Origin of the sequence: Nannocystis pusilla (assembly GCF_020073745.1) — a bacterium.
In the GTDB taxonomy this organism is placed as follows: Bacteria; Myxococcota_A; Polyangia; order Nannocystales; family Nannocystaceae; genus Nannocystis; species Nannocystis radixulma.
Map to the genome: position 1 here is coordinate 172017 of NZ_JAIRAU010000059.1, position 57437 is coordinate 229453.

The 57437-nt window shown below is 72.0% G+C and carries 47 protein-coding genes (2 of these 47 cut by a window edge); 31 read left to right on the plus strand and 16 right to left on the minus strand.

Annotation, left to right across the window (positions count from 1 at the left end):
- Positions 1–234 carry the final stretch of a glycoside hydrolase family protein gene (locus K7C98_RS42220; RefSeq protein WP_224197628.1) on the plus strand. Its footprint begins 738 nt before the window's first position, so the window shows 234 of its 972 coding nt (coding positions 739–972); its start codon lies beyond the left edge, outside the window; its stop codon occupies positions 232–234.
- Positions 235–467: 233 nt separating this feature from the next.
- Positions 468–983 (plus strand): hypothetical protein, encoded by a 516-nt coding sequence (locus K7C98_RS42225; RefSeq protein ID WP_224197629.1) that lies wholly within the window; start codon positions 468–470, stop codon positions 981–983.
- 228 nt (positions 984–1211) lie between these two features.
- Here K7C98_RS42225 and K7C98_RS42230 read toward each other — a convergent pair whose 3' ends face one another.
- A complete protein-coding gene (locus tag K7C98_RS42230; RefSeq protein WP_224197630.1) occupies positions 1212–1718 on the minus strand; it encodes a hypothetical protein in 507 nt (168 codons plus the stop codon).
- Positions 1719–2196: 478 nt separating this feature from the next.
- Between K7C98_RS42230 and K7C98_RS42235 the strand changes: the two genes are divergently transcribed.
- The 4 genes from K7C98_RS42235 to K7C98_RS42250 all read left to right on the plus strand — a co-directional run bounded on the left by K7C98_RS42235 (position 2197) and on the right by K7C98_RS42250 (position 7588).
- Positions 2197–3234, plus strand: a complete 1038-nt coding sequence (locus K7C98_RS42235; RefSeq protein WP_224197631.1) for a hypothetical protein — start codon at positions 2197–2199, stop codon at positions 3232–3234.
- Positions 3235–3281: 47 nt separating this feature from the next.
- Positions 3282–4463 (plus strand): RNA polymerase sigma factor, encoded by a 1182-nt coding sequence (locus K7C98_RS42240; RefSeq protein WP_224197632.1) that lies wholly within the window; start codon positions 3282–3284, stop codon positions 4461–4463.
- A gap of 42 nt (positions 4464–4505) precedes the next feature.
- Entirely contained in the window at positions 4506–5303 is a 798-nt protein-coding gene (locus K7C98_RS42245; protein ID WP_224197633.1) for a hypothetical protein, read from the plus strand.
- Between the two features lie 611 nt (positions 5304–5914).
- Entirely contained in the window at positions 5915–7588 is a 1674-nt protein-coding gene (locus K7C98_RS42250) for a serine/threonine-protein kinase (RefSeq protein WP_224197634.1), read from the plus strand.
- Between the two features lie 37 nt (positions 7589–7625).
- Here the strand turns inward: K7C98_RS42250 and K7C98_RS42255 are convergent, their stop codons facing one another.
- Positions 7626–8018: a DoxX family protein gene (locus tag K7C98_RS42255; RefSeq protein WP_224197635.1), complete on the minus strand. Its 393-nt coding sequence runs from the start codon at positions 8016–8018 to the stop codon at positions 7626–7628.
- Positions 8019–8080: 62 nt separating this feature from the next.
- Positions 8081–8440 carry a YciI family protein gene (locus tag K7C98_RS42260; RefSeq protein ID WP_224197636.1) on the minus strand — a complete coding sequence of 120 codons (360 nt, stop codon included), beginning with the start codon at positions 8438–8440 and terminating at the stop codon, positions 8081–8083.
- Between the two features lie 327 nt (positions 8441–8767).
- Here K7C98_RS42260 and K7C98_RS42265 point away from each other — a divergent pair, with 327 nt between their 5' ends.
- On the plus strand, positions 8768–9976 hold the full coding sequence (locus K7C98_RS42265; protein ID WP_224197637.1) for an ankyrin repeat domain-containing protein: 1209 nt from the start codon (positions 8768–8770) through the stop codon (positions 9974–9976).
- 45 nt (positions 9977–10021) lie between these two features.
- On the opposite strand, the gene K7C98_RS42270 is transcribed toward K7C98_RS42265, so the two are convergent.
- On the minus strand, positions 10022–10768 hold the full coding sequence (locus K7C98_RS42270; RefSeq protein WP_224197638.1) for a hypothetical protein: 747 nt from the start codon (positions 10766–10768) through the stop codon (positions 10022–10024).
- Between the two features lie 550 nt (positions 10769–11318).
- On the opposite strand from K7C98_RS42270, the gene K7C98_RS42275 reads away from it, so the two are divergent.
- Both K7C98_RS42275 and K7C98_RS42280 read left to right on the plus strand, forming a co-directional pair.
- Positions 11319–12998, plus strand: a complete 1680-nt coding sequence (locus K7C98_RS42275; RefSeq protein ID WP_224197639.1) for a DUF1592 domain-containing protein — start codon at positions 11319–11321, stop codon at positions 12996–12998.
- A gap of 9 nt (positions 12999–13007) precedes the next feature.
- Positions 13008–14351: a DUF1552 domain-containing protein gene (locus tag K7C98_RS42280; protein ID WP_224197640.1), complete on the plus strand. Its 1344-nt coding sequence runs from the start codon at positions 13008–13010 to the stop codon at positions 14349–14351.
- 304 nt (positions 14352–14655) lie between these two features.
- Here K7C98_RS42280 and K7C98_RS42285 read toward each other — a convergent pair whose 3' ends face one another.
- A complete protein-coding gene (locus tag K7C98_RS42285) occupies positions 14656–15771 on the minus strand; it encodes an IS5 family transposase (RefSeq protein WP_224197641.1) in 1116 nt (371 codons plus the stop codon).
- A gap of 161 nt (positions 15772–15932) precedes the next feature.
- Here K7C98_RS42285 and K7C98_RS42290 point away from each other — a divergent pair, with 161 nt between their 5' ends.
- From K7C98_RS42290 to K7C98_RS42300, 3 genes are all read left to right on the plus strand, one after another.
- Positions 15933–16334, plus strand: a complete 402-nt coding sequence (locus K7C98_RS42290) for a hypothetical protein (protein WP_224197642.1) — start codon at positions 15933–15935, stop codon at positions 16332–16334.
- Between the two features lie 146 nt (positions 16335–16480).
- Positions 16481–17272, plus strand: a complete 792-nt coding sequence (locus K7C98_RS42295; protein ID WP_224197643.1) for a PDZ domain-containing protein — start codon at positions 16481–16483, stop codon at positions 17270–17272.
- 82 nt (positions 17273–17354) lie between these two features.
- Positions 17355–17534, plus strand: a complete 180-nt coding sequence (locus tag K7C98_RS42300; protein ID WP_224197644.1) for a hypothetical protein — start codon at positions 17355–17357, stop codon at positions 17532–17534.
- Between the two features lie 36 nt (positions 17535–17570).
- Here the strand turns inward: K7C98_RS42300 and K7C98_RS42305 are convergent, their stop codons facing one another.
- Positions 17571–17999, minus strand: coding sequence for a hypothetical protein (locus tag K7C98_RS42305; RefSeq protein ID WP_224197645.1), 429 nt, complete (start codon positions 17997–17999; stop codon positions 17571–17573).
- Positions 18000–18084: 85 nt separating this feature from the next.
- Here K7C98_RS42305 and K7C98_RS42310 point away from each other — a divergent pair, with 85 nt between their 5' ends.
- Entirely contained in the window at positions 18085–18561 is a 477-nt protein-coding gene (locus K7C98_RS42310; protein WP_224197646.1) for a hypothetical protein, read from the plus strand.
- Between the two features lie 36 nt (positions 18562–18597).
- On the opposite strand, the gene K7C98_RS42315 is transcribed toward K7C98_RS42310, so the two are convergent.
- Positions 18598–19824, minus strand: coding sequence for an MFS transporter (locus K7C98_RS42315; RefSeq protein WP_224197647.1), 1227 nt, complete (start codon positions 19822–19824; stop codon positions 18598–18600).
- Positions 19825–20690: 866 nt separating this feature from the next.
- Here K7C98_RS42315 and K7C98_RS42320 point away from each other — a divergent pair.
- The gene (locus K7C98_RS42320; protein ID WP_224197648.1) at positions 20691–21464 is read left to right on the plus strand and encodes a hypothetical protein; all 774 of its coding nucleotides are present in this window, start codon (positions 20691–20693) and stop codon (positions 21462–21464) included.
- 262 nt (positions 21465–21726) lie between these two features.
- Here K7C98_RS42320 and K7C98_RS42325 read toward each other — a convergent pair whose 3' ends face one another.
- Both K7C98_RS42325 and K7C98_RS42330 read right to left on the minus strand, forming a co-directional pair.
- The gene (locus tag K7C98_RS42325; protein WP_224197649.1) at positions 21727–22056 is read right to left on the minus strand and encodes a hypothetical protein; all 330 of its coding nucleotides are present in this window, start codon (positions 22054–22056) and stop codon (positions 21727–21729) included.
- Between the two features lie 301 nt (positions 22057–22357).
- The gene (locus tag K7C98_RS42330; RefSeq protein ID WP_224197650.1) at positions 22358–23806 is read right to left on the minus strand and encodes a flavin monoamine oxidase family protein; all 1449 of its coding nucleotides are present in this window, start codon (positions 23804–23806) and stop codon (positions 22358–22360) included.
- 108 nt (positions 23807–23914) lie between these two features.
- On the opposite strand from K7C98_RS42330, the gene K7C98_RS42335 reads away from it, so the two are divergent.
- The 7 genes from K7C98_RS42335 to K7C98_RS42365 all read left to right on the plus strand — a co-directional run bounded on the left by K7C98_RS42335 (position 23915) and on the right by K7C98_RS42365 (position 33121).
- Entirely contained in the window at positions 23915–24211 is a 297-nt protein-coding gene (locus K7C98_RS42335; RefSeq protein WP_224197651.1) for a DUF4404 family protein, read from the plus strand.
- 124 nt (positions 24212–24335) lie between these two features.
- Entirely contained in the window at positions 24336–24971 is a 636-nt protein-coding gene (locus K7C98_RS42340) for a hypothetical protein (RefSeq protein WP_224197652.1), read from the plus strand.
- A 15-nt stretch (positions 24972–24986) separates the two neighbouring features.
- Entirely contained in the window at positions 24987–27098 is a 2112-nt protein-coding gene (locus K7C98_RS42345) for a peptidylprolyl isomerase (protein WP_224197653.1), read from the plus strand.
- 114 nt (positions 27099–27212) lie between these two features.
- Positions 27213–27710 (plus strand): hypothetical protein, encoded by a 498-nt coding sequence (locus K7C98_RS42350; protein ID WP_224197654.1) that lies wholly within the window; start codon positions 27213–27215, stop codon positions 27708–27710.
- A 78-nt stretch (positions 27711–27788) separates the two neighbouring features.
- Positions 27789–29327: a transglutaminase domain-containing protein gene (locus tag K7C98_RS42355; protein WP_224197655.1), complete on the plus strand. Its 1539-nt coding sequence runs from the start codon at positions 27789–27791 to the stop codon at positions 29325–29327.
- A gap of 389 nt (positions 29328–29716) precedes the next feature.
- Positions 29717–31783, plus strand: coding sequence for an EB domain-containing protein (locus tag K7C98_RS42360; protein WP_224197656.1), 2067 nt, complete (start codon positions 29717–29719; stop codon positions 31781–31783).
- 528 nt (positions 31784–32311) lie between these two features.
- Positions 32312–33121 (plus strand): hypothetical protein, encoded by an 810-nt coding sequence (locus K7C98_RS42365; RefSeq protein WP_224197657.1) that lies wholly within the window; start codon positions 32312–32314, stop codon positions 33119–33121.
- 56 nt (positions 33122–33177) lie between these two features.
- Here K7C98_RS42365 and K7C98_RS42370 read toward each other — a convergent pair whose 3' ends face one another.
- A complete protein-coding gene (locus K7C98_RS42370) occupies positions 33178–33825 on the minus strand; it encodes a gluconokinase (RefSeq protein WP_224197658.1) in 648 nt (215 codons plus the stop codon).
- A gap of 226 nt (positions 33826–34051) precedes the next feature.
- Here K7C98_RS42370 and K7C98_RS42375 point away from each other — a divergent pair, with 226 nt between their 5' ends.
- The 3 genes from K7C98_RS42375 (at position 34052) to K7C98_RS42385 (ending at position 38684) form a co-directional block, all read left to right on the plus strand.
- Positions 34052–34816, plus strand: coding sequence for a glucose 1-dehydrogenase (locus K7C98_RS42375; protein WP_224197659.1), 765 nt, complete (start codon positions 34052–34054; stop codon positions 34814–34816).
- Positions 34817–34820: 4 nt separating this feature from the next.
- Positions 34821–36659 carry a glycoside hydrolase family 15 protein gene (locus K7C98_RS42380; RefSeq protein WP_224197660.1) on the plus strand — a complete coding sequence of 613 codons (1839 nt, stop codon included), beginning with the start codon at positions 34821–34823 and terminating at the stop codon, positions 36657–36659.
- A gap of 153 nt (positions 36660–36812) precedes the next feature.
- The gene (locus K7C98_RS42385) at positions 36813–38684 is read left to right on the plus strand and encodes an IgGFc-binding protein (RefSeq protein WP_224197661.1); all 1872 of its coding nucleotides are present in this window, start codon (positions 36813–36815) and stop codon (positions 38682–38684) included.
- 85 nt (positions 38685–38769) lie between these two features.
- Here K7C98_RS42385 and K7C98_RS42390 read toward each other — a convergent pair whose 3' ends face one another.
- Positions 38770–39540 (minus strand): oxidoreductase, encoded by a 771-nt coding sequence (locus K7C98_RS42390; protein WP_224197662.1) that lies wholly within the window; start codon positions 39538–39540, stop codon positions 38770–38772.
- A 138-nt stretch (positions 39541–39678) separates the two neighbouring features.
- On the opposite strand from K7C98_RS42390, the gene K7C98_RS42395 reads away from it, so the two are divergent.
- Together K7C98_RS42395 and K7C98_RS42400 are read left to right on the plus strand one after the other, a co-directional pair.
- Positions 39679–40635 (plus strand): AraC family transcriptional regulator, encoded by a 957-nt coding sequence (locus K7C98_RS42395; RefSeq protein WP_224197663.1) that lies wholly within the window; start codon positions 39679–39681, stop codon positions 40633–40635.
- 135 nt (positions 40636–40770) lie between these two features.
- Positions 40771–42210 (plus strand): DUF4215 domain-containing cysteine-rich repeat protein, encoded by a 1440-nt coding sequence (locus K7C98_RS42400; protein ID WP_224197664.1) that lies wholly within the window; start codon positions 40771–40773, stop codon positions 42208–42210.
- Positions 42211–42304: 94 nt separating this feature from the next.
- Here the strand turns inward: K7C98_RS42400 and K7C98_RS42405 are convergent, their stop codons facing one another.
- Entirely contained in the window at positions 42305–43951 is a 1647-nt protein-coding gene (locus tag K7C98_RS42405; protein WP_224197665.1) for an ATP-binding protein, read from the minus strand.
- Between the two features lie 122 nt (positions 43952–44073).
- Here K7C98_RS42405 and K7C98_RS42410 point away from each other — a divergent pair, with 122 nt between their 5' ends.
- Both K7C98_RS42410 and K7C98_RS42415 read left to right on the plus strand, forming a co-directional pair.
- Complete coding sequence (locus K7C98_RS42410) at positions 44074–44994, plus strand: DMT family transporter (protein WP_224197666.1); 921 nt, start codon at positions 44074–44076, stop codon at positions 44992–44994.
- A gap of 218 nt (positions 44995–45212) precedes the next feature.
- Positions 45213–46550, plus strand: coding sequence for a hypothetical protein (locus tag K7C98_RS42415; RefSeq protein WP_224197667.1), 1338 nt, complete (start codon positions 45213–45215; stop codon positions 46548–46550).
- Positions 46551–46735: 185 nt separating this feature from the next.
- Here the strand turns inward: K7C98_RS42415 and K7C98_RS45375 are convergent, their stop codons facing one another.
- The 4 genes from K7C98_RS45375 to K7C98_RS42435 all read right to left on the minus strand — a co-directional run bounded on the left by K7C98_RS45375 (position 46736) and on the right by K7C98_RS42435 (position 54508).
- Entirely contained in the window at positions 46736–47344 is a 609-nt protein-coding gene (locus K7C98_RS45375; protein WP_224197668.1) for a zinc-ribbon domain containing protein, read from the minus strand.
- A gap of 119 nt (positions 47345–47463) precedes the next feature.
- Entirely contained in the window at positions 47464–47841 is a 378-nt protein-coding gene (locus K7C98_RS42425; RefSeq protein ID WP_224197669.1) for a response regulator transcription factor, read from the minus strand.
- Between the two features lie 20 nt (positions 47842–47861).
- Positions 47862–51848, minus strand: a complete 3987-nt coding sequence (locus tag K7C98_RS42430; protein ID WP_224197670.1) for a PAS domain S-box protein — start codon at positions 51846–51848, stop codon at positions 47862–47864.
- A complete protein-coding gene (locus K7C98_RS42435; RefSeq protein WP_224197671.1) occupies positions 51845–54508 on the minus strand; it encodes a PAS domain S-box protein in 2664 nt (887 codons plus the stop codon). Before K7C98_RS42435 ends, K7C98_RS42430 begins: the two co-directional genes overlap by 4 nt.
- Positions 54509–54676: 168 nt before the next feature.
- Between K7C98_RS42435 and K7C98_RS42440 the strand changes: the two genes are divergently transcribed.
- The 3 genes from K7C98_RS42440 to K7C98_RS42450 all read left to right on the plus strand — a co-directional run.
- On the plus strand, positions 54677–56239 hold the full coding sequence (locus tag K7C98_RS42440) for a M20/M25/M40 family metallo-hydrolase (RefSeq protein ID WP_224197672.1): 1563 nt from the start codon (positions 54677–54679) through the stop codon (positions 56237–56239).
- 144 nt (positions 56240–56383) lie between these two features.
- On the plus strand, positions 56384–57019 hold the full coding sequence (locus K7C98_RS42445) for an RNA polymerase sigma factor (protein WP_224197673.1): 636 nt from the start codon (positions 56384–56386) through the stop codon (positions 57017–57019).
- A 39-nt stretch (positions 57020–57058) separates the two neighbouring features.
- Positions 57059–57437: the beginning of a TlpA disulfide reductase family protein gene (locus K7C98_RS42450; protein WP_224197674.1), read on the plus strand. The gene runs 1715 nt beyond the window's last position; 379 of the gene's 2094 nt are visible here — the first part of the coding sequence; the start codon lies at positions 57059–57061; its stop codon lies off the right edge, out of view.

Here is a 57437-nt window from a genome sequence, read left to right on the forward strand (position 1 = left end):
CCGATCTGGCTGACCGAGTTCTCCTGCCTCGACGCGATGGACGTGTCGGTGCCGGTGCAGCTGGCGTACATGGAGGAGGCGCTCGATTACCTCGAGAACGAGCCGGCGGTGTTCCGCTACTCGTGGTTCGCCGGCCGCTTCGACCCGCAGCCGGCCATCGACCTGCTCGGCGCGTCGGGCGAACTGACGGAGCTGGGCCAGGCCTACGTGAGCGCGCCGGCGAATTGCCCCTGAGCGCGCATCAGGAGTTCGTGCGCGCGGCGAGCGGTCGTGCGCCCGCGCGCGACACGACCCCTCTTCGGCTGGTGGTCCGGACCTACTATCGTTACGACGGCGCGGGGCGCCCGTCCTCCATCTTGCGGACGACGAATCGCTGGAGCTCATCGTCCGCCACGGGTCGCCCCGACCAGCGCAGGCCTCGGGTCGACGAGCTCCTCGAGGTCACGAGGGATGCGGACCTGGTGCGCATGCATCACCGCGCAGACGGCGAGACCACGGAGTACACCTACGGCTTCTTCGACGGGGCGCTCGCCAGCGCCGTCGTGACCGCCGGCGCTGGCCCTGCGACGTGGCGCTACGGCCACGACGACGAGGGCCGACTGGCGAGCGTCGAGGTGCCGGTCGAAGTCTGCGTCCCCGGTTCGCCGTGCCACGCCAGCCGGTGCCGATTCACCTACGAACGGGGCGGACGCCTGAGGACGTACGTGTGCGACGCCGGCCACCCGGGAAGATTCGAGCACGACCAGGCGGGGCGCCTCGTCTCGGCGACGCGCGGCGTCGAGAATTCCTACCACTACGACGATCAGGGTCGTCTCGTCGCCATCGAACGCTCGTCGGAGCCGGGAGCCATGGAGCGGCTCACTTACCAGGGCCGCTGTCCGGCCTCACTCGTGCGGAGGTTCGCGTCCGGCGTCGATCCGATGGCACTCGTCGACGAGCCTCCGCGCCCCGAGCTGTGGCCCGACGAGATGCCGGTGCGGTGACGCCACGCGATGAAGCGCCGGATCGTCGAGCTCCGCATCCGTTGGCCGAGGCCGACCGGACGCACGCCGTCGCCGCGTCGTGACCCGCGGTTCGCTGCGCGGCGACGAATTGCATGATGCCATCGTCGATCGGTCCGAGGCGCTGGCGATCGATGATGAGGATTGCTGGTTCATCCATCCGCAGGTCGACCTGGCGCGATTGCCCGTCTGGGCGCTGGCGCCGAGGCGTCATCCTGGCCTGGCGTCGAGGGTCGTGGCGAGGTGCTCCCATTCGTGCGGCTGGAGGCCGTAGTGCGGCGCGGGGGAGGTCTTGCGGCCCTCCGCCCGGGCGCCGCCGGAGAGGCAGACGATGCGCACCTCGGCGCCGTCGGGGAAGCGCAGGCTCAGCAGGGGCAGCCAGAAGCGGCCGCTGGCGGAGCGGGACCGCGACTGGAACACGTATTGACCGACGCTGGCGCGGAGCTCGGCGACGGGGGCGCGCCGGGCCGCGAGGGCGAGCGCGCCGTCGGTCACGGCGATCCTCGGACCGCGCCGCCAGGCGAAGCCGAGGTAGAGCAGGCCGACGACGAACACGACGGCGGAGACCGACACGAGCGCCTCGGCGGCGGCCGGGGCGGCGCTCTCGAGCGCCAGGGCCAGCATCACGATCAGGATCGCGGCCAGGAACGGACCGCAGGTGAGACGAATGGTGTCCCAGGTCGAGCGGTGGGGGATGAGCCGGGCCTCGAAGCTCATGCAGCGAGGATATCAGTTCGCAGGGCGGCAGCGACGCCGGACGGAGGCGAGGACGCGTGGCGTGCGCGGACATGAGCCGGGCCTCGAGGTTCACGCCGCGATGTCTCCGTTCACGCGGCGACGGGCGATGACCGTGTCGCCGAGAGGCCGCAGCACCGCGCTCGGTGCCGGCATTGCGACGAGGGGGACACGACGGGGCGCGCGGGGGTCTTCGCATCGCGGCTATGTTCAATCCGATCTTCAGGGAGTCTGAATATCAGCACCGGCGGGCGACTGCTGCTGCTGTGCTCGGTGCGGCGGCGGGGAGCGCGAGGCTGTCGCATGTCCTTCGGGTCATCGCTCGAGGACTCGAAGAACATGTCGGATGGGTCATGTTCAGGCGTGGCCGATCGCGGTCGGCGGCGCCCCGCGGACGGCGGCGTCGGTCCACGGTCCGGCGCTCGCCGGGCGGCCGGCGCGTGGTATCCTCGGGCCCACGATGCTCGCGCGCTTCGCCTTCGCGCCGTTGCTCGGCGCGGTGCAGGTGCCCGCGCCGCCGGAGGTAGCGATCGAGTGGGCGGCGCCGAAGGAGTGCCCGGACCGCGAGGCGGTGCTCACGGCGATCGCGCGGCGGCTGGGGCGGCCGCTGACGGCCGAGGAGGCCGAGGTCGAGGCGCGGGTGGTCCGCGACGGGGGACGAGGGTTCACGCTGCGGCTGCGGCTGAGCGCCGGCGAGCGCGGCGAGACGCGCGAGGTGAGCGACCCGTCGTGCGCGGCCCTGGCCGATGTGGTCGCGGTGCTGGTCGCCGCGGCCGTCGAGCCGGCCGCGGGGGTGCCCGAGCCCGCGCCGGCCGAGGCGGTCGCGCCCGCGCCCGAGCCGGTCCCCACCGAGGCGGCCGCGCCTGCGGTCGCGCCCGAGCCGGAGCCGTCCGAGCCGCTGGCGGAGCCGATCGCGCCGATCGAGCCGATCGCTCCGCCGAGTGAGCCTGTCCCTCCGCGCAGGTCCAAAGGGCCAGGTGGCTTCGTGCGCGCGCACGGGGGCGGCGAGATCGGGGCGGTGCCGCGGGTCACGGGGGCGGTGGGGCTCGCAGGCGGGCTGCTGTGGCCGCGCTGGCGGCTCGAACTGCAGGGGCTGTACGTGGTGCCGCAGGAGCGGGAGGTGCCGCACGTGGCGACGACGGTGCGGGTCGCGCTGGCCGCGGGGGCGGTGCACGGGTGCGCGCGGCTGGGCCGGGGCGCGCTCGAGGTGCCGGTGTGCGTGGGGCTCGAGGCGGGGGCGATGCGCGGGGAGGCGCGCGGCCCGCCGTCGGGCCGGGCGGCCTTCCAGGGCTGGCTGGGCGGGGTGCTCGGGGCCGGGGTCGTGTGGCACGCGGGGCCGCGTCTGGGCGTGTGGGGGGCGGTGCAGATGGCGCTGACGCCGGTGCGCCCGCGCTTCGAGCTCAGCAACGCGACGAGCTCGGAGGAGCTGTGGCTGCCGGGTCCGGTGTCCGGCCGGCTGCTGCTCGGGGTCGAAATTCGTCTTCGCGATCCCTGGTGACGGATCGGCGAGAAGGCGGAGAATCGTGGGTACCTGATGGGCCCGCGATGACCCCGCTCGAAACCGCTCCTCCGGACGACCCGCACCTGCGGCGCTTTCACGACCTGTTCCGCGGCGAGTTCGCGTTCGTGTGGTCGGCGGCGCAGCACTTCGGGGTGCCGTCCGGCGCGGAGGACGATGTCGTGCAGGAGGTGTTCCTGACGGCCTACCGCCGGCTCGAGCAGCTGCACTTCGAGGTGTCGCCGCGGGCGTGGCTGTTCGGGGTGACCCGGCGGGTGGCCTTCCGCCACCGCCGCGGCGCGGCCCGGCTGGCCCGCCGGCACGCGGCGTTCGCCGAACTGGCGCGACCGTCGGCCGCGACGCCGCAGCAGCGCCACGACGACGCGCAGCTGCTGACGCGCATGCTCGGCCAGCTGAACGACGGCAACCGCGCGGTGTGGGAGATGACCGAGCTGCTGGGGATGAGCGCGCCGGAGATCGCGTCGGAGCTGGGGCTGCCGCTCAACACGGTCTACTCGCGGCTGCGACTGGCGCGGCAGCAGCTGCAGGCGCTGGTCGCCGACGACCGCCTCGAGCGGCTGTGCGAGGCGACACGACAGCGCCAGGCGCCGCCGCGCGAGGCCGAGACGCGCACCTGGGGCCTGTTGCTGCCGGTGTTCGGCAAGCCGAGCGCGGCCGCGGGGCTCACGGCGTGGGTGTCGACCCAGACCGCGGCGGCGACGACGATGATCGTGGCCGCGGTGGCGGCGGTCGGGCTGGTGGTCGCGCGCGAGCCGGCCCGCGCGGCCGAACGCCCGCAGCCGGTCGCCGGCGCGCCGGTGGTGCCGGCGATCGCAGGTCCGCCGGCGGCCGAGGCCGCGCCGCCGCCGGCGGAGCCGCCTGTCGCTCCGGTACAGGTCCCGAAGGACATGGTCAAAAAGCCAGCCGTGGAGGCGGCGGCGGCCGGCGACGCGAGCGCGCGGCTGGCCGAGGAGGTGGCGGCGATCGATCGCGTGCACGCGCGGCTGGCCGCCGGCGATCCCGCGGGGGCGCTGGAGGCCGCGGCCGGGCACGCGCAGCGGTTCCCGGGCGGGACGCTGGTCGACGTGCGCGAGGCGGCCCGGGTCGACGCGATGTGCCGGCTCGGCGACGAGGCGGCGGCGGTGAGCGCGGCGCAGTCGCTGGTGCGCACATTCCCGGCCTCGGCGGTGGCGCAGCGGTTCGGCAATTTTTCTGCGTGCCCGCGGTGACGGATCGCCGGGCGGTCGGAGACGAGGGGGTGAGGTTCTGACATGAACGCCTGCTTTCGCGCCCCCCTCTTCCTTACCTTGATCACCCTGACCGCCTGCCCGCTGCCGACCAAGCTCGGCAACCTGTCCGACTCCGACGCGACGACGCTCGAGGAGACGACCGCGACGCCCGCGACGGCGACCGACGGCGAGACGACCGATGGCACGACGCTCGAGCCGGAGCTGACGTCGACGACCAAGTTCGACCCCTCGGAGACGACCGCCATCGGGACGGCCAGCGCGACGTCGGCGTCGAGCGACACCGAGACGCCGGTGGCCTGCGAGGGGCTCGACCAGGCCACCTGCGAGGCCGTGGACTGCGTGAGCCACTTCGGCACGGCCTTCGACTTCCCCGGCTGCCCGTCGGGACAGGTGTACCTCGGCTGCTCCGAACCGCAGGACTGCGACGAGGCCGAGCACCCCTTCTGCAAGGACGGCACCGACGAGGTCTACCTGCTCCCGTCCGGCTGCCACCCGTCCGGCTTCAGCCTGTGCGAGGCGCCGGGGATCGCGCTGTGCGACACGTGCGAGGCGCTCACCGAGGCGGAGTGCCTCGAGGAGCCGGCCGGGTGCCAGCCGATCTACGGCGCCCCGCACGTCGAGGTCGAGGGCGAGGTGTGCGCCGATTACGAGAACAAGGAATTCCTGCGCTGCATCGCCAACGGCGGCGCGTGCCCGCCGTTCGTCCCGGTGGTCTGCGAGGTGGGCGACACCGACAAGCGCTGGGACTCGCCGTCCGGCTGCGTGCCCGCCGGCTTCGAGGAGTGCGCCACCCCCGAGTTCGTGCCCGGTTGCCAGTGAACGCGTCCGCTGTGCCATGAATCGCCGCGCCGCCGGAATCGCGGTCCGGTGGTGGCGTGATTGGCGGCGATGCCACGATTCGCGTCGCCGCGGATCACCGCGCCGGTGCGCTCCCGAGGCCCGGCGATGCATCGATTCGCATCGCTCGACGGCGGAGACACGACTCCCGCGCGCGCGGCGAATGTCGTGACTGCCGATGCGGCAGATCGCGGCCGCCTCGTTCGTCGGCGCCCGAGGTCCGCCGGCCTCCTGCAGCCGCGCCGAACCCGGTCGGCCGACCCCGGCGCCGCGACCGGGTGGCTCGCGCTCCGGCTCGCGGTCGCCGCCCGGACTCGCGGACGACGTTCGCCGGGCCAGCCGGCGCGGATCGCTCGCGGATGTCCCAAAAGACAGCTTCGCTCCGCGGGCGGACGCGAGCCGGCGCGGGCGATCTTTCACCGAGAGGTCGCGCTCGGCTCGCCGCGCGTCGTGCGCTCCACAGCCCGGGGCGCCAGGTGGACCCCCCAGGGGACGCCAGGGGACCCGGCGCGCCAGGGCCGCGAGCGGCGTGCGCCAGGTCGGCCGCGGGGCGACGACGCCCCGCTTGCGCGTGTGTTAGCCTGCGGGTCCCGATGAACGCCGAGTCGGCAGGGGAACACCTCGAAGCATGTCCGTTCTGCGGAGCGGACCACGACGAGGCGACGCTGCGCTGTCCGACCACGGACATGGTTCTGCCGTTCGAGGGCCGGCTGCTGTCCGGCAAGTTCCGCCTCGTCAGCGAGCTCGGGCGCGGCGGCATGGGGGCGGTGTGGCGGGCCAAGAACGTGCACGTCGACCGCGACGTGGCGCTCAAGCTGATCCTGCCGGAGGTCTCGAAGAACCCGGAGATCGTGGCCCGCTTCCAGAACGAGGCGCGGGTGGCGGCGCGGATCGGGCACCCGGGGATCTGCGACATCCTCGACCTCGAGACGTCCTCGCTCGGGCCGGTGATCGTGATGGAGCTGCTGCGCGGGGAGAACCTCGCCGAGCGGATCGCCCGCGAGGGCAAGCTGGCCCCGCCGGTCGCGGTCGCGCTGATCCGCGAGGCCCTGCACGCGCTCGACGCGGCCCACCGCGCCGGCATCATCCACCGCGATCTCAAGCCCGAGAACCTGTTCATCCACCAGCCGGACAGCGGCCCGGCGGTGCTCAAGCTGATGGACTTCGGGATCTCCAAGTTCATCGACCGCAGCGGGGCGCTGACCGCCAGCGGCGTGCTGATGGGCACGCCGGAGTACATGGCGCCGGAGCAGATCAACGGGGCGGTCTACGCCGACGCGCGCACCGACATCTGGGCGATCGGCGCGGTGCTCTACAAGGCGCTGACGGGCAGCGACCCGTTCACCGGAGAGGCGGTGCCGGCGACGCTGCTGGCGATCATCACCGCCGATCCGGAGCCGCTCGACGCGCGCGTCCCCGCGGTCCCGCCCGAGCTGTCGGCGATCGTCCTGCGCTGCCTGGCCAAAAAGCCAGACGAGCGGTTCCAGTCGGCGAAGGAGCTGGCCGACGCGCTGCAGCCGTTCGAGGCCACGGCCGCGGTCTCGCAGGCGGCCGCGGCCTCGCAGGCGGCCGTGTTCGCGCCGACGATCGCGCTGCAGCTGCCGACGCCGCCGCCGCGGCGCCGGTCGGGGGGCCTCATGACGCTCGTCGTGCTCGGCGTCGCGGGGTTCGGCGCCTGGTGGTACCTGAACCGCGGGCCGGTGGTGCCGGAGTTCGAGCTGCCGACCATCGTGACCGAGGCGCTGCGCACCGGCGAACCGCCGGCCCCGGCCGCGCCCGACGCCGTCACGCCCTCCGGCCCGCAGCAGCAGCCGCCGCAGCCGCAGCCGGTGGTGGTGCCGCCGCCTCAACCTGTCCCGGAGACCATGCCCCCGGAGCCAGCCGCGCCCGCGACCACCGGCGACGCGGCCGAGGTCCCGCCGCCCGCGAGCCCGCCCGCGGCCCCGAGCGAGCCGCCGCCGCTGATCACCTCCGGCGACCTGGTGACGCCCGCGGCCCTCGGCAAGGCCGGCAACCAGCACTGGGCCAAGGAGTACTGCGCGACGCTCGGCAAGAACAAGTACCTCGGGATCTCCCGCTGGAAGCTCGCCAACCCGAACGAGGCCAAGAGCTTCGCCAAGGTCGCCGGCATCAAGCCGGGCGGCTACTGGACCACCGCGGCCCACAAGGGCCGCGCGCTGGTGGTCTGGCTGCCGAAGGGGAGCCAGACGTCGGTGCGCCTGACGACCAAGGCGGCCCGCCCGCTGTGCGTGGCGGCCAAGCCGTGAATCGACGGATGTCCCGCGGGACAGGTGCCGACGTTCGTCACAGCGACCGCGGGTGGCGCAGCGGCAGCAGGGCGAGCAGGCGATCGTCGCGCAGCAGCATGCCGAGCCACACGATCGCGCCGAACACCAGGGTGAAGCCGAACGACGAGCCGTGGACCACGTGGGTGGCGACGGCCCCGCCGAGGTAGCCGGTGAGGAGGACCGCGCCGAGCACGGCGGTGCGGGGCGCGGCGAACAGCAGCGCGCAGGCGGCCTCGAGCGCGCCGAGCCGCACGACCATGTCGCCGGTGTAGCCGAGCTCGGCGGACGCCTCGACCACCGGGTCGAGCAGCAGGAACTTGCCGAGGGCGTCGACGAGGAGGAACAGCACCGGCAGGGCGCTGATGATCTGGCCGGCGCGGACGCGCTTCTTCGCGGATGTGGTCTGCATGACGTCTTCTCCTGTGATTGAATGTCGAGTGGTTCGTTGTCGCGGTGAATGGTGGGGGTAGATCAGAGCATCTGGCGGATCTCGCACTCGCCCGAGTACGACTCGCCGAGCACCCGCAGGTGGAGGCGCATGAAGCGGCTGCCGAGCTCGAGCGCCTCGTCGATGGACTTGGCCTGGATCACCGTGAAGCCGCCGACGACCTCCTTGACCCCGGCGAACGGGCCGTCGATGACGCGCAGCTCGCCGCGATCGACCACGATCTTGGCGCCCACCGCACTCGGCGCCAGGCCGCCGGTGTCGAGCAGCACGCCGTCGCGCGTCATCTCGGCGATGAACTTGTCCATCTCGGCGACGAGCTCGGGCCTCGGCGGGATGCCCTGCTCATAATTCGTGTCGCCCTTGACCATCATCATGAATCGCATGTCGATACCCTCTGGTCGTTTGAACTCCGCAGTCGAGGTGGTGCCGGATCCGCGGTCTGTCGACCTGCGCGCCCGGGCCTTCATGACCACGTCGAACGACACGCGGCAGGATCGACACGGCCGCCCAGAAAACTTGAAAATTTTCGTAAACTGCCGGAATGATTCGCTATTTTCGCGTCTTCCGGGCCGGGGGCCGGCGACCCGCGGGGGAGCTCGGCGAGGCCCCGGGGATCGACGGACCTCGCGCGATATGTCCCAAGGGACATGCATGCGGCGAGCGCCGCTCGGCTTGTCGGCGTGGGGGACTTCGGCGATCCTCCTCAAACCATGACCGTCAGCCACCAGGAGTCTCCCGGGTCCGAGCTGTTCACCGTCATCGAGCGCGGGGACGTCGAGGCCGCGGTCGCGCAGATCGACGCCGACCCCGGGCTCGTGCAGGCGCGGGACCCGGCGCTCGGCAGCACGCCGCTGATCTTCGCGGCCCACCGCGGGCAGACGCCGGTGGTCGCGGCGCTGCTGCGGGCGGGCGCCGACGTGCACGCGCGCGAGCGGGCCAGCGACTCCACGGCGCTGCACTGGGCGGCCGAGGCGGGCATCCCGGCGGTCGCCGAGCTGCTGCTGGCCCACGGCGCCGGGATCGAGCCGCGCGACGAGTGGTTCGCGCTCACGCCGCTGGGCTGGTCGATCGTGGTCCGCTGGGCGCCGCAGCGCCACCAGGACCGCGCGGCGGTGGCGGCCCTGCTGCGGGCCGCCGGCGCCCGCGAAGACATCTTCACCGCCCTGCCGAGCGGGCCCGAGGCGGTCCGCGCGGTCGTCGAGGCCGATCCCGCGGCGGTCCACCAGCGCATGGGCTTCGTGTCGGCGCGCATGACCCCGCTCCACCTCGCGGTCGCGCGCGGGCTCCGGACCGCGCTGTCACGCCTGGTCGGATACGGCGCCGACCTGCACGCGCACACCGACGACGGCCTCACGGCGCTGGCGCTGGCGCTGGCGCGCGGCGACGCGGCCCAGGTCGAGGTGCTGCACGGGCTCGGGGCCCGCGAAGACGTCGCCACCGCGCTGGTGACCGGCGACCTCGAGGCGATGGCGACGCGGCTCGCCGCGGAGCCGCAGCCGCCCGAGCTGCTGGCCTGCTGGCTGGCGCTGGCGGCCAAGAACGGCCGGCCCGAGGCGATCGAGGTCCTGCTGCGCGGCGGCGCCGAGGTCGACGCGCGCACGCGTCGGCTGCTCGGCGAGACGCCCGCCGAGGTGAGCGCGCTGCACATGGCCGCCCGCGAGGGCCACGTGGCCGCGGTCCTGGCCCTGCTCGCCGCCGGCGCCAGCGTCGACGGTTGCGCGGGGCCGGGGCTGCCGACGCCCCTGCACGTGGCCGCCGGCAACGGCCACCTCGAGGTCGTGCGCGCGCTGCTCGGCCACGGCGCCGCCGTCGCCGCGCGCGAGCGGATCTACGGGGCGACGCCGCTGCAGTGGGCCGAGTTCAACGAGCAGGCCGAGGTCGCGGCGCTGCTGCAGGCTGGTGTCCAGGACATGTCCTGAAGGACCAGCTCGTTCAGGCATGTCCGGGCGAGCATGTCCCTCGGGTCACGTCGCGCCGTAGCGGGCGAGGCAGGCCGCGTGGCTCGACCTGGGCGCGCGGATCGAGCCGTCGGCGAGGCGCTCGCCGTCCGGGTCGAGGTAGACGCGGCGGCCGGCGCCGTCGCGGCGGCCGACGTGGACGTTGAACACGAAGGCGCGGTCGGACAGGGCCTCGAACCAGTGGACGTTGTCGCGCTGGTCGGACACCGTGGAGTGGTCGCCGGGCGCGAACTCGCGGTCGATCGTCGGGCGGATGACGAAGTGGTCGGCGTGGGTCTCGAGGCGGTCGTAGTGGCGACCGCGCCAGCGGCCGGCGAGCACGATGAAGCCGGTGCACAGGTCGTCGTGGCCGTGCGGGACGATCGCGCGGCCCTTGCGGCAGCCGAACACCCGCCGGCCGACGAGGCGCGGCGACGGAGCGCCGGCCAGCGCGGCGAGGTCGAGGTCCACGGTCGCGGCGCCGCGGGCCGGTAGTCGCATGCGCGTCGCCAGCGCGTCGAGGTCGAGGCGGGCGCACAGGTCGTCGAGGTCGACGCGCGCGCACAGGTCGTCGAGCAACCCCTGAAACGCGCGCTCACCGAGGCTGCGGCCGCGCAGGGCGCGGGTCATCTCGCCCAGCTCCGCGAGCCATGCGCCGAGCTTCGGGCGCACGGCGGCGGCCACGACCTCGCGCGACCACAACAGCTCGCACAGGCCCGCGGTGGCGAGCGCGGTGAGGGCGTGGCTGGACAGCGCGCGGCGGGTCAGGGACATGTGGCGGCCGGGCCCGCGACTATACCCCGGGTCGAGCGGGGAGGGCGATGGGCGCGATCGACCGGGCTGCGCGTCGTCGGTGATCCGCCGCGAGGACGCCGCCTTGCCGCGGTCGCAATCGCGGGCGGAGGCCGCGATCCGGGCCGCCTGCCGCGCCGGAGCCGGCGCGGGGAGACGCCCTCGCCACGCCGCAGGCGGACGCGCCGCGGCGCCGCCCGGGGAGGCGCGAGCGCGTCGCGGCGCTTCACGCCACCCGACTGCGTCGATTCGTAGGGGTCCGCAATCATCACAGGGTCACGTCGCGCGGCCGGCGGCGTAGACGTCGGCGTCGGGAGACGCGAGTCGTCATTTTTAAGATGTCCTCGAGGACATAACGAAGGGTCAGCCTTTGGTGTGCGCGCGCCGTGGCCGGTCGCTACGGTGCCGGGCCCGCCAGGGGCGTGGCACCGACGCGTGACCACGTTGGGCCACCGGGATGCGCCGCGAGCGGAGTGATCCGGTCGACGGTTCGCGTCGCTGGCCGGACGAAGTTCGTGCATAGCAACCACGAATGACGCGACCGATCCGCATGGCGATCACTGTCGCCTCGTGTCTCACCCTGTTCGCGTGTCCGGCGAATGAGGCCACGGACACGAGCGACGCGGACGAGACGACGACGGGGCCGGCGATCGCCGGCGATGATTCCACCGGCGGCGATTCGTCGTTCGCGCCGGCGCCGGGCGGTCTGCGTCGGCTCCTGCGCCACCAATACGTCGGATCGATCCGCTACCTGCTCGGCGACCAGGCCGCGGCCGCGGCCGCGCCGCCCGAGGATTATCCGCTGCACGGCTTCGACGCCATCGGCGCGGCGGAGCTGGCGCTGCAGGCGAGCTCGGTCGAGCAATGCGAGTCGTCGGCGCGGGCGGTCGCCGCGGCCGCGGTGCAGCACCGCAAGCGCCTGGCGACATTCGTGCCGTGCGTGAATGCGGCGACCGCGGAGTCGGGCTGCTACGAGGAATTGGCCCGCGAGTTCGGGCGGCTGGCGTGGCGGCGCCCGCTGGCCGCCGACGAGGTGGACGCGCTGGTGCGGATCGCCGGGGCCGGGCGCGCCTGGGGCGGCTCGTTCGACACCGGCCTGCAGTACGAATTGATGGCGCTGCTGCAATCGCCGAACTTCGTCTACCTGATCGAGCTCGGCGAGCCCGACGCCGAGGCGCCGGGCCTGCGGCGATTGACCGCGCTCGAGCTGGCGGCTCGCATGTCGTTCTTCCTGCTCGGGCGCACGCCCGACGTCGCGCTGATGGCGGCCGCCGAGGCGGGCGAGCTCGCGACCGACGAACAGGTGCGGGCCGCGGCCGCGGCCATGCTGGCGCGGCCGGAGGCGCGCGCGACCCTGGCGAACTTCTACAGCGAGCTGTTCCTGCTGCGCGACCTGCCGACGCTGAGCAAGAGCGGCGAGCTGTTCCCGCAATTCTCGCCCGAGCTGGCCGAGTCGATGGCGCAGGAGACGCTGCACCTCGTCGACGACATCGTGTGGGCGCAGGACGGCGACATCCGCGGGCTCATCGACGCCGAGTACACGTTCGTCGACGCCGCCCTGGCCGAGCTGTACGGCGTGCCGGCGCCGGAGGGTCCCGGCTTCCACGCGGTGACCTTGCCGGCGGCGCAGGGCCGCGCCGGGCTGCTCGGTCAGGCCAGCTTCCTGGCCCGCTTCGCGCATCCGGCGACGACGTCGCCGACGCGCCGCGGTCAGTTCATTCGCACGCGCCTGTTGTGCGACATCATCCTCCCGCCGCCGCCGGGGGTCGACACCCACCTGCCGCCCGACGATCCCGACGAGCCGCAGACGATGCGGGACAAGCTGACGAAGCACGTCGAGGACAAGACCTGCGCCGGCTGCCATCAATCGATGGACCCGCTCGGGCTCGCGCTCGAGAACTACGATTCGCTCGGGGTGTTCCGCACCGAGGACAACGGCCTGCCGATCGACGCCTCGGCCGCCACCGCCGACCTCGGCCGGTTCTCCGGCGCGCGCGCGCTGGCGGCCGCGCTGATCGCCGACCGCCGGACCACGACGTGCGTGATCAAGAGCTTCGTGCGCGGCGGCCTCGGCCACCTCGAGGGCTTCGGCGAGCTGCCGGTCCTGCGTGACCTCGAGGACAGCTTCGTCGCCGGCGGCCACCGGGTCAAGGGCCTGCTGGTCGACCTCGTCGCCAGCCCGCTGTTCCGCGCGGTCGCCGAACCGAAATAGGAGCCCGTCATGCCTCGCCGTCCCCTCGCACGTCGCACCTTCCTCCGCGGCGCGGCCCAGGCCGTGATCGCCTTGCCCCTGCTCGAGGCCATGCTCGACAATCACGGCGCCGCGCTGGCCGGCGGGGGGCCGCTGCCGACCCGCTTCATGACGTGGTTCTTCGGCAACGGCGTGCTGCTGCCGCGCTTCGAGCCAGCCGCGGTCGGCCCCGACTATCCGCTGAGCGAGCAGCTGGCGCCGCTCGCCGAGGTGCGCGACTACGTGACGGTGTTGACGGGGCTGCAGAACCGCTGCGAGAAGATCATCACCCACCACGAGGGGATGACGGCCTTCAACGGGCACACGATGGTGGAGGTCGACGGCCTGTTCTCGAAGGCGGGCGGGCCGACGATCGACCAGCTCGTCGCGCAGGCCGTCGGCGACGCCACGCCGATCGCGTCGGTGCACCTCGGGATCTCCAAGCACGTCAGCATCATGGACTCCGGCACGACGATGTTCGCGCTGTCGCACAAGGGCCCGAACGAGCCGCAGTACCCGAAGTTCAACCCGCAGGAGGTGTGGACCGAGCTGTTCGGCGCGTTCGTGCCGCGGCCCGACGACCGCGCGCTGCGGACCAGCATCCTCGACGCGGTCCGCGATGACGTGTCGCGCCTGCGCGCCCGCCTCGGCAAGCACGACAACCAGCGCCTCGACGCCCACCTCGACGGGGTGGCGGCGCTCGAGAAGAAGATCACTGCGGCGACGCCGCTGTGCGGCCTGCCCGACATGCCGGGCGAGGCCAACGTCGACGTCGACGGCCGCGAGCCGATCACGGCGGTCAACGACGTGATGAGCGACCTGCTGGTGTACGCGTTCGCCTGCGACATCACCCGCGTGGCCAGCTGCCTGTTCATCGGCGGCGCCGCCGAGACGGTGTTCTCCGAGATCGGGCAGTCGGCCGGCCACCACTTCCACACCCACGACGCGAACGCCCAGGACCTCGTCCACGACGGGGTCGTGTACATCATGGAGCGCTTCGCCGACCTGCTGAAGAAGTTCAAGGCGTGGCAGGACGTCGACGGCACGAACCTGCTCGACTCGACGATCATCTACTGCAGCTCGGACTGCGCCGAGGGCCTCTCGCACACGATCGCCCGCCAGCCGATCATCCTCGCCGGCCACGGCCGCGATCAATTGATCTACCCCGGGATCCACCATCAGGTCACGCCGTTCCCGTTCAGCGACGGCAACATGTCGGACGTGCTGCTGACGTGCCTGCGGGCGTTCGACCCGACGGCGGCGTCGATCGGCAGCGGGGCGCCGATGTCGACCACGCCGCTGCGGGCGATCGCGGGGCCGGCGTTCGCGGGATAGAGCGGCACGGCGTCTCCGAGGTACTCCTGTCGACGCCCGTCCTTGGGCGAAAGCTGCCCCTCGCCAGAAAGGAAGCGTCAGGGCGCAAACGGCGCCCCCTCATGTCAACGCACCGTCAGTCCCTGGTGGTGAGGGTAAAAATGCCCCGGTTTAGCAGGATGCTGAAAAAAGACTTGGATGTTCGAATATGAGCCGTCGCCGCGGTCCCGAGCGCCTGTACAAGAGGGCTTGTTGGGCCGCAGCCTTCGTGCGGGAGGCATCCGGGCCTCTTCGGGGCAGGGGGGGACCCCCAGCCCGGCGGGCCTCATGCGATGGGCAGCAGCAGCTTGGCCATCCGAAGCAGGTTGTAGGCGGCGCCGATGAGAAGTGACGCCATCTCGTTGCGCTGCTTTCCTCGGAATCGGGTCTTGCGGTAGTTGGCGACTGTCTTCTCCCAGCCGAAGATCTCCTCGATCCGCTTCCGGAATCGCTGGCTGAGCAGATAGCCCTCGTGTCTCGAGGTGCGGCCGTCGATCGCCGAACCGCCGCTGCGGCCCGTGTTCATGGCCACATGCGGTGTGACGCCGATCCGGCGGCAGCCTTCGACGAAGTCGCGTGTATCGTAGCCCTTATCGGCGGCGACCGTGCGTCGGCTTCGTGTAGGATCGTTGCGCTCGAGCATCATGTACGCGGCCTCGACCTCGGCGCGTCCATGCGCGTGCGTGATGCACATGTCGACGATGAGTCCGTTGCGGTTCTCCATCAGCACGTGCTGCGCATACGACAGTTTGGCCTCCTTGCCGTTGCCCTTGCGCGCGAGCCTGGCCTCCGGATCGGTCGTCGACGCGTGCGTCTCGTTGCCGCGCTTCTCGCCATGGAAATCGACAGTCGGGTTCTTCGCGTCTTCGACCGGCGGCTTCTCCTCGACCGGCGGCTTCTCCTCGACCGACTCGTCCTTGCGCTTGAAACTTTTGAGCGACGCCCAAGCCTCGATCAGCGTGCCGTCGACCGAGAAATGCTCGCTGCTCATCAGTCCGGCGGCCTTCGCCTGGCCCACGACCAGCGCGAAGAACTCGCGGGCCACGTCGTGATCCATGAGCCGCTCGCGGTTCTTCGTAAAGGTTGTCGGATGGAACGCATCCTCGGTCATGTCCATGTCGAGGAACCACCGGAACAAGAGGTTGTAGCTCAGCTGGCTGCAGAACATCCGGTCGCTGCGAACCGAGAACAGGGCCATCAGCAGTGTCGCCTTGAGCAACGACTCCGGCGGGATCGATGGCCGCCCGACGTTCGAGTACATGCCCTCGAACACCGGCGCGAGGTCCTTCAGCGCCGCATCGACGAGCTGCTTCACCGCGCGCAGCGGGTGCCGCTCGGGAATCCTCGACTCGGGCGAGACGAGGCAGATCATGCTGGACTGGGGGGCCTTGGTGCCGCGCATACGGTCAATGTACGAAATCGCGCATGCCCGGCAAGGCCCTCAGTTCCGTCTCCGGCGTGTGGTTACGCCGGCCTTTTTCAGCACCCTGTTAGGGGGGCGGTGGCGTTTCTCTCCTGGCCGACTGAATTGCCGGCGACCCGAGGCCGGGATACTTTGAGCCCATGTCCTCGAGCTCTCGGTCTGGCCTCGTACTCGCGTTCACGGTCGGACTGGCCCTGCCGCTCCTTGCGGGCTGCACGGATCGCGCGCAGGGCGAGGACGAGGTCGTCGAGGCGTGCAAGAACACGTGCCCGCTCCAGTTCGAGTGCGGGTTCGCAGACGAGGACAACACCCTCGAGAAGTGCCTCGAGGGATGTCCTGATTTTCTGCGCGCCCAACGGAAAGAGTGTGAAGCTTACTTTGATCTGAAGGTCTGTCTCGGGCAGGTCTCATGCCAGGAGTACTCCCAGTATCAGGAAGCCCTTGATCGCCCGATCGGAACATTTAGCGACGCCCCAGAGTACCCCTGCCAGGCGGAGGTCGTGGCCCAGGCAAGGCAGTGCTATGGGGTCGAAGATCCGTGAGCGATGACTTGGACGGTGTGTGTACAGGAGGCGATCATGGGACGGTTTAAGTGGTGCGTGGTGATGTCTTCGATACTCGCGTGCGCGAGCTCGTGCATTCTCAGCGACAAGTGCATCAACTTCCTAAACCTGGAAAGCGATGGGAGGTGACGCTCACGGGGAAGCGCACGGACCCCCAGAACGAACAGGAGGAATTCGTCATCGCCAAGGGCGCTGATTGTTTCGATGTCGAGGACGACGAGCTCCTCGATGAAGCCGACGACAATGATCCCGAGTACCAGACCCTTCGCAACGCGCTGTTGGTCAAGGCCCAGGAGGACTGCGTGGAGAAGTCGGCGGGATTTAATAATGTGAAGTGCGATCCGTTCGACCAGGAGTTCGACCTCGAATGGATCCTTCAGGCGACGCCGAACGTCGCGTGCAATCTGCCGAACACGTACCAGTCGAGCTGTCCCAGTCCGGGTACCGCGACCGAGGGGGAGACGTCGACGACGACGGAGTCGACGCCGACGACGACGGAGTCGACGCCGACGACGACGGGGTCGACGCCGACGACGACGACTGGAGCGGATCCTTGCGCGGCGCTCGAACTATCGGCCTGGATCTCGTGCTCCGGCACCACATGCCAGGTGTCGCAGGACCTCATCGATACGCTCGGCGCCGAGCCGACTCTGTTGTTCTGCGACCATGCCAGGCTCTATCCGAAGGTGGTTTCGAGCGTGGTCGTCGGGATGTACCTCGACGAGGTCAGGCCGGGCGGTCTCGCCGGAATGCTGGGTTTCCAGGAGGACGACGTGATCATCGCGGTGGAGGGCTTGCCTTTCACCAGCGAGGCGGACTTCGCCGCCATCGCGCTGGAGATCTCGGACGCAGACGAGGTCACTGTCACGGTCGAGCGCGGAATGAGCACCATCGACCTCGACTTCGAGCGGATCTGATGGCGCGTGGTGGCGGCCGCGGATCGCTGGCGCGTGTCTCGGCATCTGCCTGATCATCCTCACCGGCCACGGCCGCGATCAATTGATCTACCCCGGGATCCACCATCAAATCACGCCGTTTCCGTTCAGCGACGGCAACACGTCGGACGTGCTGCTGACGTGCCTGCGGGCGTTCGACCCGACGGCGGCGTCGATCGGCAGCGGGGCGCCGATGTCGACCACGCCGCTGCGGGCGATCGCGGGGCCGGCGTTCGCGGGATGAGCGGCACGCCGATCGTCGGCGCTGGGCCCCGGCGGGCTACTCGCGCTCGACCCGCGTGCAGGCGTCGCGCCGCGACACCCGCGAGCCGTCGTGCGGATCGCTCTGGTACGCGACGCACGCCCCGGCTTCACAGCGCGGGGGCTCGGCCACCTGGTCGTCGCAGCCGTCCTCGCACTCGCTGAACCCGGGCAGCGCCTCGGCGCGGGCGTACCAGGCCGCGTTGACCGCCCCGTGCTCGCATGAATTGCGGCAGTCGGCATCACTCGCGCAGTCGAACCGGTGAGGGTCGCGGAGGGCCGTCTTGATGGCAGCATTCGCGCCCGAGCTCGCAGCGTCGACGCGCGGGTGACCCTCGCCGGCGCTGCCGGGCGGGGGCCTCGGCAGCGGCGCTGCCGGACCGCATCCACCGACCGCTGCGAACGCGGCGGCGACGGTCATGATGAGGCGCGCGCGGACGGCTCGCATGTTGCACGTATACCACGGCTCGACCGCCGGATGCGGGCCGACGACGCGATGGGGCGCGAGCGTGCGCCTGTGATACACCCGCGTCATGACCCGAGCCTACGCGCACCTGTGGGAATTGCTCGACGCGAGCATGCCCGACCCCGACCGATTCGCGGCCCTCGTCGCCGAACAGAGCGCGGAGCAGCTGGTCGCGCTCTACGCCGACGTCGTCGACGCGAGCAGCGAGGTGCGTGACAAGTGGGAGGGGCCGTACATCCCCGAGCTGGACGCCTGCCTGTCCGAGGACAGCTGCGAGGATCTCACCGACTGGATCGTCGGCCAGGGCCATGACTACTGGTCGCGGGCGCGCGGCGCCGACGACGAGGCGCTGGCGGCGATGTGGCAGGAGGCGGGTCGCGAGGACGAGGCCGGGCGCGGCCGCTGGAACGCCGAGACGCCGGCGATCGGGCCGTCGTTCTACGACAGCTACGCCCGCCGCTTCGACGACGAGGACGGTCAGTTCCTCGACGCCGTCGAGGCCGAGCTCGAGGCGCGCGCGCAGGCGCTTGGCGAGGACGAGTAGCGGGAGGTCTGCCCGCTCCGAGCGCGCGGCCGTGGATCACTTGCTCGTCAGGCGATCGCGGGCCGCGAGGGCGGGGAACCACCACATCCACAGGCCGACGACCACGAGCGTGCCGACGCCGCCGAGCACGATCGAGGGCACGAGGCCGAACCAGGCCGCGGTGACGCCGGAGCGGAACTCGCCGAGCTGGTTGGAGGCGCCGATGAACAGGTAGTTCACGGCGTTGACGCGGCCGCGCATCGGGTCGGGCGTCTCGAGCTGGACCAGCGAGGCGCGGATGACGACGCTCAGCATGTCGGCCGCGCCGAGCACCAGCAGGGCGATCAGCGACAGCGCGAGCGATTCGGAGAGGCCGAGCACGACGGTCGCCAGGCCGAACACGGCGACCCCGGCGAACATGACGTGGCCGGCGCGGCGCTCGATGGGGCGGCGCGCCAGCCAGAACGAGACCGCGAGCGCGCCCACGGCCGGGGCCGCGCGCAGGAAGCCGAGGCCGATCGGGCCGGTGTGCACGAGGTCGCGGGCGATGATGGGGAGGATCGCCGTGGCGCCGCCGAGCAGGACCGCGAACAGGTCGAGCGAGATGGCGCCGAGCACCACCGGCTGGTGGCGAATGTAGCGAATGCCGGCGAACACCGAGCCGGCCTCGGGATCGGGCGAGACGGGGATCTCAGGGGCCCGCGGGCGGCGAATGACCCCGAGCAAGGTGATCGAGGCGGCGAACAGCAGCGCGCTGACGCCGTACACCGCCCCGGGCCCGGCGAGGTACAGGAACCCGCCGAGGGCGGGGCCGAGGATGACGGCCGACTGCATCGCCGCGCTGGTGGCGCTGACGGCCTGCGGCAGCTCGTCGGGGCGCACCAGCGCGGGCAGCAGCGCCGACAGCGACGGGGCCGCGAACGCCTTGCCGACGCCGACCAGGAACACGCCGACGAAGATGCCCGTGACGTCGAGCCAGCCCTGCCAGCAGCCGAGGGCGAGCACCAGCGACACCGCGCCCTCGAGCACGTGCCCGGCCTGGACCACGCGCCGGCGGTCGAACTTGTCGGCGACCTGGCCGGCGACGAGGACCAGCAGCACCGCCGGCATGAAGCCCACGAGGCCGATGTAGCCCAGCGCCAGCGCGCTGTCGGTGAGGTCGTAGACCTGCCAGCCGACGGCCACCGCGATCATCTGGAAGGCCATCATCGAGCACAGGCGCACGAACCAGTAGAACGCGACGTCGCGGTTGGCGAGGATCGAGGTGGACTCGGAGGTCGTCATGACGCGTCGCGCGAGCGCGGAGAATAGTCGACGCGTCGCCCCTCGCAAACGCGCGCCCGCGGCGCCTGACGTGACGAGCGCGTGCGAGGCGGGTTCGACGCGTCCCGTCGCGCGCGCGAGCAGGCCCGCGTGCGTGCGCTCGCGTGCACGGGCCGATCGCGCGATCGACGATGAAGCGGGGATCATCAGGTGCACCGTCGGGCGCACGTCGGGTGCATCGATCAGTGCGCACTTCCCCTATTCCTCGGCTTTCCAATGCTGACACGACAATACAACCAACGCGTTGGCGGACTCTGCTGGCGAACGCCGCCGACGAGCCGCCGCAGGTCGCCCTGCAGTCGTCCACGTCGGCAGGTTTAGCGAAACACCGCCGCATCGAAGAAGCCCTCGAACCAGTCCCGCCACAGCGTCTCAAGTGCGCGCGGCCCACCCCAGGAGCTTGACGGGGCGGCATCTTCGTTGCGGCGCTGGCGCAAGTCCGCGTGATGTTCATCTCACCAGTAGGTCCGTTCATCATTTGGCCCTACCTTTGACTGCTTTGTGTGCGACGCCGACGTGGACGATGGCCCCGCCGACCACGTACGCGGTCGTATGCCGTGGTCCTTCCAAGCAAGCGAGATCATCGTCACACTCCCTCGAGACACATTCGCCGTTGAGCGGCGGCGGAACAGATCGCCCTCCGCGCCGAGCATGTATTGAGCCTCCGACTGTTCATTCCGGGTTCCTCGCCTATCGCCGCGAAGCTCGCCGCAAAATGCCCGCCTCCGATTGTTTTGGGCGTCGTGACCGCTATGGCAATCCGCTTGCCTGTCTCGGACGCGGTGACAAGTAGAGGAGGTCGAACGACTGCAACAGGAGGAAATGCAATGTCTCTCACCGTGTTAGCCCATATTCCATCGGCACTCTTCACCACCGCTGTAATCTTCGCCGCACCGCAGCAATGGGGCACTCCAACGGAGGCGCCGCTCGATTTGATTGATCGTGAACGGGCAGCCATGCAGGATTCGGAGCCGGACCTCGGCTTCGAGGCCGAGGTCTCCCCCGATCTAGCCCCGGGGGAAACGGTCGATTTGGCCGAGCGCACGTCGTGCAAGACCGACTGCACGAAGAAGTGTACTTGGCAGGACTGCTGGGATTACTGGTACTTTGGATGGCATACGACGTGCACGCCGGCCGTTGTTAACCCCGCCTGTAAGGCGACCTGTGAAGGCGAAAAGGCCTTCGCCTGCGCCAAGTTGCAAGGGCAGTTCTGCTCTGTCGGACATCCGCTCGATGATCTCTATGACAAATACGACGAGGTCATTTACGATGTGATCGGATATAAGGAGTACCAGAAAATCTTCGCTGCCGCGTCGGCTGCCGCCGCGACGGCAGGCGTCGCCAGCTCTGCAGTCTTCTGGGCTCTATATGACTCGGTGACGGAGGTGCTCTGGGAGTTGGCGGCGGAAGTCGGAGAGAAGGCCGCGGCGCAGTACGTCTATGGCGTTCTCTCCAGTGGCGGCGACGTGACGATTAAAGGCCTCACCATCGGAATCGTGCGGCTGCCGATGAAGCTCTGCTACCCCAACTGCGATAACTCGTGGGCGGGCTGCGTTCCTGCCCTGCCCCAGTACGCCGTCCATGTCTCGTGGAATTGGTAGCGCCTGAGCCAAGCGCGCGCACGCCAAGTGGCGCGCGGTAAGCGAGCGACGAGGGGATCGGCGCTGACGATCGCCGGGCTCGTCGCTGGAAGGGCTGGACTTCGAGAAATTCGTCGTCAGCCAGGGGCTGCGCTGCCGTGATGGCATGGCCGCGAGGGCATGTCCGATAAATCATGTGCCATCGGGCATGTCCTCGGGTTCCTGCGGCGCCGCACCTCGCGCGGCGAGAGCGCCCGCCAGGGCTCGCCGGAGCGCGCCGCGGTCACGCGCAGCCGATGGAGAAGAGGCAGTCGATCTGCACGTTCCCCGTGCCCATCGCCCCGTCCACCTGGCACTGCGCGAAACCTCCGGCGTACGGGTCGTTGGGCGTGACCTTCGCGCAGACCATCTCGCACACCTGCTGCTCGTCGAGCATCGCTCCGCCGGTGCCGCTCGTGCCGGCGTCCGTCGTCGAGCCGACCCCGGTGGTCGGCTCCGACGGATCGCCGGTCGTGCCAGGGTCGTCGATCGGCGTCGGAATTCCCATGGCCCACGACTCGTAATCCTCGCGCGACAGCGTCACCCGCTCCCGGTAGTGGCACTCCGAGCCCACGGGGCCAGCAGCACCAGCAGCACCACGGGGGCGCACCCCATCGTCCTGAGCATGCGCGACGGTAGCACGGGTCCTGCTCGCCGACGCTCGCGGTCCGCGGCGAGGAGGATGACGAAGCGCGCCGTCGCCAGCCCCCGGCCCGGGCGTCGTCACGCCGCTGCGCGGCGAGCTGGTGACGACGTCGATGGGGACCACGGGGTGGGCCCGGATCGGCGGCTACGTGCCGTGAGGACATGCCCTCCAGGGCCTGTCTGGAGGGTCATGTTCGGAAGGGCATGCCCAGGGGGACATGCCCTGGCGTTCAGTCCATGGCCGCGATCTCGTCGGCGGCACGCTGGCCCGACTCGATGGCGCCCTGCATCCAGCCGGCCCACACGGAGGTGTGCTCGCCGGCGAAGGTGACGCGGCCCTCGGGCTTGCGGGTGGCGGCGACGATCCACCACTGGTCGGGCAGGATGTCGGTCCAGGCGCCCTTGGCCCACGGGTCGTCGGCCCAGCAGTACTGGAAGAAGGCGACCTTCTCGGCCCGGATCTCGGGGAAGAACTTCTCGACGGCGGCGAGGCAGTACTCCTCGCGGTCCTCGGGGGCGACGTCGCAGTAGGCGTCGGCGTTGTGGTTCTGCGTGTACGACTGGATCATGCCCTTGGTGGAGCCGGCGGGCTGGACGTCGCTGAGGTTCCAGATCCGCTCGGCGGGGCCGTCGGTCTTGGCGATCTTGAGGCCGCCGATCTTCTCGGCCTCCCAGAAGCGGGTGCGCGTCTGGATGTAGCCGCGGCCGGCGTTCATCAGGAACAGCTCCTTGATCGCCCGCGTCTTGTCGGCGGAGAACGCCGGCTCGATCGCGACGTCGCGCAGGGTGGTGAAGGGGATCGCGCACACCAGGTAGTCGGCCGACAGCGTCTCCTCGCCGTCGGGCCCGCTGAACGTCACGGTCACGCCGGCGTCGTCGTGCTCGATCTTGGTGACCTTGCGCGACAGCAGGATGTTGTCGAGCCCGACCTCGTCGGCGATCCGCAGCGGCAGCTGGTCGTTGCCGCCGCGGATGTGATAGGTGGCGCCCCACGCCTTGTCGGCCACCTCGGCGCCCATCCACGCCAGGGTGCCGATCGTGCTGATCTCGCTGCCGTTGTCGGCGGCGTAGATCTTGAGGTAGGCCTCGCTGGCGCCGCGCATGCGCAGGAAGTCGGCGTAGACCATGCCGTCGTACTTCTCGACGATGCCCGGCTTGGGGAAGCCGTTCATGCGCGGGTCGCCGAACTCCTCGAAGGTGGCGTAGATCTGGCGCTCCCAGAAGTCACCGAGCGTCAGCTTCTCCTCCTCGGCGGTCAGGCCCATGACCGGCCAGGCCTCGCCGTCGGCGTGCAGGAACCGCTGGCCGTCGATGTAGTAGAGCGGCTCGCCGTCCTTGTACTCGTCGAGCTCGAGCCCGAGCTTGTCGCAGTAGTCGAGGGTGAGCTCGTGGACGTCGGGGATCCGCACCGCCCCGATCTCGGCGAATTGGCCGTCCTCGAAGCCGTCGCGCAGGGTCCATACGCGCCCGCCGACGCGATCGCGCCCCTCGAGCACGGTGACCGCGTAGCCGAGCTGTTGTAGCTCCCAGGCCGCAGAGAGGCCGGCGAGACCCGCTCCGAGGACGAGGACCCGCTTTTCGGCGGCGGCTTGACCGCAGGCGGGGAGGGCATGGGCCGCGCCGGCCCAGACGAAGAGGCCGGCCAGGCGCCGACGACTGATCCGTGGGTGCTGCTGCATCGAGCGCGACTCTACGCCGGTCGCGCGCGCCGATAAAGCCGCGCCGCCGAGGCCCCCGCCAGGATGGGTCCGCTTGTCAGTCGGCCAAGATCCTCCATGGATACCCGCGTGAATCACACGGACCGACTGCGCCAGACCCTCGCTCATTTGCACCAGGAGCTCGAGACGGTCTCGACCGCCGATCCCGAGGTGCGCGGGATGCTGTCGCAGACGTTGCGCGAGATCGCCGACCGCCTCGAGGCGCACGCCGGCGACGAGCTGGCGGCGCAGTCGCCAGCGGCGCTCGTCAGCGCGGAGACGGTCGAGATGCTGCGCGCCTCGGCGCGGCAATTCGAGGTCGAGCACCCGCAGGTCGCCACCGCGATCGTGAGCGTGGTCGATGCGCTGGCGCGAATGGGGATCTGAGGCCACACAAGGACATGGCTCGGGGGACATGTCCTCCTGGACAGGCCCTCCGCCGCAGGCCTTCTCGGCGGTCGCTTCGGAGGATAGGATCGGGCTCCCTTTGCTTTTTCCAAGGAGCCTGCACATGCGACGTAATTTCAGCCTTGTCTCTCTGACCGCTTGCATCACCCTCCTCGCGCTCCCCGCCTGCAACGGCGGGGGCGGCAACGGGACCGAGGCCGCGTCCGCGACGGAGACGACCACCGAGACCGGCACCGGCACCGAGACCACCGGCACCGCGACCGAGACGACGACGACGACGGAGACGGCGACGCTCACCGAGGGGACGATGGGCGGCACCGCGACCATGGGCACGACCGAGGCGCCGACCACGACCGAGCCCGCGACGACGACGGGCACGACCGAGCCCGCGACGACGACCGAGGGCACGACGACCGAGGGGACCACGACGACCGAGGGCACGACGACGACCGAGGGGACCACGACCGAGGGGACCACGACCGAGGGCACGACCGGGGCGCCCGACCTGTGCGCGCCCGAGCCGAACGACGACGAGTGCGACGAGTGCGTGAAGGCGAGCTGCTGCGACGAGACGCTGGCCTGCGCCGAGGACGAGGACTGCGCCTGCTTCCTCGAGTGCGCGGCGATGGGCAACCCGCAGATGTGTGGCATGATGTGCGGCATCAACCCCATGCAGAACCCGCTGATCGGCGCGATCTTCATGTGCACCACGCAGGAGTGCGGTCAGCAGTGCCTCTGACCTGACCGTTCGGCCATGGAGGTGCCGCGTCGGGTCCACATCATCGTCGGCGGCTGCGCGCTGCTCGTGGCGTGCGCGCGGCCGCCGGCGTCGCCTTCTGCCGGGGGCGAGGACGAAGCGCCGGCGATCGCCCGCGCCGAGGCGCGCCGCGAGGCCGGGTCGGCCGAGTTGGTGGCGTACACGCGAGGTGGCACGAGCGCGGCGAGCCTGACTGCCATCCGGGGGCTCGGGCGCACCGGCGACGCGCGTTCGCTGGCGCGGCTCGGCGAGCTGCTGGCCGCGCCCGAGGAGGCGGCGCGGGTGGCCGCGATGGAGGCGCTGGCGCTGGCCGGCGCGCTCGGGTCCGACGTGAGCGCGTACGAGGCGACGCTGTGGCAGCGCTGGCCGCAGGCGTCGTCGCGCGAGCGGCTGGCGATCGTGAAGGCGACCTGGCGTGTCGGCGCGGCGACGGCAGCGGCGCGGCTCGGAGCGGCGCTGGTGGAGACCGAGACGCCCGAGGTGCGCGCGGCGGCGGCGATCGGGCTCGGGCTCCTCGGCCGGCGCGAGCTGGCGCTCGACGACGCGGCGCGCGACGGGCTGGTGGCGATGGTGGCCGGCGGCGAGCAGCACCTCGTGTACGCGGGGGTCTACGGCCTCGCGCACGCGCACGGGGCGGGCCATGACGCCGGCGAGGCGGCGCTGCAGGGGGCGGTCGGAGTGTTGGATCCGGATGCGCGGGCGCTGGCCCTCAAGGGCCTCGCGCGGCGGCGAGGGACCGGCGCGCTCGCGGCCCTGCGCGCCGGGCTGGACGACCCCGAGCCGTGGGTGCGCGTGGCGGCGGCGCGCGGGCTCGGCGAGCTCGGCGACGCCGCGGCGACCGCGGCGCTGTGGGACTGGCTGCGGGTCGAGCTCGAGCGCGACATCGTCGACGGGACAGGTCCCGGACACCCTGTCCTCGAGGCCATGTCCATTCTGACATCCGGCAAGGCCAGCCCACCCCCCGGGGCCGCCGAGGCGCACGCGCGGGCGGAGGCGCGGGTGGCTGCCGCCGGGCCGGCGTCGCAGCGGGTGCAGGCGCGGCTGGCCTGCGGGCTGGCGGCGCTGGCCGGCCGCGCGGCGGAGTGGCGCCCGCCGCTGCGCTGCGCCGAGGCGCTGGGGCCGGCGGCGGAGCTCGAGCGCCTGACCTTCGAGACAGGTCTGATCGAGCAGGGGTACGGCGGCTCGGCGGAGGCGCGCGGGGCCCGGCTGGCGACGCTGGCGGGTCACGCCGACGCGCGCGTGCGGGCGGCCGCGCTGGCGGCGGCGGCGGAGCTGTGGGAGGAGGCGCCGGTCGAGGGCCTGTTTGAGGCTGGCCTTCGGGACAGCTCACCGGCGGTCGCGGGCACGGCGGCGGAGGCGGTGCAGGGGCGGTTCGCCGGCCCCGCGCCGCGGCCGGCGCCCGGGCAAGGGCTGGTCGACGCGCTGGTCCAGCGGGCCGCGGGCGAACGCGACGGCGAGCTGTTCGCGGGCCTGGCCGGGGCGCTCGCCAAGGTCGGCGGGGCGCGCGGGCTGCAGGTCTGCCGCGACGCGCTCGGCGACGCCAACGCGACCGTGCGCGCGGCGGCCCGCGCGTGCGTGAAGACGGCCGGCGGCGAGGACCCCGGGATCACCGAGCCGAGCGCACCGCCCCCGTTGCCGCCGCACGAGCCGCAGCCGGTGCAGGGGCAGCTGATGTGGCTGCTGCACACCGAGCGCGGCCGCGTCGACATCGCGCTCGAGCCCGCCGCGGCGCCGTGGCATGTGGCGGCGATCGTCGCGCTGACGCGGGCGGGCTTCTACGACGGGCTCGGCTTTCACCGCGTCGTGCCCGGCTACGTGGTCCAGGGCGGCGACCCCGGCGGGACCGGATGGGGCGGTCCCGGCTTCACCCTGCCCTCGGAGCCAGGCGAGGCTCCATTCGCAAGCGGCGCCGTGGGCATCGCCGACGCCGGCAAGGACACGGGCGGCAGTCAATTCTTCATCATGCACGCCCCGGCCCCGCACCTCGACGGCCGCTACACGCGGATCGGCGAGGTCCGCCACGGCCTCGCCGCCGCGCTCGCGCTGGTGGTCGGCGACCGCATCCACAAGGCCGAGATCGTGATCGCCCCGCAGCGACCTGGTCCATGAGCCAGCTCGGGCGAGCGGCGCGCGAGCAACGGTTGCGCACGCCGGCTCGCTCGCTCGCACTGGTTGCGGTTGCGGGGGCGCGACGCGGCCGTATGACGGTCGGGGAGGTGTGTCATGCTGCCCATCGCCTGGACCGGTCTCCGCCGTGGCGTGGTCGTCGCCGCGGTGCTCGTCGCGCCGGCGTGCACGCCGGAGGAGGACCCGAACCCCTACGTGAACTTCTCGACGCCGGTCGTGACCGACAACGGCTACTTCTCGATCGCCCTGCGCGCCGCCGAGGGCCGCGCGTGGCCGGAGTACGTCGGCCGGACGGCGCTCGCGGCCGAGATCGAGGTCGGGTCGAGGCCGGCGCGCGACCACCCGCAATTCCGCGGCGACGAGCCCGAGCCGCCGTTCAAGCTGTCGCTCGGCCCGGCGCGCCCGGCTGCCGACGACGAGCTGGCGGACCTCGAGGCCAAGGCGTGGCCGGTGACGCCAGACGGCTTCAAGTGGATGGTCTCGCTCGACTTCACCGCCGCCGGTGACTGGGTGTTCCCGCTGATCGTCCGCGACGCGCTGGGCCGCTACGACGCGACCGAGATCGTGTTCCACATCGAGCCCGATCCGCGGTGAGGCGCGCAGGTGCCCGCCGGCGCCGCCCGAGCCGGCGATCGCGGCGCGCGCGGCGAGCCCGTGCTAGGCTGGGCCAGGATGACCCGTGCGCGGCTGAGCTGGCTCGGAACCCTGCTATTTTGGCTCTTTCGCGCGAGCTGGGCCGCCCTGGTGGTGGTGGCGCCGGCCCTCGGCGTGTGGGTCGCGTCGTCGCTGGCGGCCTACCGCAACGGTCCGGTGTGGCTGGTGTGCGTGGCCGGGCTGCTGCTGTTCCCGATCGTACCTGTCGCATGGGACATGTTGTCGGAGCTGCTGCGGCGGCGCCGATCCGCGGCGAAGCGCGACCGCCGGGTGTTGACGACGTGGGACCGCATCGTCCTGCGCACGTTGACGGTCAACCTGGCGTTCCTGGCGGCCCTGCTGTGGTCGCGGCCCGAGGCGGCGTTCACGGCGATCTCGACGCGCGGCGACTGGTTCCTCGAGGGCGTAACCAGCCCGGCGGCGGACCGCGCGCGCGGGGCCCTGCTGCAGGCGGCCGACGGGCTGCAGTGGCTGTACGAGGCGGCGCACGACAATCAGTACGCGGAGCTGATCGAGTCGAAGCCGGCCGAGGCCCCGGCGCCGCAGCCCGCTCCGGTGGATGACGCGTGGAGCGATCCGTGGGAGCGGCCGCCGCAGCGCGAGCCCGAGCCCACGGCCGAGCCGACGCCGGCGCCGGAGGTGCCCGAGCCGGCGATCGAGCCGCCGACGCCGGCGCTCGCGGGGCCGACCTGGCCGTCGCCGGCGGTCGTGCACCCGGCGGTGCTGGCGATGCCCGAGGACGCGCGCGCCAGCATCGACGCCGTCGGCCGCCACCTCGCGGCCAGCGAGCCCGATCCGGCGCGGCGGATCAAGGCGATCCACGACTTCGTCGCCACGCACCTGGCCTACGACGCGGCGTCGTACTTGAACCGCGACGTCTACCCCGACCAGCGCGCCGAGGCGGTGTTCGCCTCGCGCCTGGCCGTCTGCGCCGGCTACGCCAACCTGATGAAGGCGATCGCCGCGGTCACCGGCGACGAGGTGGTGGTCGTCGTCGGCGACGCCCGCGGGCTGTCGCGCGAGGTCGAGGGCGAGTCGCACGCGTGGAACGCCGCGCGCGTCGACGGCCGCTGGTACCTGATCGACGCCACCTGGGACTCGGGCCACCTCAAGGACGGCGCCTTCGTCCGTGAGTACCGCTCTGACTATCTCTTCGTGCCGCCGGCGCTGATCGGCGTGACCCACTTCCCGGAGGAGCCCGCCTGGCAGCTGCGCGAGCAGCCGCTGACCCGCGGCGAGTTCGCCCGCCAGCCGATGATGCGGCCCAAGTTCTTCGCCGACGGGCTGCAGCTGCTCGAGCCGCGCCGCTCGCAGGTGACGGTCCAGCGCGAATTCGCGATGAGCCTCGACAACCCGCGCGCCCGCAACCTGATCGTCAAGGCTGTCCCCGAGGACAGCTCGCAGGCGATCGAGTGCGCGCTGACCGGGACGCGCAAGGTCGACGTCGCCTGCGGACCTCTGCCGGCCGGGACCTACGCGGTGCGCATCTACACCTCGCCGACGCTGTACGGGACGTACCAGGGGGTCGGCGAGTTGCAGGTGCACGCCGCGGGGTAGGGCCGAGCCGGTGCGAGCGCACGGACTCTTCCGTCGCAGGGGCGTGTGCGTGGGGCCATGAGGCCACGGCGGCCACGAGGCGCGCGAAAATGCCGGAGCGCGGCGCGGATGAGCGAACGCGTCGGTCGGGCACGGCGGACGCGAGAGCTGCCGGCTCGCGGGACGAGCGAACGCGTCGGTCGGGTACGAGGGACGCGGGAGCAGCCGGCTCGCGGGACGAGCGAACGCGTCGGTCGGGCACGACGCACGGTTCGTGAGTCGCGAGTGTCTCGCGCGTGACACGTGGGCGACCCGCTCGCGCGTCGGGACGGGGCTGGGTGCGTCGTGGCGAGATGCCCGATCTGCGCCGAACGCTTGCTGCTGTAGACGTCGAGCCAGGGAGGCTGGGCATGGCGCGAACGGGATGGGCAGCGAAATTGGTGCTCGTGGGGCTGGCGGCGGGGTGCGGTGACGCCACCGGGACGACCACCGACACGACGGCGACGGAGGTCGCCAGCGAGGCGACGGCGGCGACGGGCGACAGCACGGGCGCGACGGGGAGCCCGACCGAGGGCCCGCCGACGTCGACGACGAGCTCGTCGACCGGGCCGACCGCGACGAAGGGGTCGACGACCGATCCGACGACCGGGGGCGAGGAGCTGCCGGACGCCGTCGATCCCCTGGAGTACTGCGAATCGGTGGTCGACGCGGTGTGTGCATTTCACCTGCGCTGCGGGCGGACCGAGGCGGCCGATCCGGCGAGCTGCCGCGCGCAGTACCTGGCGCACTGCGACGCGGTCGACGAGCCGCGCTGGGCCAGCCTGGCGGCCGCGGGGGCGATCGAGCTGTCGCGCGCGGGCCTCGACGCCTGCGCCGTTCACCTCGATGCGGTCGCCTGCGACGAGCAGGTGCGCGACTTCGACGGGCCGTGCGTCGACGTGTGGCGCGGGCTCCACGGCGCGGGCGAGGCGTGCGGCTTCGACGTGGCCCAGCGGACCTGCGGCGCGGGTACGCGGTGCAGCCTGCGGGAGCTCGCGGTCGGCGTCGGCGGCCACCCGCTCAACACGGTGGCCTACAACGCCAACGGAGGCGCGGTCCCCTACGCGCAGCAGGTCCACTACCTGACGCACATGGGCTTCTCGTGGTACCGCATCGACGCCGCGTTCACGGCCGACGGCGCCAGCATCAACGAGAACAAGTTCATCGCCATCGCCGAGCTCGCGGCGGCGCAGGGTATCGCGCTCCTGCCGATGATCTACGACCGCATCGACTACGCGCTGAGCCAGGAGGAGAACTACGACCGCGGCTTCGCCCAGGGCGTGGGCATCGCCACCCGCTACGGGCACCTGTTCCAGGTCTACGAGCTCGGCAACGAGCTCGAGCTGTTCGACAAGCTGCTGAAGCCGGGCAAGGACGGGACCGCCGCGTCGGACTACTACGAGGAGAAGCTGCCGCCGGCCGCGGGGTGGATCGTCGGCGTCGACGAGGGCCTCAAGTCGGTGCAGCCCGACGCGCGGACGATGATCAACACGGCCGGGTTCATGCCGACCTACGAGGTGCAGTACTTCATCGAGCAGGGCGCGGAGTTCGACATCCTCGGCTGGCACTGGTACTCGGAGATGCCGGGGGCGGCCGAGCAGAAGTGGGGGTACACCAACATCTGGGATCACCTCCACGCGCTGTTCGGCAAGCAGATGTGGGTCACCGAGACCAACTTCCGCCCGAAGGAGAGCATGACCCCGGAGGAGAACGAGGCCGGGCAGCAAGCCTGGAAGGACCGCATCATCGCCGAGGCCGCGGCCCACCCGCACGTCGAGGCCATCATCATCCACGAGTTGCTGGCGCTGGCGGAGAAGTCCGACTTCATCGAGCGCAACTACGGGATCGTCGGCTTCCCCGACTACGAGGCGACGCAGCACCAGCAGCCGGTGCCGAGGCGGGCGGCGGTGTCGCTCCTCCGACCGCCGACCAGCGTGACGGGCGTCGACGAATTCGACGCGCCGGGCCTGCACGACCTGTGCGGGGTGTGCCTGCCGGTGGTGGGCGACGGCGTGGCCTGCACGGCGGGCGACGTCGCCTGCGGCCCCGACAGCCACTGCGCCGTCGACGGGACCTGCCACGCCCTGCGCGCGCTCGGGGACAGCTGCGTCGTCGGCGTCGATCGCTGCGTCGGCGGGGCGCCGTGCGCCGGCGGGACCTGCACGCCGCCGACCTTCGTCGCCGCCGGCGAGACCTGCGACGCCACCCACCGCTGCCGCAGCGGCGCGGTCTGCCACGACGGCGCGTGTCTGGCCCTGCCGGGCCCGGGGGACAGCTGCGAGGCGGCGGGGGCGTGCACGGCCAGCCGCTGCGATCACACGGCCGGGCTGTGCGTGGCGCCGCTCGCCGACGCGGCCGCGTGCGACGAGTCGCGCGCGTGCGCCTCCGGTCATTGCGTCGAGGGGGCCTGTGTGGCCGGCCTCGGGAGCTGCGGTTAGGCTCGCAGGTCGCCGAAGCTCGCGCCGGAGCCGGACGAGGCTGTCCGGCCGCGATTCAAGGCGCCCGGACGGCGGCCGGCTTCTGTCCGAAGGGACATGTGATTCGGCCGGCCGGGACGCCGTCGGGACCTACCGGGCCGCCCGATCGGTTCGCGCGAGCGGTCCGCCGGATCGCGCGCGCGCCGGCGGCTGACGTCGTGCGCGTCCGTGGCCGGTGCGGACGTCGGGGGCGCAGATCCGGTACATGCGAGCTGTCGGCCTGCACTGGTGCGGCCTGTCCAAACGGACATGTCATTGCCGTCGTCGATCGACGACGACCGCGCTGCGAGGTCGCGCCGCGCCGCGGCTCCTCGCTCGGGCGACGTCCTCGGGTCGCGCCGCGTCTTGGCCGCGCGTGCGGAGCTCGCGGCCTGCGCAGCGCGGCCGCGTGGAAGGGGGGCGCGGCACCTCGCGGCGTCCGGTCGCGGCGGATTGAGCCGGACGCGCGCGGGCGCTATGGTGACCGCCGAGGTGGCGAGGCAATTCATGATGCGCGCGCTCGCAGGCGCCCTGCTCGGGCTCGTGGCGGCGTGCAACGGGGGCGCGGCCGGGTCCGCGACGAGCCAGGGGAGCGAGTCCGGGTCCGCGGCGACCCAGACGTCGGGCGGGGAGCCGGCCACCGGCGAGGCCACCGACGCGGCCCCGACCACCACCGGCGAGCCGCTCCCGCCGCCCACCGCGTGCGCGGAGCCGACGAGCCTCGCCGCGTCGCCGCGCACGATCGCCGAGGCGCTGGCCTTCATCAACGAGCTGCCGCGGCCGCTCACGCTCGACTGCTTCCTCGAGCGGCTCGAGCGACCGCTGGCGATCGCGGCGACGCGCAGCATGATCAGCCTGCAGCCCGCGGTCGGCGACCACAGCCCGCGGCTGTTCCTGTTCATGGGCGAGCTGGTCCTCTCGGTGGCGGTCGACGGCCACGGCTTCGACCTGCTCGAGTTCGGCGAGCACGTCGCGCCGACGCGATCGATCAAGGCCGAGATCGCGTTCCCCCTCGACGACCTGCTCGGTCCCGAGGCGCCGTTCGCCCGGATCTTCGACGGGGTCGACGGCACCAACTGCGGGGTATGCCACGCCGAGGAGGTGAGCGAGCCCCGGTACCCGCAGGCCTTCGTGTCCGACGCGCTGCGCTTCCCCGACTGGGAGGAGGTCGCCTTCGCGGCGGTGCGCGAGGCGTACGAGGGCTGCGACGCCGCGGCGGAGCCCGAGCGCTGCGCCCGGTTGACGGCGCTGTTCGGCCACGGGCCCGTCGAGGCGGCCGCGTTCCCCGAGACGATGCCGACGATCTACGACTACGAATGAACCGCCGGCGCCGACGAATGGGTGCTGAAGGAGCGGATTCGTCGGGTCGGACGAGTTCAGGTCGTCCGCCGCGCCGCGAGGTGGGCGACGAGCTCGGCGACGATCGTGTCGACGGGCTGGGACGCGTCGACGGTGAGCGCGTCGTCGGGGGGCTCGAGCGTCTCGAGCTGGCTGCCGAGCATGTCGGCCTTGAAAAAGTGATCGCGGCGCGCGAGCAGGCGGTCGCGGGCGACGTCCGCCGGGACCTGCAGGTACGCGAACACGACGCGCGAGGGGTGGCGGCGCAGCGCCTGGCGGTGGCTCGCGCGCAGGGCCGAGCAGGCGAGGACGACGTCGCCGGTTTGCTGCAACCACCCGTCGATCGCGGCGGCCAGGGCGTGCAGCCAGGGGGCGCGGTCGGCCTCGTCGAGCGGGACGCCGGCGGCCATCCTGGCCAGGTTCGCGGGCGTGTGAAATTCGTCGGCGTCGACGAAGCGGGCGCCGAGCGCGGCGGCGAGGCGCTGGCCGACGGTGGTCTTGCCGGCCCCGGACACACCCATGACGACGATGACCATCGCGGTGAGACAAGCGCAGGCGGGCGGCCGCGTCAACTCCGCGGACGGAGAGCTGCCCTCGGCGGCGAGCCGGCGAACGCGGCGCTGCAGCGGTGCAAGGCCGCCGTCGCCCTCGCTCGCGTGCTCGCGCGGCGCGGGTGCTTCACACATGGGCGATGCGCGCGAGCGAGGAGACACGACACGAACGTCGCCGCGAGCCGGCGGACGACCGCGGCGGGCGATCGACGGGCGAGGCCGGTCGGAGCGGCGGCGGGCGATCGAGCGGCGAGCTCGGCGATGACGGCCTCGCAGGGTCAGTGAGTGCAATCCGGGTCTGCCGCCGGCGATCGGTCGGCCGCGGCTGCAGCCTCACGTGTTCGCGTCGTCGGGAGGTCGCATGCGACTGAGCGGAAAGAAGGCCCTCGTCACCGGTTCGAGCCGCGGCATCGGCCGCGAGATCGCGCTCCGCTTCGCCCGCGAGGGCGCCGACGTCGCGGTCAATTACCGCGGCCACGCCGAGGAGGCCGAGGCGGTCGCGCGCGCGATCGAGGGCGTGGGCCGGCGCGCCGTGATCCTGCGGGCCGATGTGTCGCGCACGGGGGACTGCGAGCGGCTGGTGGCCGAGGCGTGGCAGGCGCTCGGCTCGCTCGACATCCTCGTCAACAACGCGGGCATGGAGGTGCAGGCGCCGTTCGAGGCGGTGACCGAGGCCGATTTCGACAGGGTGATCGGCACCAACCTCAAGGGCACGTTCTTCGTGTCGCAGGCGGTGGTGCGGCGGTGGCTGAAGCACGAGCGGCCGGGGCGGATCGTCAACATCAGCTCGGTGCACGAGGAGCTGTCGTTCCCGGGGCACGCGGCCTACTGCGCGGCCAAGGGCGGGGTGCGGATGTTGACGCGCGACCTCGCGGTCGAGCTCGGCGGCCGCGGGATCGCCGTCAACGCGATCGCGCCGGGGGCCATCGAGACCGACATCAACCGCGACGTCACCGCGGACCCGAAGGGGCGCGCGCAGCTGCTGGCGCGGATCCCGTTGCAGCGGCTGGGGCAGCCGGGCGACGTCGCCGCGATCGCGCTGTTCCTCGCCTCCGACGAGGCGGCGTACGTCACGGGCTCGACGTACTTCGTCGACGGCGGGATGACGTGGTTCCACCAGGAGTGAGCGCATGGCGTATCTGCCCATCCACGACCACGGGATCATCGGCAACATGCGCACGGTCGCGCTGGTCGGCCAGAACGGGACGATCGACTGGTTCTGCCACCCGCGCTTCGACTCGCCGAGCGTGTTCGGGTCGCTGCTGGACGACCAGAAGGGCGGCGAGTTCAGCATCTGCGCGGAGGACCAGGCGGCGCCGTCGAAGCAGTTCTACTGGCCCGACACCAACATCCTGATCACGCGGTTCTTCTGCGCCGGCGGGGTGGTCGAGCTCGAGGACTTCATGCCGGTCGGCGATCAGTCCGATCACGGCTGGCACCACCAGATCGTCCGCCGGGTGCGGGCGGTCCGCGGCAATGTGTGGGTGCGGGTCGAGTGCCGGCCGGCCTTCGACTACGCCCGCGCGAGCCACGAGGTGACGCGGACCGGGCACGGCGCGGTGTTCCGCTCGCGCGACCTGACGATGTCGCTGTCGGCCAGCGTGCCGCTCACGGGCGCCGAGCGGGGCGGGGTGCAGGCTCGCTTCCAGCTGCACCAGGGCGATCAGGCGGTGTTCGTGTTCCGCGGCGGCGACGAGGGCTGCCCCGAGTGCCCGCGCGGCCCCGACACCGACGAGTCGGAGGCGCTGTTCCGCGGGACCGTGGCGTACTGGCGGCGCTGGCTGTCGCGCTGCTCGTACCGCGGCCGCTGGCGCGAGACGGTGCACCGCTCGGCGCTGACGCTCAAGCTGCTGACCTACGAGCCGACCGGGGCGATCGTCGCCGCGCCGACCTGCGGGCTGCCCGAAGAGCCAGGTGGCGTGCGCAACTGGGACTACCGCTACACGTGGATGCGCGACGCGGCGTTCACGATCTACGGGTTCTTGCGGGTCGGCTTCACCCAGGAGGCCGACGCGTTCATGGGCTGGCTCGACCGCCGCTACCACGAGCCGCCCGCGCCCGACGGCGCGCCGCTGCGGCTCATCTACACCGTCGAGGGCGTGCGCTGCATCGACGAGCACGAGCTGCCGCACCTGGACGGCTACTGCGGCGCGCGGCCGGTGCGGATCGGCAACGCGGCGCACCATCAGGTCCAGCTCGACATCTACGGCGAATTGCTCGACGCGGTGTACCTGTCGAACAAGTACAGCAAGCCGGTCTCGTACGACGCGTGGATGCACCTGCGCCGGATCGTCGACTACGTCGGCGAGAGCTGGCACCTGCCGGACCACGGGATCTGGGAGCCGCGCAGCGGCATGCGCCACAACGTCAACTCGAAGGTGATGTGCTGGGTGGCGCTCGACCGGGCGCTGCGCCTGGCGGACAAGCGCTCGTTCCCGGCCCCGCGCGAGCAGTGGTACCGCACCCGCGACGCCATCTACGAGACGATCTTCAAGCGCGGCTGGAGCGACGAGCTGCAGACCTTCGTGGCCGCGTTCGACGAGCGCTCGCTCGACGCCTCGGCGCTGCTGATGCCGCTGGTGTTCTTCCTCGGGCCCGACGACCCGCGCATGCTGAAGACGCTGGCGGCGATCCGCCGCTCGCCCGACAAGGGCGGGCTGGTGTCCGACGGCCTCGTCTACCGCTACCAGCCCGAGATCCTGCCCGACGGCCTGCCCGGCCGCGAGGGCAGCTTCAACATGTGCTCGTTCTGGCTGGTCGAGGCGCTGACCCGGGCCGGCCGCGGCGACCCGGCGCTGCTCGAGGAGGCCCGCCTGCTGTTCGAGCGCATGATCGGCTACGGCAACCACCTCGGGCTGTTCTCGGAGGAGACCGGCGAACACGGCGAGGCGCTCGGCAACTTCCCGCAGGCGTTCACTCACTTGTCGCTGATCAGCAGCGCGTTCAACCTCGAGCGCGCGCTCGGGTGAGGGCCGCGCGCCGGTCTCCCCGGGAGCGCGGCGGGGCAGGTGTCCTTTGCGACAGCATGCCGGGAGGATGACGGGGCGCGCGGCCGACGGCCGTGCGGCCGTCCTGGGATGCCCCGATCCGCCGCCCGTCGGGAACGGGGTACCGTCGCGGCGATGACCCGCACTCCGTGGACCACGCGCGCCCTCGCGGTGACCTTCTCGGCGCTCCCCGCCGCCTGCAGCGACGACGGCGCCGGGACGACCGACGCCGTCGTCACCACCACCGGCAGCACCGGCTCGAGCGAGGCGGCGACCGCCGCACCGACGACGAGCGCACCGACGACCACCACCGCGCCGACGAGCGAGCCGGGGACCACCGAGCCGGTGACCGCGAGCGACAGCGACAGCTCGACGGGGCCCGGCACCGCCACCGAGACGACCGGCGAGCCCGTCTGCGCCGACGGGACGATCGTGTGCGACGGCGCCGTCGCCAAGGTCTGCGACGGCATGGGCGGCTTTCACGGCGAGGAGACGTGCCCGGACGCGTGCGCCCCGGGCCTCGGCTGCGTGGCGTGCGTCCCGGGCGAGGGCGTGTGCGACGGCGCCGTCGCCACCCACTGCAACGACGAGGGCAGCGGCTACGTGGACACCGTCTGCGACGAGGTCCAGGGCGTCGCGTGCCAGGACGGTCAGTGCGTCGGCGCGTGCGCGCCGGCCTCGCTCGGCAGCAGCTACATCGGCTGCGACTACTACCCGGTCGTCACGGCCAACGCCGTCGGCCCGTTCTTCACCTTCGCGGTCGTCGTCTCGAACGTGTCCGCCGAGGACGCCGACGTCACGATCACCCGCGGCGACGCCCCGGTGATGGACATCCTCGTCCCGGCGAACAGCGTGGAGGTCGTCCCGCTGCCGTGGGTGGACGAGCTCGTGGTCGGGAGCGGCAGCAAGGTCGTCGTCGACGGGGCGTACCGCGTCCGCTCGAGCCGGCCGGTCACGCTCTACCAGTACAGCCCCATCGAGTACGAGAAGGACGGCCTGTCCACCATGAGCAACGACGCGTCGTTGCTCATGCCGACCAACGTCTGGGGCACCGACACGATGGTGATCGGGCGCAACACCCACTTCGGCAACCCCGGCCTCTACGCCGTGGTCGCCCGCGAGGACGGCACGGCGATCTCGGTCACCCCGTCCGCGACCGGCGGGCTCGTCCGGGCCGGCGGCGGCGTCGCGGCCGACGGCACCGGCATGGTGATGCTCGACGAGGGCGACGTCCTGCAGGTGCTGTCGGCCGACGGCGCGCCGCCGCCGAACCAGCCCGACCCGTCCGACCTCACGGGGACCCGCGTCGTCTCCGACAAGCCGGTGATGGTCCTCGGCGGCCACTACTGCACGTTCATCCCGACGTCCGTGTGCTGCTGCGACCACCTCGAGGAGCTCAACCTGCCGGTCGAGAACCTGGCGAGGGAGTACCTCGTCACCACGCCGCTGGTGAAGCCGCCGGGCGAGGACCCGTTCATCAAGGCGCGGATGGTCCGGGTGATCGCCACGACCGACGGCACGACCCTGAGCTACGACCCGCCGCAGAACGGCGCCCCGGCGGCGCTCGCCAAGGCCGGCGACTACGCCGAGATCGAGACCGACGTGGACTTCAAGATCTCCGCGAACTTCAAGATCGCCGTCAGCGAGTACATGCTGGGCCAGGACGCCGGCGGCGCCACCGGCGACCCTGCCATGACGATCTCGGTGCCGCTCGAGCAGTACCGAAGCAGCTATTCGTTCCACGCCCCGACCAACTACGAGAGCAACTTCGCCAACATCACCGCCCCGAACGGGGCGACGGTGACCCTCGACGGGGCGCCCGTCGCCGGCTTCGAGCCGATCGGGGCGACGGGCTACGCGGTGGCCCGCGTCGAGCTGCCCGACGGCGCCGACGGCGACCACACCATCAGCGGCGACGTGGCCTTCGGTGTCCAGGTCTACGGATACGGGCAGTTCACCAGCTATTGGTACCCGGGCGGCCTCGACCTCACGCTGATTCCGCAGTAGCCCGGTACCACGCGGTACGGGACTTGATCCCTCGCACAAGCCCTGCTGTTCGGAGATCCGCCGTGGAGCAGCCGGCGAGCGGCCGTCATCGCGCCGTCTGTCCGCCGTCGACGCGGTAGTTCACGCCGGTCAGCCACTTCCCGCGATCCGACGCGAGGAGCGCGACGACCTCCGCGACGTCGTCGGGGGTGCCGACGCGTCCGAGCGGCACCTGCTGGACGAACGCGTCGGCCGGCAAGCCCATCTCGTCGGTGTAGCGCTTCCGCAGGTCGTCCGCGCCGGCGGTCGCCACCGGCCCCGGCGTCACGACGTTCACGCGGATGCCGCTCGCGGCGAGCTCCACGGCGAGCGCGCGCGAGTAGGTCTCGAGCGCCGCCTTCGCGGCGCAGTAGTGCGCGAACGTGGCGGCCGGCATCGTCGCTGCCGTCGACGAGATGTTGACGAGCGCGGCGGCCTTCGAGGCGCGGAGCGCCGGCAGGACCGCGTTCGTGAGGCGGACCGCGGAGAAGAGGTTGAGCGCGAAGGCGTCTTGCCACTCGTCGTCGGGGATCGCCTCGGAGCCTCCGGTGGAGAAGGCGCGCGACCCACCCGCGTTGTTGACGAGGATGTCGAGGCCGCCGAGGGCCGCGAGCGCCTGTGCGGCGATCGCCTGCACCCCTTCGCTCGTGCGAAGGTCGCCGGAGATGAACGTCGCCGCCGCGGGCGTGACGTCGCTGCGCGTGCGCGCGGCGACCACGACCGTGGCGCCGCCATCGAGGAGGCGCTGCACGATCGCCGCGCCGATGCCGCGGGAGCCTCCGGTGACGAGGGCACGGCGGCCGATGAACTCCTGCGAGAGATCGAGCTTGCTGGACATGATGTTCCTTTCGTCGAGAACGACGCGTCCTTCTTGGGGCTGGCGATCCGTACGAACCATGCGAAGTCGTCCGGAAAAATTGCGAGTTCGTCCGCGCAGCTTGGACACCGCGGCTCGCCGTCGTTAAGCTGTCGAGCGATGGACGCCCTGAGCGCAGTCCTTGCTTCGGTTCGGCTGCAACGAACGCGGTGGGTCTCCACCGTCGCGCGCGCGCCGTGGGGCGTCGCCCTGCCGGTGGTCAAGAGCTGCATCCGGTTCCACTACGTGGTCCGCGGCAGCGCCTGGCTCAGCGTCGACAGGACAGACGAGCCGCGCGTCGCGCTCTCCGGCGGCGACCTCGCGGTGCTCCCGCTCGGCCACGCGCATGCGCTGCGCGACCATCCGCGGAGCGCCACCCGGAGGTTCGAAGAGGTCGCGCGATGCGTCACCCGGCCGACCCATGGCGTCATCCACATCGACCTCGGCCTGAAAGGCCCCGAGACGAACTTCATCACCGGCGCCTTCGTGCTCGACGATCCGCTCGCCACACCGATCCTCGCCGCACTGCCACCGCTCATCCGGATGACCCCCGACGCGGAGCAGGCGGTGCCGTCGTTCCTCGACAACATCCAGTTCATCACGCGGGAGATCGCGACGAACCGGCCCGGGTCCGAGATCGTCCTCCTCCGGATGGCGGACGTGCTGTTCATCCAGATCCTCCGGGCGTACCTCGCGCGCTTGCCCGAGGATGGCGGCGGCTTCCTCGGTGCGCTCCGCGATCCGAGCATCGCCGCGGCGCTCGGCGCGATGCACCGGCGCGCCGAGGCGCCGTGGACGGTGGCCTCTCTGGCAAAGGAAGCCGGCCTCTCGCGCTCGGTGTTCGCGGCGCGCTTCACCGAGCTCGTCGGCGAGCCGCCGCTCGGCTATCTCACGCGGCTCCGCATGCAGAACGCCGCGGCTCTCCTCCGCGAGGGCGCGCCGCTGGCGAAGGTCTCGCTCCTCACGGGCTACTCGTCCGAGGCCTCGTTCAGCCACGCGTTCCGCAAGTTCTCCGGCATGGCCCCCGGCGCGTGGCGGCGCCGCCTCAAGTCGAGCGACCCGGGCGCGGGCGCCTGAGACATTTCACGCCGCAATTTCTCGCCGCGCTCGCCGAGCCAGCCCGATTGACCGAAGGGCGCGTCGGATGTCATCGTCCCCGTCATGCAAATAGAGCGTGGCGGCGGATATCACCTGCTCGGTGTCCTTTTGACGATGAGCTTCGCGTGCCAGTCCGGCTCCGACGGCCAGCCGCAGGCGACCCTGAGCACCGGCGGCGACAGTTCCGGCGGCGCACAGTCGAGCACCGGCGAGCCGACCACCGATGCGCCGACCTCGGGAGGTCCTGGCGGATCGCCGACCTCGGACGCGACCACCGGCGATGTCACGACCGGCGACGTGACCACCGATCCCGGCTCCGCGAGCAGCGATTCGACCACCACCACCGGCACTGCCGCGAGCGACCCGTTCGAGGGCTGCGGCGACGGCGTCGTCGGACCCGACGAGGAGTGTGACGACGGCGGCGCCAACGGCCCCAACGCCGCGTGCACGCCCAAGTGCAAGGTCAACGTCTGCGGCGACGCCTACGACGGCCCCGGCGAAGAGTGCGACCTCGGGACCAATAACGGCGACGACAAGCCCTGCACTTCCGGGTGCAAGCTCGCCGCGTGTGGCGACGGCCTCGTCGGCCCCACGGAGCAGTGCGACGACGGCAACGACGTCCAGACCGACGCCTGCACCAACGCCTGCAAGCTGCCGATCTGCGGCGACGGCATCCTCTCCAAGCCGATCGAGCAGTGCGAGGACGGCAACTCCGAGGATGACGACGGCTGCTCCAGCGACTGCCAGCTCGAGATCCCGGTGACCTGCGGCGATGGTTACCTCGATCCCGGCGAAGAGTGCGACGACTTCCAGGACGGCGATCCCGACGACGGCTGCACCGACAAGTGCAAGTTCCCCGTCTGCGGCGACGGCCTCGTCTCGCCGAGCCTGGGTGAGCAGTGCGACGACGGCAACGCCGACAACACCGACAAGTGCATCGACACCTGCAAGCTCGGCAAGTGCGGCGACGGCTACATCATGGACACCATGGAGCAGTCCGAATGGTGTGACGACGGCAACCAGAGCTACGACGACTTCTGCAACCCGTCCTGCACCACCCCGAAGCGCGTATTCGTCACGTCGACCACCTACGACGGCAACCTCGGCAACGACGAGGGCGCACGCGCCAAGTGTCAGGAGCGGGCCAACGCCGCCGGCCTGGGCGGCACGTGGGACGCCTGGCTCAGCTCCAATCACGAGGCCACCTTCAAGCTCGGCATCATGGGCCACGTCGCCCGGCTCGACAAGGTGTCGATCGCACACGGCAACACGTCCGTCTATGGGCCCAATCTTTTGGCGCCCATCAACGTGACCGAGATGGGCGAGGTGCTCGCCGACGTCGAGGTCTGGACGCACACGACCGCGAGCGGTAACCGCGACTGGGCGAACGACGACACCATGGGCTGCCTCAGCTTCACCAGCAACCACCCCAACCGCCAGGCCGGCTACGGCACCACCGCGGCCACCGACAAGCTGCGCACCCAGGCCGGCGTCGCCTCGTGCGCCGAGTTCAAGCACCTCTACTGCTTCGATCTCGAGTACTACAAGCCCTGAGTCCCGGCGCTCCGCCGGCGTCCGCGCGCCGGATGGACATCTTCTCCGATGATGTCTCGGAGAACATGCTTTATCGGGCATGTCCTCGGAGACATCACTCCGGCGCGCCCGGTAGCCAGAACGTGAAGGTGGAGCCGAGGCCGGGCTCGCTGGCGACGGTGATGTCGCCGCCCATGAGCTGGACGAGGTTGAGGGTGATCGCCAGGCCGAGGCCGGTGCCGCCGAAGCGACGGGCGATCGAGGCGTCGGCCTGGGTGAAGTTGTCGAAGATCTTGCGCAGCTGGGGCTCGCTCATGCCGATGCCGGTGTCCGCGACGGTGAACTCGACCCGGCGGGCGCCGGCCGCGACGAGCTCGCGGATCTGCAGGGTGACGGTGCCGTGGCTGGTGAACTTGTGGGCGTTGCCGAGGAGGTTGATGAGGACGCCGCGGAGCGCGGTGGCGTCGGCGCGCAGGGCCGGCAGAGGGTCGGGGACGTCGAGGACGAAGTGGTTGCCGCCGCGCTGCTGACCGGGGCGACAGGCGGCGTCGATGCTGGCGAGGAGGGCGCCGAGGTCGATGTCCTCGGGGTGGATGGCGAACTTGCCGGCCTCGATCTTCGACAGGTCGAGGACGTCGCTGATGAGACCGAGCAGGTGGCGCGCGGCGCCGGCGACCCGCTCGAGGTCGGCGGCGAACCCGGGCGAGGCGCGGGCAGCGTGCTCCTCGAGCAGCAGCTCGGTGTAGCCGATGATCGCGTTCAGCGGCGTGCGCAGCTCGTGGCTCATGGCGGCGAGGAACGAGCTCTTGGCGCGGGTGGCCTCGATCGCCTGGTCGCGCGCCTGCTGCAGGTCGCTGTTGGCGACGGTGAGCTCGTCGAGGGCGCGGCGCAGGTCGGTGATGTCGAACAGCAGGACGGTCAGCTCGCCGCCGCGGTGGGCGGCGGCCTGGAACGAGATGACGCGCTCGCGCATCGCCAGCTGCTCGGCGACGGCCTCGCCGCGGACGGCCCGCTCGACGGCGTCGGCCAGGGCGGGGAAGCCGGCGAGGGCCTCCTCGGCGGGGACGCCGAGGCACAGGACGGGATCGAGGCCGAGCTGGCCGAAGCCGGCGCCCTCGGCGAGGGAGATCCGGCGCGTGACCGGGTCGAGGCTGAGCAGCGCGATCGGCAGCGAGCCGACGACGAGCCGCAGGCGGCGAGCGGTGGTCGCCAGCGAGGTCTCGGCGCGCCGCCGTTCGGTGCGGTCGAGCAGCTGACGGTAGACGACGCCGGTGAGGCGGCTGATGAAGCCGAGCACGGCGATGTCGCCGTCGGTGAAGCGATTCGGGGTGCCGGAGGCGAGGCCGATGACGCCGAGCACCTCGTCGCGGCACATGACCGGCATGAACAGGCGCGAGCGCACGACGAAGCTGCGCGCGCTGTTCTGGGTCTGCCTGTCGTGGTCGAGCAGGACGTCGGGGACGTGCAGCAGCCGCGGCTCGCGGAAGACGCTGCCGGGGTGGCGGTCCCACGCGGTCCGCTCGGCCTCGGCGCGCTCCTCCGCCGTGAACCCGCGGCCGGCGAAGGTGCGCAGCCGGCCGGCCTCGAAGTCCCACAGGTACAGCGCGATGTACTCGGCGTCGCACAGCTCGTCGAGCGCGCGCTCGATCTCCCGCGCGAAGCCGGCGAGGTCGTTCACCGAGGCGATGCCCGACGAGATGCCGGTCAGCAGCTCGATGAGGTGTCGATTCGCAGGATCGACGGCGAGGCCGGTACGACTCAACCCGCGCGCTCCGGGCCGACGGAGACGCACGCCGCGTCATCGCCGATCGCGGCGTGCACGGGCTTGTAGGAAGGACCGAAGCTCATGCGATCGTCGTGAGCTCATGGTACAGTCAATGTCGCTTGAGTGTCGTCGAGAACCCGCGACGCGACGAGGCGGGGGACACGCAGCGCGGCGTGATCCGCCTCGTCGCCGCGGCGGTGCTGTTCAGCGGGCTCAGCGTGCTGGCGAAGCTCGTCGGGGCGCGCATTCCGCTCCCCGAGGTGATTCTCGTGCGCAGCCTGGTGACGGTCGCTTTCGCCCGCGGGGCGCTCGCGCGTGGTGACATCCCCGTCTGGGGCACGCGGCGGACCATGCTGGCGCTGCGCGGGCTGTTCGGGTTCGCCGCGCTCGTCTGTTATTTCTATGGCCTGATGCACCTGCCGATCGCCGACGCGATCGTCATTCATTACATCCACCCGGTGTTCACGCTGCTGCTGGCGGCGCTGGTGCTGGGCGAGGCGCTCGATGGCCGCGAGACGGTCTTCATATTCGGATGCTTCGCCGGCGTGGTGCTGGTGACCCAGCCGCCGCTGCTGTTCGGCGCCGCGGCCGCGGGCTCCGACCCGTTCGCCCTGGCGGTGGCGCTGCTCGGGGCGCTGATCGCCGCCGGCGTGTACGTGATGATCCGCGAGCTGCGATCGACCGAACACCCGGCGCGGGTGGTCTTCTACAACGCGCTGGTGGCGGCGCTGCTGTCGGCGCCGTGGGCGTGGTCGACGTGGGTGCCGCCCGACGCGTTCGAGTGGACCATGCTTTTGACGATCGGGGTGTGCACGTTTCTCCATCAGCAGAGCATGACCGTCGGTCTGCACCAGGTGCGGGCCGGGCGGGCGACGGCGCTGGGCTACGTGCAGGTCTTGCTGGCGATGCTGGCCGGGATCTGGCTGTTCGCCGAGGAGGTGAACCGGGTCGCCTGGATCGGCGCGACGGTGCTGGCGATCAGCGCGGCGCTGCTGGCGACCGATCGCAAGGCGGGGGTGACCGCGGCGCCGCGGAGCTGACGCTGGGGCAGCGCGGCGGGTGTGAAGTCCAGGAGGGCGAGTGGTCCTTCGTCCGCGTCGCCAGGTGCGGCTCGTGCTGGGACAGCCTCGAGTTGCCGATCGTCCCCGGCATGTTGGAAGCTCCCGAGCTCACGCCGGGCCGCGGCATCAAGACGCGTGAAACGTGCAGTGAGGTGTCCTCGTCTCGCGGTCGTGACTTGGGCTATAGTGGCTCGGGGATGGGCGTTTCCGGCTTCAGCACGGGCATGGCCGGCAGCGACGACCGGGCGCAGTACCTCCGGCCGGTGCGCAGGGCCCAGGCCGTCGCGCTCGCGGGCGTGCTGCTCGCGTCGTGCGGTCCGGAGGTGGCAGAGAGCATCGGGGGCGCGACTGCTTCGACGACGACGAACGCGTCGACGGACGGATGGATGGGGAGCTCCGGCTCGACGAGCGTCGTCGACACGAGCGCCCCGACGACTGGCGCGGACGGGCCGTACGTGTACAAGGAGGAGGTCGTCGAGCTCGAGGCGCCGCCGCCGAGGGGCGCGTTCTCCCTCGAGGCGCTGCCGGGCGGTCGGGCGCTGGTGATCGGCGGCCTTGCGCTCGACGGACCCGACGCCGGCAAGGACCCCGACGTGGTCGCCGGCACGCTGCTGTGGCGCCGCGAGAACGGCTTCGTCGCCGGCCCCGAGTTGCTGCAGCCGCGCTTCGAGCACGACAGCGCGGCCCTGAGCGACGGCAGCGTCCTCGTGTTCTCCGGGCGATCGACCCGCGAGCCCGAGCCGAAGATCCTCGACGTCGAGCGCATCGATATCGACGGCCTCGGCAGCGAGGTCATCGGCGCGCTCACCGAGGAGCGGCGCGACATCATAGCGATCGCCGAGCCCGGCGACACCGTCGTCGTCCTCGGCGATTCGTTCATGGTCGCCGAGCGCTTCGACCCGTCGACCGGAATGTCGACACCGCTGCCGGTCGAGCTCGAGTTTCCGTTCGTCTCCGCCTTCCTGGCCCCGGTGTTCTCGGCCGCGTGGCGGGGCAACGGCGAGCTCGTCGTGCTCGGCGGCATCAACGGCTCGTCCGACGCTGCGTGGCATGTCCAGGGGCCCCAGGTGATCGATATGGACGGCAACAGCAGTCGACCGATCGGCGCCGATGCTGGCGCCGGGACGGACTTCCGCCGGCAGGCGCTCACCCTCCCCGACGGCAGCGTGCTTTTGCTCGGGAACCCCGGTCAGAGCGGCCTGCCGGGGCCGTGGCTGATGCGCCTGGACGCGGCGACCGACACCTTGACCGCCCTGCAGGAGCTGGCCGATCCGAAGATGGCTTTCAACCACACGCCGGTGGGCGTCGTGCTCGCCGATGGTCGGGTGTGGATCGTCGGCGAGCCGGGCAGCGACCCGGGGATCGCCACGCACTTCTACGATCCCACCAGCGACGCGCTCACCCCCGGCCCTTCGCTGCCCACGCCCACGTTCCCGGTCGCGGCGGTGCTGCTCGACACCGGACCGGTGCTGCTGCTCGGCGGCAAGGAGAACCCGTACGTGGACCCGAGCCTGGCCGCCTTCCTGCTCGAGTGAGCGCGCCTCGGCCACGGTGTGCGCCCGGGGGTCGGCCGCTGGACTCCTGGCGAGTAAACCGGAGTGGGACGGACGAGCAAGTTCGAGCGGCGGGCCACAGCACGCTCGCCGGTGCGCGAGTGCTCGCCGAGTACGCGGGGCGCTGAGCCGCGCGCCGGGCGTCGAGCGGAGGGTGTAGAGGCCGCCTACTTCGGAAGCGAAGCCACGAGCTTGTCGAGCGCGCGGGTGGCGGCGCCGTCGGGTACTTGGCGAAGCGCTCGGTTTCTGATCCGACGAAGGCGCTGCTCATCGCGCAGGAGGCCATGGGTCCACAGAAACGCCACGTCGCCAGCGAGGGCGAGCATGTCTTCGTCCGTCAGCTCACGCTTGCCCACAAGCTCGCCGTAGCGCTTCAATCGCCGTCGGACGGTACGCAGGCTCGCGCGGCATTCGACGCACTCGTGGCAGTCGGCCTCCACGCGGAAGCGAAGCGTCTCATACCAGTACTGCTGCTCCCGGGCGAAGAAGAGGAAGGGCCGTTTGCACATCCAGCAGTCACGCAGCGTGTCCACGTACCAATGCAGATGCGACATCGTCGAGAAGTTCTGCTTGCGGACGTCGGCGGGGATCGCGGACTCCGGGAAGGTCACGTCCTTCGACCACTCCGGCGGCCCGGGGATCAGGTCATCGTCACCGACCTGCCCGGAGGGCACGATCTCGGTGCCGTAGCGCGGATGGGGGACGAGATTCGCCAGCCTCTCGAGCGTTCGCGTGGATCGTCGGGGCGAGGGGGCCTTGGTCTTCTTGGACGGCACTCCACAAGACGTACCCGATCCTGGCGTCGAGTTCGAAGTGACGGCTCGAGATCGCGGCGCGGCGGCTCGCTGACCTCGAAGCCACGGCGCCTTCGGGTGGGCGTCTCTCGGCCGGGCTGTCAGGCGGCGCGGCGGACCACGCCGCCGATGAGGTCGAGGAGGAAGTCGATCTTGACCGGCTTGCGCACGACGTCGAGGGCGCCCAGGGCGGTGATCTTGTCGGAGGTCTCGACGCCGGCGGTCAGCAGCACCAGCGGGATGGCGCTCCAGTCCGGGTTTTTGCGCTGCTCCTCGCGGAACTGATAGCCGTCCATGCGCGGCATCATGAGGTCGAGGAGGATGAGGTCGGGGGTGGGGCCCTCGGCCAGGCGCTTGAGGCCGTCGGCGCCGTCCTCGGCGACGAGGACCTGGTAGCCCTCCTCGGCGAGGATCTCGGCGAGGACGTCGCGGATGTCACGGTCGTCTTCGACGATGAGGATGATCGGTGCGCGGTTCATCGGTCCCTCGTTCTCCTCGTTCATGGCTGCGCTGCCTGTCGCGGGATCTGCAGGCGGAAGGTCGAGCCCTTGCCGGGCGTGCTGGTGACGTCGAGGACGCCGCCGTGGGCCTCGACGATCCGCCGGGCGATGTAGAGGCCGAGGCCGAAGCCGCCGTAGTGCGCCGACGAGACGGCGCGCTCGAAGCGGTCGAAGATCCGCGGCCGGTCCTCGTCGGCGATGCCGATCCCGCGGTCCTGGACCTCGACGACGACGTCGGGGCCGCGCGCGGCGAGCCGGACGTCGACCGGGTGGCCGGCGCCGTACTTGAGGGCGTTGGCGAGGAGGTTGTGGATGGCCTGGTCGAGCTGCTTGCGGTCCCAGGCGCCGACCAGCGCGAACGGGGCCTGGACGCGCAGCTCGCTGCGGGCCCGCGCGGCGTCGGGGCCGGCGCGGGCGACGAGGTCGCGCACGAGCTCGACGAGGTCGAACTCGGACAGCTCGAGCGAGAGGCGGCCGAGGCTCATGCGGCTGACGTGGATCAGGCTGTCGACCAGGGCGGTGACGCGGTCGATCTGGCGGATCGCCCCGTCGACCTTGCGCGCGAGCACGCCGGGGTCGTGCTCGCCGCGGTCGACGAGGCGCACGAGGTGCTCGAGGTGGAAGCCGAGCGCGGTCAGCGGGGTGCGCAGCTCGTGCGAGGCGACCGAGAGGAAGTCGTCGCGCACGGCGATCGCTACCTGCAGGTCGGCGACCAGGCGCTCGCGCTCGCGGTCGGCCAGCTTGCGCTCGGTGATGTCCTCGGCGATGCCGGCGGCCCGCCACGGCCGTCCTTCGGCGTCGCGGATCAAGGTGCCGCGGTCGCGGATCCAGTGCACGGCGCCGTCGGGGCGGACGACGCGGTACTCGAGGTCGCGCGAGTCGACGGCGCCGTTGATGAGGTCCTGCTGCGACCGCTCGGCGGCGGCGCGGTCGTCGGGGTGGATCGCGCGCGTCCACAGGGTCGGGTCGCCGTACAGCTCCTCGTGGGCGCGCCGCCAGGTGTGCTCCCAGCCGGGGCTGACGTAGACGAAGCGCCACACCGGCGAGAACTCCATCAACCAGAACGCCTGGTCGATGGTGGCGGCGATCTGGCGCAGCCGCTCCTCGCTCTCGAGCAGGGCCCACTCGGCCCGCTTGCGCGCGCTGATGTCGACGGCCACCGTGAGCACGCACGGCCGCTTGCGGTACTCGATGACCTCGGCCGACATGAGCACGCTGTGGATCCGGCCGCTCTTGCTGCGCAGCTGCAGCTCGAGGTCCCGCACCGAATTGCGCCGCGCGAGCAGGCCGGTGAAGCGCTCGATGTCCTGCTCGTCGACGAGGATGCCGAGCTCGAGCGGGGTCTTGCCGAGCATCTCGTCGCGCGAATAGCCGTTGGACTTGAGTCCGGCTTCGTTGATCTCGAGGTAGGCGCCGCCCGGGAGCTCGTTGACGGTCATGGGGTTGGGGTTCTTGCCGAAGGCGCGGGCGAACAGCTGCTCGCTCTCTCGCAGGTCGAGCTCGGCCTGCTTGCGCTTGGTGATGTCGATACCTATCCCATAGATCATGGTCGTTCGGCCAGATTCGTCGTAGACCGCGCGGCCCCGACCCTCCATCCAGCCCTCGGCGCCGGTGTCGGCGCGGACGAACCGGAATTCGATCATGTAGTCGCGCCGCTCGGCCACGGCGGCGTCGATCTCTCGGCGGAGGTGGTCGCGGTCGTCGGGGTGGACGGCGGCGTAGAGGCCGTCCTCGCCCGTCGCGGCGCCGCTCGCCAGGCCGAGGAGCTCCTCGAGCTCGCGCGACAGCCAGGCGGCGTCGCTGGTGGCGTCGAGCATCCATGTACCCATGTGCCCGGCCCGCATCACCAGCGACAGCGCCTCCTGGGTCTCGCGCACGCGCAGCTCGGCCTGCTTGCGGTCGGTGATGTCCACGGAGATGCCGACGAGGCCGACGACGGCGCCCGAGGCGTCGCGGTAGGGGCTCTTCGACGACAGGAAGATCCGGCCGTCGGGGACCTTCTCCTCGAAGAAGTCCGCGCGGCCGCTGGTCAGCACCCGCTGGTCGTTGTCGCTGATGTCGCGGCCGGCGCCGAAGTCCATGAATTCGACGTCGCGGCGGCCGAGCACGGCCTCGGCCGGCTTGCCGATCGCGCCGAACATGGCCGGGTTGGCGAACACGAGCCGGCCCTGGCGATCCTTGGCGAACACGAGGTCGGGAGTGTTGTCGCAGACCGCCTGCAAGATGGCGCCGGCGCGCCGCGCCGCGGTCTCGGCCCGCCTGCGCTTGGTGATGTCGCGGACGATGCTCAGCACGACGCGCTCCCCGTGGACCTCGGCCCCGCGCGAGCTGATCTCGACCGGGAAGGTCGAGCCGTCCTTGCGCCGGTGGACCGCCTCGAACAGGATGCCCTCGAGCTCGGCCCGGCGCATCTGCGCCGCGAGCTCGGCGGCGACCGGCTCGGCCCGCAGGGCGTCGAGGCGCAGGGCCAGCAGCTCGTCGCGGGAGTAGCCGTAGGCCGCCACGGCGGCGTCGTTGGCCTCGATGATCTCGCCGGTGTCGGCGCGGACGAACAGGAAGATGTCGCGCCCGTGCTGGGACAGCAATTGATAGCGCGCGAGGGTGGCGGCCTGGCGCGTCAGGTCGGTGATGTCGCGCTGGGTGCCCCAGGCGCGGCACAGCTTGCCGTCCTCGACGGTGCCGATCAGCGAGTTGAGGAAGTGGCGCGGCCGGCCGAAGCGGTCGCGCTCCATCGACTCGACCTCGACCTGGCGGTAGCCGCCGGTGACGAAGCGGCGGTAGAGATCGTGCATGTGCGGGTCGTCGCGCGCGAACAGCAGGCCCACCGGCGCGCCGCGGACCTCGTCGGCCCGCTCGTAGCCGTACATGCGCGCCATGGCGTCGTTGCACTCGCGGATGGTGTAGCGCTCGTACCACAGGTCGATCTGCTGCTCGACGGGCAGGTCGATCGGGGTCGGATCGTCGCTCTCGGCGCACCAGATGCCCTCGCTGCTGGTGGTGACGAAGGCGCGGTAGCTCTCCTCGCGCCGCGCCAGCCGCTGCGTGACCTCGACCCGCTCGGTGATGTCCTGCATCGAACCGACCAGCCGCCGCAGCCGGCCCTCCTCGTCGCGCTGGACGAAGCCGCGGTCGACGATGTGGGCGAAGCCGCCGTCGCCGCGGCGGAACCGGTACTCGAGCTGCCAGCGCACGCGGTTCGGGTTGTCCTTGATCGCCTGGTCGACCTCGCTCAACACCCGCGCGCGGTCGCCCTCGTGGATGTTCTCGGCCCACCAGTCGAAGCTCGAGCGCACGCGCTCGCGCGGCCAGCCGAGCGCGTCGTAGAGCGCCTCGCCCCAGAAGAGGTGGTCGGTGGTGGTGTCCCACTCCCACAGCACCTCCTGGGTGGCCCGCGCGGCCAGCTCGAAGCGGGTCTCGCGGTCGCGCAGGGCGCGGAACACGATCGCGTGCTCGAGCGCGAGGCCGACGTGCTCGGCGCACACGTGGGCGGTGTTGAGGTCGTCGTCGCAGAACGGCGGGGCGCTGTCGTCACGCCACATCGACAGGGCCCCGACGACGCTGTCCTGGGCGCGGATCGGGACGATGATGACGCCGGCTATGGTGAAGCGCCGCATGTAGGCGCGGATCTCGGGCGGTAGGCTGTCGATGAATTCGCCCGGCAGGTGGGCGTGGAACACCGGGCGGCCGGTCGCGATCACGCGACCCGCAGGCAAGAGGTCGAGCGGCATGGTCTCGAAGCTGTCGCGCAGGTACTCCTCGGCGCTCAGGTCGCGGTGGGCGTAGGCGCGGACGTCGAAGCCGGCCTTGAGGTGCGCGGCGCTGCCGGCGACGAAGTCCTTGACGAGCGTGCGCGTGGTGACCTCGGCGATCGCGACCGGGTCGGTGCGCGCCTGGGCGATCGCGCGGGCGAGGCCGACGATCATCTGCAGCGGCGGCCCGCTGCCGGCGCCCGGCTGCCGCGGACGGGGTGACGCGGCGCCGCTCATCCGAGCACGTCCCCCCGGAGCAGCGGCACGCCGTCCTCGTCGCGCGCGCCGGGCGGCGACAGCGTGGCGGGCTTCGGGTGCCGCGGGAGCTCGACGCGAAAGTAGGTGCCGCCGGTGCGCGTCGACTCGACGGCGACCGAGCCGCCGTGGGCGAGCGCGATCTGTTCGGTGATGTAGAGGCCGAGCCCGAGCCCGGCGGTCTTGGTCGAGTCCTTGGCCGCGCGCTGGAACGGATCGAAGATCGCGCCGAGCATCTCGGGGGCGATCACGCCGCGGTTGTGGACGATGAAGCGGACCTGCGCGGGGTCGCGGCCGTCGACCTGGACGGTGGCGACGGGGGCGCCCTCGGCGTGCTGGATGGCGTTGCCGATCAAGTTCGAGGCCATCTGCGACAGGCGGTCGACGTCCCAGGTGCCGACGGTCTCGCCGCGCGCGTCGAGGACGACGCGCGCGGCCGGGTTGGCCTGGTGCTGCTCGTCGATGATGGTGCGGCAGATCGCGGCCAGGTCGGCGCGCGTGGGCCGGACCTCGAGCCCGCCGGCGGCGCGGATCCGGGTGACGTCGAGCAGCTGCTCGATCATCCGCAGCATGCGCTGGCCGCTGCTGGCGATCTGCTGCAGGACCCGGCGCATGCGGTCGTCGGGGCGGCGGCGCAGGCCGAGGCTGGTGGCCATGAGGATCGCGGACAGGGGGCTGCGCAAATCGTGGCCGAGCACGGCCATGAACATCTCCTGGTAATGCATGGCCCGCCGCAGGTCGGCGACCAGCGCCTCGCGCTGCTCGGCGACCCGGCGCTGGTCGCTGACGTCGACGCTGACGCCGACCCACTCGCGGACGCGGCCGTCGGGGCCGATCATCGGCACGGCGCGCACCTCGGTGACGGCGTAGCTGCCGTCGGCGCGGCGCAGCCGGTACTCGCTGCGGAACGGCTCGCGCCCGGCGCAGGCGGCCTTCCACTCGGCGACGACGCGGGCCCGATCCCCGGGCAGGATCGCGTTCACCCAGCCCCAGCCGCGCAGCTCCTCGTAGGTCTGGCCGGTGAAGGCGCGCCACCCCGGCGAGTCTTCGACGGCGGCGCCGGTCGGGTCGGTCGCCCACACGATCTGCGTCGTCACCTCGACGAGGCCGCGGAACCGGGCCTCGCTGGTCCGCAGCGCCTGCTCGATCTCCTTGAGCTCGGTGACGTCGTGGAGGATGACGCTGATCGCGGAGACGCGGCCCTCGCCGTCGTGGACGGGGCAGGCGGTGACGGTGACGCCGATCAGGCTGCCGTCGTCGCGCCGGACCTGGGCCTCGATCTCGCGCACCACGTCGCCGGCGAGCACGCGCCGCATCGCGGCCTGGACCTCGGAGCCGTGACCCGGCACGAGGTCGCCGATGAAGCGGCCGCGGATCTCGGCGCCGGTGTGGCCGAGCAACTTCTCGGCGCCGGGGTTCCAGATCGCCACGGTGCCGTCGTGGTTGAGCAGGAACAGCGCGTCGGCGGCGTTCTCGACGATGACGGCGAGGCGGGCGCGATCGAGTTCGGCGCGCACGCGGTCGGTGATGTCGGTGATGGTGCCGACGTAGTGCTTGTGCGCGCTGCCGTCGGGCACCTCGGCGAATTGCCCGAGGACCCACACGGTGGTGCCGTCGGGCCGGAGCATGCGCCACTCGCCGCTGAACGGCTGGCCCTCGGCGAAGGCGCGGCGGCAGCCGGCGATCACCCGGGCGACGTCGTCGGGGTGGATCGCGCGCCGCCAGGCGCCGCCGCGGACCTCCGGCAGGGTGCGGCCGGTGATCCGCGTCCACTCGGCGTTGACGAACACGCACTCGGTCTCGGCGGCGCCGAGGAAGATGCCGACGGGCGAGAGGCGGGTGAGGATCTCGTACTGCCGCTCGTGCCGGCGGCGATCCTCCTCGGCGCGGTGGCGGGCGTCGATGTCCTCGACCAGGCCGAACCAGAACTGCGACGCGCCGGCGCCGTCGCGCGCGACGGCGGCGTGGAGGCGGGTCCACACCAGCGAGCCGTCGCCGCGGAGCATGCGTCGCGTGAGGACGTAGTTGCGGATCTGGGCGGCGCACAGCTGGGCGAACTTGTCCTGATCGAGCTCGCGATCGTCGGGGTGCGTGAGCGCGAACAGGTCGCAGCCGACGAGCTCGGCGGCCCGGCGCGCGAGCAGGTCGCACACCGCCGGGTTGACGGCGAGGATCGTGCCGTCGAGCCGCGCGCGGACGATGCCGAGCGGGGCCTCGGCGACGAGCGCGGCGGTGGCGGTGGGCGTGGCCGGCCCGCGCGCGCAGAAGCGGGCGCCGACGAGGGCGCCGTGCAGGTCTCGGCCGGGGCTGGCCGACAGCACGACCTCGCAGGCGCCGGCGGCCCCGCGCAGGCGCGCGGCCCGGGCCGGCACGGGCTCGCCGGCCCGGAGCCGCGACCATATGTCCGTAAAGACATGTGGATCGGCGTGCAGCTCGGCGGCGTGGCGTCCGACACAGTCGCCGACGTCGCGGTCGAGCGCGGCGCACAGGGCGGGGTTGACCCACACGATCGTGCCGGTGCTGTCGACGACGTGGATCCCGACGGCGCTGTGCTCGAGACACTCGACGAGGTCGTCGTGATCGCCCGCGAAGGCGCCGGACGCGGCGAGGAGCTCTCCGGTGGTGCGACGCTCGCTGGGCATCCTTTGGAGGGGGGATAGAACCGATCCGACCCTTTTCAAGCCGCCTGGGGGGCCGCGGGCGGGCGGCGGTCGGCGGCGGGGCCTCCGCCGGCCGGCGTCGCCAGCGGCGAGCCGAGCCGAGCCGGCGCCGCGATCGCGGCGCGAATCACCGGTCCCGAAGGACAGGTCATGGCGAGCCGCTCCTCGGGCGGCGCGCGCCGCCCGATCGGCGCCCGGGAGGCTCGGACCGGCGACGGCGGCGCCGGGCTCGGCTACGATGGGGCGATGGTGCGTCGGGGTTTTTTCTGCTTCATCTCGGCGGCGCTGGCCTGCGAGGCCGCGCCGGCGCGACCGACCGCGCCGGCCGCCCCGTCCGCGCCCGCCGCCGGCTCGCCCGCCAGTCCGCCGGTTCGCGCATCGCCGGCGCTGGCGTCGGCGGGCACGCTGACCGGGCCGGCGCCGGCATCGGTGACGGCGATGCTGGCCGACGTCGACCCTGCGCGGCTGCGGGCCGACGTCGATCGCCTGGCCGGCTTCGGCACCCGGCACACGCTGTCCGACACCTCGTCGGAGACGCGCGGGGTCGGGGCGGCGCGGCGCTGGCTGCTGGCCGAGCTGGAGCGGGCGGCGCAGACCAGCGGGCGCACCGGCGAGCTGGCGATGACGGCGGCGCTCGACGTCCACCGCGTCGCGCCCGACGGCAAGCGCATCGATCGCGAGGTCGAGGTGGTCAACGTGGTCGCGGTGCTGCCGGGGACGCTGCCCGAGGCGCGGCGCCGTCGCTACTATGTCCTGGGACATTACGACTCGCGGGCCAGCGACGTGATGGACGCGACGTCCGACGCGCCCGGGGCCAACGACGACGGCTCGGGCACGGCGCTGGTGCTCGAGCTGGCGCGGGTGATGGCGACGCGCAGCTTCGACGCGACGCTGGTGTTCATGGCGACCGCGGGCGAGGAGCAGGGGCTCGTCGGCGCGCGCAAGCACGCCGAGGCGGCCAGGGCGGCGGGGCTCGAGATCGCCGGCGCGCTGAGCAACGACATCGTCGGCGATCCCTCGGACCCGCGCGGCGGCTCGCACCGGCACGCGATCCGCCTGTTCTCGGAGGGCGTGCCGGCGAGCGCCGATCCGGCGGCCTGGCAGCTGGCGCGGCAGACGGGCGGGTTCGCCGACGCGCCGTCGCGCCAGCTGGCGCGCACGATCGCCGACGTGGCCGCGCTGCACGAGCTGGCGGTGCGGCCGATCCTGGTCTTCCGGCCGGATCGATTCCTGCGCGGCGGCGATCACATTGCGTTCAACGAGCAGGGCTTCGCGGCCGTGCGCTTCACCGAGGTCGCCGAAAACTACGACCGCCAGCACCAGGACGTGCGCGACGAGGCCGGGCGGGCCCGCGGCGATCTGCCGGCGCACGTCGACGCGGCGTACCTGGCCGATGTCGCCCGCGTCAACGCGGCCGCGCTGGCGCACCTGGCCAACGCCCCGTCGTCGCCGGGCGACCCGAAGTTGCTGGCGGCCGAGCTGACCGGCGACACGACGCTGCGCTGGACCGCCAGCCCCGAGCCCGACGTCGCCGGCTACGAGGTGTTGCGGCGTGCTACCTCGGCGCCGACGTGGGAGTACGTCGAGGATGTGGGCGCGGCGACCGAGGCGACGCTGCCGCACAGCAAGGACGACTGGTCGTTCGCCGTCCGGGCCTACGACCGCGACGGCTACCGCAGCCCGGCGGCGTTCCCCCGGGTCGCGCGCGAGTAGGCCCGCGCCGGTCCTCGGCCGGCGCCGGGGCGTCCGCCGGGCGCCGGCCGTTTCTGCATGTTGTTTCAAACATGTCCGAAGGGACATCGGCATTGTCTCGCCGCGGCGTCGACCGCGGCGGGGCGGTCGGGTAAGGTGATGCTCGTGCGCAGTGACGGTGAGCTGTTGGAGGCCTGGCAGGCCGGCGACGCCGCGGCCGGCGAGGCGTTCGTCGACCGTCACTTCGCCGCGATCACCCGCTTCTTCCGCAACAAGGCGTGCGGCGACGACGACGTGGCCGAGCTGGTCGGACAGACCTTCCTCGGCTGCACCGCCGGCAAGGACCGCTGGCGCGGCGAGGCGGGGGCGCGCCAGTTCCTCTACGCGATCGCGGGCAACGTGCTGCGCAAGTACATCCGCGGCCGTTACAAGCGCAGGAGCGAGGAGCTCGACTTCGCGGCGGTGTGCGTGCAGGACTGCGAGGGCGCGTCGCCGAGCTCGATCGTGGCGCACAAGCGGGAGGCTCGCAGCCTGGCCCAGGCGCTGCGCGAGATCCCGGTCGACGACCAGATCGTGCTCGAGCTGATGTACTTCGAGGGCCTGTCGGGCAGCGAGCTGGCGGCGCTGCTCGGCGTGCCCGAGGGCACCGTGCGCGGCCGGATCGCCCGCGGGCGCCAGCGCCTGCGCGAGCGCGTCGCGGCCCTGCTGGCGGCCGGGGCCGCGGCGCCGGCGAGCGACGTCTCGCCGGAGCACCTCGACGAGTGGGCGCGGGAGCTGCGGCGGCAGCAGGGCTGGGAGTAGGGGGTCGAGATGCCGGGCTTCGTACCTGTCCGAACGGTCATGTTACTGGTGCTCGCCGCCGGGCTGGCGGCCTGCTCGGCGCGGCCGCAGCGTCCGGCCCGCGAGCGCGCCCGGGCGGCGGTGGATCCCGCCGACGTCGCGGCCGACCTGCTGCAGCAGCTGGTGGCGCTCGACGACGGCGAGCGCTGCGCGGCCGAGGGCGAGGCGCTGGTCGCCCGCCACCCCGAGAGCGGCCGGCTGCGCGCGCGCTGGATCGCCTGCGTGTCGCGGGTCGGGCGGCACCTCGAGGCGGCAGGGCTGGCGGCGCAGATGATGTCCCAGAGGCCAGGTGACCCGTGGGCCGAGTGGGCCCGCGTCGCCGTGTGGCTCGGCGAGTCGACGCCGGCGCGGGCCGAGGCGCTGGCGCGCTCGGAGGCGC

What these genes read in the sequence shown, in the direction of transcription:
- K7C98_RS42345 (WP_224197653.1), top strand. Translation starts at nt 24,987, where the DNA reads ATGGAGGTGCCGCGTCGGGTCCACATCATCGTCGGCGGCTGCGCGCTG.
- K7C98_RS42285 (WP_224197641.1), bottom strand. Translation starts at nt 15,771, where the DNA reads ATGCGCGGCACCAAGGCCCCCCAGTCCAGCATGATCTGCCTCGTCTCG.
- K7C98_RS42265 (WP_224197637.1), top strand. Translation starts at nt 8,768, where the DNA reads ATGACCGTCAGCCACCAGGAGTCTCCCGGGTCCGAGCTGTTCACCGTC.
- K7C98_RS42370 (WP_224197658.1), bottom strand. Translation starts at nt 33,825, where the DNA reads ATGTGTGAAGCACCCGCGCCGCGCGAGCACGCGAGCGAGGGCGACGGC.
- K7C98_RS42330 (WP_224197650.1), bottom strand. Translation starts at nt 23,806, where the DNA reads ATGCAGCAGCACCCACGGATCAGTCGTCGGCGCCTGGCCGGCCTCTTC.
- K7C98_RS42235 (WP_224197631.1), top strand. Translation starts at nt 2,197, where the DNA reads ATGCTCGCGCGCTTCGCCTTCGCGCCGTTGCTCGGCGCGGTGCAGGTG.
- K7C98_RS42290 (WP_224197642.1), top strand. Translation starts at nt 15,933, where the DNA reads ATGTCCTCGAGCTCTCGGTCTGGCCTCGTACTCGCGTTCACGGTCGGA.
- K7C98_RS42245 (WP_224197633.1), top strand. Translation starts at nt 4,506, where the DNA reads ATGAACGCCTGCTTTCGCGCCCCCCTCTTCCTTACCTTGATCACCCTG.
- K7C98_RS42435 (WP_224197671.1), bottom strand. Translation starts at nt 54,508, where the DNA reads ATGCCCAGCGAGCGTCGCACCACCGGAGAGCTCCTCGCCGCGTCCGGC.
- K7C98_RS42360 (WP_224197656.1), top strand. Translation starts at nt 29,717, where the DNA reads ATGGCGCGAACGGGATGGGCAGCGAAATTGGTGCTCGTGGGGCTGGCG.
- K7C98_RS42320 (WP_224197648.1), top strand. Translation starts at nt 20,691, where the DNA reads ATGTCTCTCACCGTGTTAGCCCATATTCCATCGGCACTCTTCACCACC.
- K7C98_RS42270 (WP_224197638.1), bottom strand. Translation starts at nt 10,768, where the DNA reads ATGTCCCTGACCCGCCGCGCGCTGTCCAGCCACGCCCTCACCGCGCTC.
- K7C98_RS42400 (WP_224197664.1), top strand. Translation starts at nt 40,771, where the DNA reads ATGAGCTTCGCGTGCCAGTCCGGCTCCGACGGCCAGCCGCAGGCGACC.
- K7C98_RS42380 (WP_224197660.1), top strand. Translation starts at nt 34,821, where the DNA reads ATGGCGTATCTGCCCATCCACGACCACGGGATCATCGGCAACATGCGC.
- K7C98_RS42315 (WP_224197647.1), bottom strand. Translation starts at nt 19,824, where the DNA reads ATGACGACCTCCGAGTCCACCTCGATCCTCGCCAACCGCGACGTCGCG.
- K7C98_RS42250 (WP_224197634.1), top strand. Translation starts at nt 5,915, where the DNA reads ATGAACGCCGAGTCGGCAGGGGAACACCTCGAAGCATGTCCGTTCTGC.
- K7C98_RS42385 (WP_224197661.1), top strand. Translation starts at nt 36,813, where the DNA reads ATGACCCGCACTCCGTGGACCACGCGCGCCCTCGCGGTGACCTTCTCG.
- K7C98_RS42340 (WP_224197652.1), top strand. Translation starts at nt 24,336, where the DNA reads ATGCGACGTAATTTCAGCCTTGTCTCTCTGACCGCTTGCATCACCCTC.
- K7C98_RS42425 (WP_224197669.1), bottom strand. Translation starts at nt 47,841, where the DNA reads ATGAACCGCGCACCGATCATCCTCATCGTCGAAGACGACCGTGACATC.
- K7C98_RS42280 (WP_224197640.1), top strand. Translation starts at nt 13,008, where the DNA reads ATGCCTCGCCGTCCCCTCGCACGTCGCACCTTCCTCCGCGGCGCGGCC.
- K7C98_RS42365 (WP_224197657.1), top strand. Translation starts at nt 32,312, where the DNA reads ATGCGCGCGCTCGCAGGCGCCCTGCTCGGGCTCGTGGCGGCGTGCAAC.
- K7C98_RS42255 (WP_224197635.1), bottom strand. Translation starts at nt 8,018, where the DNA reads ATGCAGACCACATCCGCGAAGAAGCGCGTCCGCGCCGGCCAGATCATC.
- K7C98_RS42225 (WP_224197629.1), top strand. Translation starts at nt 468, where the DNA reads ATGCATCACCGCGCAGACGGCGAGACCACGGAGTACACCTACGGCTTC.
- K7C98_RS42440 (WP_224197672.1), top strand. Translation starts at nt 54,677, where the DNA reads ATGGCGAGCCGCTCCTCGGGCGGCGCGCGCCGCCCGATCGGCGCCCGG.
- K7C98_RS42355 (WP_224197655.1), top strand. Translation starts at nt 27,789, where the DNA reads ATGACCCGTGCGCGGCTGAGCTGGCTCGGAACCCTGCTATTTTGGCTC.
- K7C98_RS42430 (WP_224197670.1), bottom strand. Translation starts at nt 51,848, where the DNA reads ATGAGCGGCGCCGCGTCACCCCGTCCGCGGCAGCCGGGCGCCGGCAGC.
- K7C98_RS42415 (WP_224197667.1), top strand. Translation starts at nt 45,213, where the DNA reads ATGGGCGTTTCCGGCTTCAGCACGGGCATGGCCGGCAGCGACGACCGG.
- K7C98_RS42240 (WP_224197632.1), top strand. Translation starts at nt 3,282, where the DNA reads ATGACCCCGCTCGAAACCGCTCCTCCGGACGACCCGCACCTGCGGCGC.
- K7C98_RS42260 (WP_224197636.1), bottom strand. Translation starts at nt 8,440, where the DNA reads ATGCGATTCATGATGATGGTCAAGGGCGACACGAATTATGAGCAGGGC.
- K7C98_RS42230 (WP_224197630.1), bottom strand. Translation starts at nt 1,718, where the DNA reads ATGAGCTTCGAGGCCCGGCTCATCCCCCACCGCTCGACCTGGGACACC.
- K7C98_RS42395 (WP_224197663.1), top strand. Translation starts at nt 39,679, where the DNA reads ATGGACGCCCTGAGCGCAGTCCTTGCTTCGGTTCGGCTGCAACGAACG.
- K7C98_RS42275 (WP_224197639.1), top strand. Translation starts at nt 11,319, where the DNA reads ATGACGCGACCGATCCGCATGGCGATCACTGTCGCCTCGTGTCTCACC.
- K7C98_RS42310 (WP_224197646.1), top strand. Translation starts at nt 18,085, where the DNA reads ATGACCCGAGCCTACGCGCACCTGTGGGAATTGCTCGACGCGAGCATG.
- K7C98_RS42375 (WP_224197659.1), top strand. Translation starts at nt 34,052, where the DNA reads ATGCGACTGAGCGGAAAGAAGGCCCTCGTCACCGGTTCGAGCCGCGGC.
- K7C98_RS42390 (WP_224197662.1), bottom strand. Translation starts at nt 39,540, where the DNA reads ATGTCCAGCAAGCTCGATCTCTCGCAGGAGTTCATCGGCCGCCGTGCC.
- K7C98_RS42350 (WP_224197654.1), top strand. Translation starts at nt 27,213, where the DNA reads ATGCTGCCCATCGCCTGGACCGGTCTCCGCCGTGGCGTGGTCGTCGCC.
- K7C98_RS42305 (WP_224197645.1), bottom strand. Translation starts at nt 17,999, where the DNA reads ATGCGAGCCGTCCGCGCGCGCCTCATCATGACCGTCGCCGCCGCGTTC.